Raw genomic sequence first — 55,908 nt, 5'->3', positions numbered from 1 at the left:
CCCGGCCGTGCCGCTGCATAGGCGCCGCGGACATATCGCTCGGCCCCCCAGTTGGTCATCATGGCGCGGCCGACATGCTTGCGGCTGTCGTTGCCGAACAGTTCGCACAGGCGGTCGATGGCGAAGTCGATGCCGGCGGCTTCTCCCGCCGCCGACATCTCCCAGGCAAAGTCGCCGCCGATGAAGCCGACCATCAGGTCGAGATCGAAAGGAAAGCAGAGAAAATAGATGTCATGGCGAGCGGCGCGCTCGACCAGGAGGTCGTCGAAAGGTTTCAGGCCCAGGCGCGTGCCGCGGATCTCGAGCGGCAGCTTGGTCAGCATGCCCATGGGCAGGTCGAAGAACGCCGTCATGTGCGCATCCGGCAATGCCGGCGAGAACGCGATCTCTTCGAAGGCGAGCACGGCCGGGGAGGCCGTGACGATCACCGCGCGGGCCCGCAAGGTGCCGCGATTGGTCTCGCATGCGACGCCTGGGCCGTTCCAGTGGATCCGCCTCACCGGCGTCGACAGTTCCACCGGCACATCCGCGCCGAAACGTGCAACCAGGGCGCCGTAGCCCTCCCTCGTGAAGTAATTCGGGTCGAGATCCGCTGCCGCCTTGAAATCGGCGATGGATATCTCGTCCTCGTCGGAACCAAAGTCCATGGGCCCCGAGAAGGTCGCGGCGGCGCGCGACGAGCGCCCCTTGGCAAGCAGCGCGCCAAGGCGGTCGTCGTCACCGGAGTGGCTTTCCATGAGCGCAGCAATAGCGGCATCAGCGATCTTGACCTGCGCCTCCTCGTCCTCGCTGGCCTTTCGCCCTCGATAGTAGAGATGATCGATGTTCATGTCGTGATGGTGCAGCGTCCAGCCGGCCGCCTGGGCCTCGGGGAAATAGGGATTGCGGTCCGCAGCGTGCAACCAGGCGCAGCCGATATCGAAAGGCACGCCGAAATGCGCGTCGCTGGTCCAGGCGCGACCGCCGATGCGGTCCATGGCCTCCAGCAGCCGGAAGTTGAGGCCGGCCCCACGCAGGACTTTTGCCGCCGAAAGACCGGCGGAACCCGCCCCGATGATCACGACATCGACATCTTCCATCGATTTTCCCCCTCTCGCCACATTCACAGCTTGATCGTATGCGAGTTTTTTGCCACCAGCCATTGCATGCTGGCGGGGACGTGAACGCCTTCTTAACGATGACGAGAGAGCGTTTGGCTGGCAACATCCCTCCCAAGGGTTCACGATTCAGGCATCAGGAGAACGGCATGGCAGTATTTGCCAGAGTGAAGATTTTTGCTGCGGCTTCCGCCATGCTGGCGGCTACCGTAAGCGTCGCGCTTGCTGCCCCTTGCGGCAACGACAAGGGCGGATTCGACGCATGGAAGGCGCAGTTCACGCAGGAGGCGGCGGCCAACGGTATCCAGGGCAACGCGCTCGACGCCCTGTCCCAGACGACCTATGCAACCAAGACGATCTTTGCCGACCGCAACCAGAAGAGCTTCAAGCTCTCGCTCGACCAATTCATGATCAAGCGCGGCGGCAAGGCGATCGCTTCCAAGGGCAAGACCATCAAGAAGCAGAATGCGGCCCTGTTCGAGAGCATCGAGGCCAGCTACGGCGTGCCGGCCGGCCCCTTGATCGCGATCTGGGGCATGGAGACCGGCTTCGGCGGTTTCATGGGCAACCAGCACACGCTGTCGGCCGTAGCCACGCTCGCTTACGACTGCCGCCGCTCGGAGTACTTCACCGACCAGCTCTATGCCGCGCTGAAACTGATCCAGAACGGCAATCTTTCTCCCAGCGCCATAGGCGCTGCGCACGGCGAGATCGGCCAGACCCAGTTCCTGCCGGTCAACGTGCTCAAGTTCGGCGTCGACGGCGACGGCAACGGGCGCATCGACATGATCCGCTCCAAGGCCGACGCGCTCGCCTCGACTGCCAACTTCCTGCGCGGCCACGGCTGGAGCGCCGGCGGCGGATATCAGCCCGGCCAGGCCAATTTCGGGGCGCTGCAGGGCTGGAATGCGGCCAGCGTCTACCAGCAGGCCATCGCCATCATCGGCGCCGAGATCGACGGAAACTGATCTTCCGCACGGTTTCGCAATGTCAGGATGATTTCCTGGCGCGCTGGCGAAAACGGCAAGCTCGACACATGTTTGGAAGCCCGGTGGCGACGCCGGGCTTTTTTCATGCGGCCAATGCGCACCAATCCGGGTGATATGCGGGAGAGGTATGTCAGATGAATTCAGCGAGCGGACAGCCTGCCGATGTCTCGGCGTTCGGCAATATCGAAGGCTATTCCCACCAAGCCAAGACCGTTACGCCGGAGTTGCCCGTCACCGCCGGCGGCGGCCTGCTCAAATGGTACGACATCGCCCACCAGGAAATGCCGGTGTCGCAAGATACGCGTGCCCTGGCGCAGCGCTTCCTCGCCGTCGAAACGGCGACCGGGCGCCTCGACCTCAGCGGCGAGTTGGGTTTCGCTATCCTGCACCGCTGCGGCGCAGACTTCCATTTCCTGCTGGTAAGCTCGTGGCGCAATGCCAACGAGATGTGGGAGACGGTCTACGCCAAGACGGCCGACCAGCCCGACTTTTCGGTGTTTCCGCTGCCGGGGCCGCATCGCGCGACCTTCTGCGTCTGGGAACTGGCCGCGGTCAACCACGAGCGGCAAGCCTTCGGGCGGTATCTGTTTTCGCGGCGCGACGAAGCTGCCAAGCGGATCTATCTGGCAGACTTGTATAGGGGCGGAGCGTAGGTCCATCTAGCCGGGGGAGCGCTGAGCTCTCGTCTACATGCGCACGTGCAGTGCCGGCCACATCCTGAACCAGCCAGGTCCGATGTCGAGCTCGGCCGGACCTACCGCGGGGCCAATCAGCCGCGTTCGAATTTCAGCCGACGGCAGAGGTCGTCCAGCTGCTCGAGCGAACGGTAGGCCACGCGCAGCTCGCCGCCGCCCTTGTCCTTGTGCGCGATCGAAATCTTCATGCCGACCACGTCGCTCAGGAGCTTCTCCAGCGCGACCGTATCGGGATCCTTATCGAGCGGATTTCGTTGCTTCTGCTCGGCGCTTGCGGGTGCCGGCATCTGCGCCAGCGCCTCGGCCTGGCGCACCGACAATCCGTCCTCGACGATGCGCTTGGCGAGGCCCACGGGATCTTCCGCGGTGATCAGCGCGCGCGCATGGCCGGCCGACAGCTCGCCATTGACCAGCATGTCGCGCACCACGTCCGGCAGCTTCAGCAAGCGCAGCGTGTTGGCGACGTGGCTCCGGCTCTTGCCGATCACCTGCCCGAGATCCGCCTGGGTGTAGTTGTGGTCGTCGATGAGCTGCTGATAGCCGAGCGCCTCTTCGATGGCGTTGAGATCGGTGCGCTGGACGTTCTCGATGATGGCGAGTTCGAGCGCGGTGCGATCGTTGACCTCGCGGACGATGACCGGGATCTCGTTGACGCCGGCGCGCTGCGCGGCACGCCACCGGCGCTCGCCGGCGATGATTTCATAGCGCCCGGCCTGCGCAGCAGGGCGTACGACCACCGGCTGGACGAGTCCATGCTCCCGGATGGACTGGGCGAGATCGGCGAGGTCCGCCTCGGCGAAGTGACGACGCGGATTGCGCGGGTTGGGAATGACAAATTCGATCGGCACGCGTCCGTCGGCCAGCGCTGCCGGTTTTTCCGGCGCGACAGGCTTGTCCATCTCGCCGATCAGGGCTGCGAGGCCTCGTCCGAGCCGCTTTCTGGAAAGGTCTTCGCTCATTTTCTTGTTCTTTTCCGGATTGTTTCGTTACCGAATCGGTTTACGCCGCCCGCAGATTGCGCTCGCGCCTGATCACCTCCGACGCCAGCTGAAGGTAAGCCTGGCTGCCGGAACATTTGAGATCGTAGAGGATCGCCGGCTTGCCATATGACGGCGCCTCCGAGATGCGCACATTGCGCGGGATCACCGTCTCGTAGACCTTTTCGCCCATGTGGGCGCGCACATCCTCGACCACCTGGTTGGCCAGATTGTTGCGCCCGTCGAACATGGTCAGGACGATGCCCTGGATCGAAAGATCCGGATTGATGGTCTGTCGGACCTGATCCACCGTCTCAAGCAATTGACTCAAACCCTCGAGCGCAAAGAACTCGCACTGCAGCGGAACCAGCACCGAGTCGGCCGCGGCCATCGAGTTCAGCGTCAACAGGTTGAGCGACGGCGGGCAATCGATCAGCACGTAGCTGTAATTGGCCGAACGCGCGGCGGCGGCGCGCAGCGCGTTACGCAACTTCAGCACGCGATCCGGCTGCGCGGCGATTTCCATCTCGATCCCAAGGAGATCGAGCGTCGAGGGAACCAGGGAGAGACCCGGCACCGCCGTCTCCATGGCAGCCTGCTCGATGTCCAGCTCTCCCGTCAGCACGTCGTAGGACGACACGCTGCGATCGCGACGGTCGATACCGAGGCCGGTGCTGGCGTTGCCCTGCGGGTCAAGGTCGATGATGAGAACACGCTCGCCGATTGCAGCCAGCGCAGTCGCCAAATTGATCGCGGTGGTCGTCTTGCCGACCCCGCCCTTCTGATTGGCAACGGTGATGATTCTTGGTCCGGTCTTCATGGCTCGACTGCTATTTTCCGTCTCGGCGTCGCAGATCAGGCGCGACGCAGGTTCCGAATCTCGAGAATTACTCCCTGCGCGTCGGTCAGGCTGGGATGTTCTACCAGATCGAATCTCCAGCTGGGAGCGCTATCCTGGATTTCCTGCCGGTAATCCCGGCCTTTGTGAAACAGGGCCATCGTTCCGGTCTCCAGCCAGGGCGAAGAAAGCTCGAGCAGCAGCGGCAGAGGCGCCAAGGCACGTGCACTCAGGACTTCCGGAGCGCGAATCACGCCGTGAACATCTTCGATTCGCTTCGCATGCACGCGGGCGGGCAGCGCCAGCTCGCCAACGACCGCCTGGAGGAAGCCGGCCTTCTTGCGGTTACTTTCCACCAGGTCGATCGAGGCGCCAGGGCGACCGGCGATCATCGAGGCGATGATCAGGCCAGGAAAACCGCCACCCGAGCCTATGTCCAGCCACCTCGCTGCGGCACCGCCCAGCCGCACCACCTGCGCGCTGTCCAGGATATGACGCTCCCAAACATCGTCGAGCGTGGACGGCGCGACGAGGTTTATCCGCTGTGCCCACTTGCGGAACACACGCTCGAAGGCCGCAAGCCGATCGAATGTTTCACGTGAAACTGGCCCGGCGACATCCTGCAACCGGGCGTAGGCACTGTCTTTCACGCGGCACCCCTGTTTTCCGCCTCGGCATTGCGGACATGTGCCAGGATGATGGCAAGTGCTGCAGGAGTCATACCGTCGATACGCTGCGCCTCGGCCAGCGACCGGGGTCGACGCAGACGCATTTTCTGCCTCAACTCGTTGGAGAGCCCGGGAACCGACTCGAAATCAAGTGCTTCGGGAATGATCCTCTCTTCTTCCTTGAGGATCAGCGCTGCATCCGCCTTCTGGCGGTCGAGATAGACCGAATATTTCGCCTCCGTTTCAAGCGCTTCGGCCGTCTTGGTGTCGAGCGACTTCAATGCGGGCTCGATCGATGCGAGCCGGGCGATGTCGATATTGGGGTAGGCAAGCAGTTCATACAGCGAGCGCTTGACGCCATCGAGATTAACCTCGATCCCATGCCGCCGAGCTTCGTTTGGAGACAGCGTGCGCGATTTGGCCAGGCTACGGGCCCGGTCGATCCGTGCAACCATCTCGTTGTAGCGCGCGCTTCGCTCGCCAGAAGCAATCCCGAGTTCAATCGCCAGAGGCGTCAGGCGCTCGTCGGCGTTGTCGGCGCGCAGAGACAGACGGAATTCGGCGCGCGAGGTGAACATCCGATACGGCTCGCTGATGCCGCGGCTGGTCAAATCGTCAATCATTACCCCGATATAGGCCTGGGTGCGGCTGAGGATGAGCTGTTCGGCGCCTCCGGCCTTACGCGCGGCATTGAGGCCGGCGACCAGCCCCTGCGCACCTGCCTCCTCATATCCGGTCGTGCCGTTGATCTGGCCCGCCAGGAAGAGCCCGGCGACACGCTTTGTCTCGAGCGTCGGTTCCAGTTCTCGCGGATCGATGTGGTCATATTCGATCGCATAGCCGGGCTGCAGCATCACGGCCGTTTCCAGCCCGGCAATCGACTTGAGGATGTCGAGCTGGACGTCTTCGGGAAGCGAGGTCGAGATGCCATTCGGATAGACCGTGTCGTCGTCCAGCCCCTCCGGCTCCAGGAAAATCTGATGCCCCTCCCGGTCACCAAACTTGACGATCTTGTCCTCGATCGAGGGGCAGTAACGCGGCCCCACGCCTTCGATCGATCCGGAGTACATGGCCGAACGGCCAAGATTTTCACGGATGATGCTGTGCGTGCGATCGGTCGTGCGGGTGATGCCGCATTCGATCTGCGGATTTGCCAGCCGGTCGGTCAGCAGCGAAAAGGGCACCGGATCCTCGTCCGCCGCCTGCTTTTCGAGGGAAGCCCAATCGATCGTCTTGCCGTCGAGGCGCGGCGGGGTCCCAGTCTTCAGTCGTCCAAGCGCGAAACCGGCCCGCTTCAGCGTTTCCGACAGGCCTATCGATGCCTGTTCGTTCATGCGACCGGCGGCGAATTTGCGCTCGCCGATATGGATGAGGCCGCGCAGGAACGTGCCGGTGGTCAGCACGATCGCCCCACAGTCGAGACGACGGCCGTCGGCGAGAACTACCGCCCGGACTCGGGACTGGTCGAGTACGAAATCGAAGACTTCGCCTTCGACGACGTCGAGGTTTGGCTGTTCGGCAATGGCAGCCTGCATGGCCAGGCGATAGAGTTTGCGGTCTGCCTGGGTGCGCGGGCCGCGGACCGCCGGACCCTTGCGTCGGTTGAGAAGGCGAAACTGGATGCCCGCCGCATCGGCCACCCGACCCATGAGGCCGTCCATCGCGTCAATCTCACGCACGAGGTGCCCCTTTCCGAGGCCGCCGATGGCCGGATTGCAGGACATCGTTCCGATCGTGTCGCACCGAAGGGTCACAAGCGCGGTCCTGGCACCGGCGCGCGCCGATGCGGAAGCGGCTTCGCAGCCGGCATGCCCCCCACCGACCACGACGACGTCGTAGCGTTCGCTCATGAATCTCTCCTGAAATGCATGGCAGGACAGATGTCCCTTACGACACTGCCTGTCAAGGGAATCGCACAGGTGGTGGTTTCACGTGAAACAACCCAGCGGGGTGGCCGCCGGGCATTTCTTCAGTGTTTCACGTGAATCACATAGTGTCCGGCCGTTGTTTCACGTGAATCACTTGCCGATGCAAAACTGTGAAAAGATCACGTCGAGCAGATCTTCCACATCCACCGCACCGGAGATGCGACCTATCCGATCGCTCGCGAGACGCAGATTTTCAGCTTTGATCTCCAAGAATTGCGAGTCGGCTGCCAGGGCTTCGCGCAGATAGCCGGTAGCCTCTCTGAGCAGTTCGACATGCCGCAAGCGCGAAGGCAGCACTTCACCTCGCTTGCCCACAGCCTGCCGCGCGTGCTCGCCAACCAAGTCCAGCAACGTATCCAGGCCTTCGCCGGTGCGCGTCGACATAACAACGTCGTAGGAAGCGAGGTTGACCGGGCGTCCTTCGACCTGGTCGAGTTTGCTGCCGACCGTCACGACGGGAGTAGCTCCCTGCGCCTCTGCACTGTGGCGCGGTTCCGTAAGGTCCTCTAGATAGAGGATGAGATCGGCGGACCTGGCCCTTTCCCGTGCCCTGGCAATGCCGATTGCCTCGACTTTGCCAGCCGGTTCGCGCAGTCCGGCCGTATCCGTCACCCTGATCTTCACGCCATCCAGGTCGAGCGCTGCTTCGACGAGATCGCGCGTCGTGCCCGGCTCGTCGGTGACGATCGCCGCCTCACGCTTCAACAAGGCGTTCAGCAGGCTGGATTTGCCTGCATTGGGCGCCCCGAGTATGACCACGTCGAACCCGTCCCTGATCATCTCCGCCTTGCCGTAGCCGGCGACGTGCCGCTCGATTTCTCCAATCAGCATTTCTACGTCGTGCCACACCTTATCGGAGACCGATCCGGGCACGTCTGCCTCGTCGGCGAAGTCCATCTCGGCTTCTATCATGGCGCGCGCATGGATCAGCCGCTGCCGCCAGGATCGGTAGAGCTCGCTCTGGGCGCCGCCCGCGTTGAGGACCGCGAACTGCCGCTGCGCTTCCGTCTCCGAGTTGATCAGGTCTGCCAGCGCCTCTGCGGCGAGCAGGTCCATCTTGCCGTTGAGAAATGCCCGCCGCGTGAACTCGCCGGCCTCGGCATGCCGGAACCCGGGTAGGCTCGTGATTGCCACCAACAATGCGGTAACAACCGCCCTTCCGCCATGGACATGGAATTCACCGCAATCTTCGCCCGTGAAGCTGTCAGGGTCTGGGAAGAACAGCGTGAGACCATGGTCAACAAGCTCCCCGACCTGGTTGCGCAAGGGACCATAGTGCGCTCGCCTCGGGTTTGGGAGCCTGCCGGCGATCGTTTCGAGAGCGAATCGAACATGGGGGCCGGAGATGCGCACGATCGCCACTCCGGACGGGAGATGTCCGCTCGACAAGGCGGCGATCGAATCGGTGAATTGCATTTGCTCGCCCTATGGAAGCGCCCTAGGTTGGAAGTCTCTTAGCATCTGTTTTGGAGCAAGCCGACCATGCTTCCCACAAAGAACCTGCTGAGCGACGAAGGTAGCCCCTATCTGCGCCAGCATGCCGAAAACCCGGTGCACTGGAGGCCCTGGTCAAGGGATGCGCTGGCGGAGGCCGTCCGCCTCGACCGCCCCATCCTGCTCTCGGTCGGATATGCCGCGTGTCACTGGTGCCACGTCATGGCCCATGAGAGCTTCGAGAACGAGCAGGTCGCCGAGGTAATGAACCGGCTGTTCGTCAATATCAAGGTAGACCGCGAGGAGCGCCCCGATATCGACCAGATCTACATGGCCGCACTTGCCAGCATGGGCGAACAAGGCGGCTGGCCGCTCACCATGTTTCTCACCCCCGACGCCAAGCCGTTCTGGGGCGGTACCTATTTTCCACGCGAACCACGTTACGGGCGACCCGGCTTCATCCAGGTGCTGAATGCCGTGGACGCCGCCTGGCGCGGCAAGCGGGCGAACATCCTCCAGAGTGCCCAGGAACTAAGCCATCATGTGGGGCAGAGGCTGGGCGGCAGCGCGGCTCCGGCCGAACTCACCGCTGAGGCGGCCAGGACCTTGGCCTCCGGCATTTCCGGCCTCATCGACAGGGAACTGGGGGGCTTGCGTGGGGCACCGAAATTCCCCAATGCACCGTTCATGCAGACGCTTTGGCTTTCCTGGCTGAAGTCGGGAAACGAGAAGCATCGCGACGACGTACTCGAAAGCCTGGAACACATGCTTCGCGGCGGGATCTACGACCACGTCGGCGGCGGGTTGGCCAGGTACTCCACCGATGCCGAATGGCTGATCCCGCATTTCGAGAAGATGCTCTATGACAACGCCCAGCTCGTCAGGCTGCTCAACTGGGCCTATGCCGCCTCGGCAGACGAACTGTTTCGGATACGAATCGAACAGACGATCAGCTGGATGCTTCGCGAGATGCAACTGCCGGCGGGCACATTCGCGTCGAGCCTCGATGCGGACAGCGAAGGCGAGGAAGGTCGTTTCTACACCTGGACCAGAGCGCAGATCGAAACCTCGCTCGAAAACGATTCTCTTATATTTTTCAAATACTTCTCGCTAGAGAAACCGGCTGCCTGGGAGGGCGATCCCATCATCTGCCAGACGCCGGCACAAGCAGATTTGGCCCTGGCTGACATCGAAACCGTTCGTGCCGTTGCCGAACGGTTGCTGCGGTCGCGCGAACAGCGGGTGCGCCCCGGCCGCGACGACAAGGCGCTGACGGACTGGAACGGCCTGGCGATCGCAGCCCTCGCCGAAGCCGGGCGCTCCCTCGACCGCAAAGAATGGACATCCGCCGCTGCCGGCGCCTTCGAGGCGATCGTGGCGGCGGCCGACCAGGACGGGCGCCTTCCCCACTCCAGCCTCGGAGACAGGCGGCTCTTTCCAGCTCTTTCCAGCGACTATGCGGCCATGATCAACGCAGCGGTTTCGCTCTTCGAGGCGACGCGGGACAGCACCTATATCGATCGCGCCCGCGACTTCCTCGAGCAACTCGACCGCTGGTATCTCGATGCGACAGGCAGCGGCTACTACCTCACCGCCTCGGACAGCGCCGATGTGCCGCTACGCATACGCGGCGATGTCGACGAGGCGATCCCATCCGCCTCGGGCCAGATCATCGAGGCCATGACGCGGCTGGCTTCCGCCACGGGCGACCTTGACTTGGAACGCAGGGCCTGGGACGTCGGCGCCCGTGCCACCGGGCGTATCCAGGGACAGCAATATGGCCAGGCCGGCATCGTCAATGCCTGCGTCCTGCTGCTTGAACCCAAGAAGCTGATAATCGTCGAGGACCCAACCGAACCGAAGCTTGTTCCGGTAGCGAATCGAAGCCCAGATCCGAGGCGCGTTGACATAATTCTCACCCTTGGGGAGCAGTCGGCCCACGCCACGCTGCCGGGAGACGAACTGCCGGACACGAAAAAGGCCGGCGCCTATCTCTGCGCCGGCCTCAGTTGCCTTCCTGTCATCAACGATCCCGAAGCGCTCGAAGCAGCGCTCCGTCGGCGCTGACGGCTCAGGTATTCATCGAATCGAAGAAGTCAGCGTTGGTCTTTGTTTGCTTCAGCTTGTCGATGAGGAATTCGATCGCGTCCGTGGTGCCCATCGGAGCGAGGATGCGGCGCAGGACGAAGATCTTCTGCAGGTCCTGACGCTGCACCAGGAGGTCTTCCTTGCGGGTGCCGGACTTGAGGATGTCCATCGCCGGATAGATGCGCTTATCCGCCACCTTGCGGTCGAGCACGATTTCCGAGTTGCCGGTGCCCTTGAATTCTTCGAAGATGACTTCGTCCATGCGGCTGCCGGTGTCGATCAGCGCGGTGGCGATGATGGTCAGCGAACCACCCTCTTCGATGTTGCGCGCGGCACCGAAGAAGCGCTTCGGACGCTGCAGCGCATTGGCGTCGACACCGCCGGTCAGCACCTTGCCGGATGACGGCACGACCGTGTTGTAGGCGCGGCCGAGGCGGGTGATCGAATCGAGCAGGATGACGACGTCGCGGCCATGTTCGACCAGGCGCTTGGCCTTCTCGATCACCATTTCGGCAACTTGGACGTGGCGAACCGCCGGCTCGTCGAAGGTCGAGGATACCACCTCGCCCTTCACCGAGCGCTGCATGTCGGTCACTTCTTCCGGACGTTCGTCGATCAGAAGCACGATCAGGTAGCATTCGGGGTGATTGGTGGTGATCGAGTGCGCGATGTTCTGCAGCAGCACGGTCTTACCGGTACGCGGCTGTGCCACGATCAGGGCGCGCTGACCCTTGCCGAGCGGCGCCACCAGGTCGATGACGCGGGGCGAGATGTCCTTGGTCGTCGGGTTTTCGACTTCCATCTTCAGACGCGACGTCGGGTACAGCGGCGTCAGGTTGTCGAAGTGGATCTTGTGACGGATCTTCTCGGGATCGTCGAAATTGATGGTGTTGACCTTGAGCAGCGCGAAATAGCGCTCGCCCTCTTTCGGGCTGCGGATCGGGCCTTCCACGGTGTCGCCGGTCTTCAGCGAGAAGCGGCGGATCTGCGAGGGCGAGATGTAGATGTCGTCCGGGCCCGGCAGGTAGTTGGCGTTGGCCGAGCGCAGGAAGCCGAAGCCGTCCTGCAGCACTTCCACCACGCCGTCGCCGATGATCTCGATGTCCTGTGCAGCAAGCTTCTTCAGGATGGCGAACATCAGCTCCTGCTTGCGCATGACGCTGGCGTTCTCGACCTCGAGCGATTCGGCAAACGCGATCAGATCGGTCGGCTTCTTGTTCTTGAAATCCTGGAGTTTCATTTCCTGCATGGACGGACTCTGGGTGAGCGTGGGGAAAATTTTATCGGCTTATCGCGATAAGCGCCGGGCGCGGCCAGAGAGCGGGTGAAGACGGCGCATGGCTGGAAGGAAGAACAGCTTTGTATCCCTCCCCGGCCGAAAGAGCAAGGCGCGGTCCTACAATTTTGGAAGCGATCTAGAACGGCTTGACGACCACCAGGATCACGATCGCGATCATCAGCACCGTGGGGACCTCGTTGACGATGCGCCAGTGCCGCGACGGCTTTTCGTTGCGATCCTCAGCGAAGCGGCGCACCGATGCCGACAGGTAGCCATGCACGCCTGACATCAGGAGAACGGCAGCGATCTTTGCATGCAGCCACCCCCCGGAGAAGCCAAACCCCTTCCAGGCAAGCCACAGGCCGAAAACCCAGGTCACGGTCATTGCTGGGTTGATGATGCCGCGCAGCAGGCGGCGTTCCATCACCTTGAAGGTTTCGGACTGCACCGAGCCCTTTTCGGCCTCCGCGTGATAGACGAAGAGGCGCGGCAGGTAGAGCATCCCGGCCATCCACGAGATCACCGCGATGATGTGGATCGCCTTGGCCCAGAGGTAGAAGCCCTCAGGCGCCGCAAAAAACAGCACCGCGGTCAGCGCGACGAGAACCGCGATGGCGATGACCGCACGCTTGGCAGCAGATCCGCCACTCGATTGTACGTTGATGCTCATCGCCGCACTGCCCTTCTCACCTGCTTGACCATCGCCTCGACATGCGCAACCGGCGTCTCCGGCGTAATGCCGTGGCCGAGATTGAAGATCAGCGGCCCCGAGCCCAGAGCCTTCAGGATCGCGTCCACGCCTTCTTCAAGCGCCCTGCCACCTGCAACCAGCCTCAGCGGGTCGAGATTGCCCTGCACCGCGCCCTCGGCCTGCAGCCGCCGTGCCTGGCTCAGAGGCACCGTCCAGTCGAGGCCAAGGCCATTGATGCCGGTGCGCTGCCTGTAGCTGTCGAGCTGCGCACCGGCACCCTTTGGAAAGCCGATGATCGGCACATGGGGATGCACCGCCCTCACCTTGCGCACGATCTCGGCCACCGGCTTCACGCAGCACATGTCGAAGGTCGCTTCATCGAGCACGCCCGACCAGGAATCGAAGATCTGCACTACATCGGCACCCGCTTCGATCTGGCGGATCAGGTAGGAGGCCGAATGATCCGCAAGGATCGACAGCAGCTTCGCCATCGCCTCCGGCTCGCGATAGGCAAACAGCCGCGCCGGAGCCTGGTCCGGAGTTCCGTGGCCGGCGATCATGTAGGTGGCGACGGTCCAAGGCGCGCCGCAGAAGCCGATCAGCGTGGTCTTGTCGGGCAATTCGCGTCGCAGACGCCGCACCGTCTCGTAGACCGGTTCGAGATTCACGTGAAACTTTTCGCCGTCGAGCGCGGCGACGTCATTCGCCGTGATCGGCGTCATCAACGGTCCTCGCCCCTCTTCGAAGCGGAGGTCGCGACCGAGCGCGTGGGGCACGACGAGGATGTCAGAGAACAGGATCGAGGCGTCGAAATCGAAGCGCCGGATCGGCTGCAGCGTCACCTCGACGGCGAAATCGGGATTGTAGCAGAGGTCGAGGAAGCTTCCAGCCTTCTTCCGCGTCTCCCGGTACTCGGGAAGATAGCGTCCGGCCTGCCGCATCATCCAGAGCGGAGGAACATCAAGGCTCTCGCCTTTGAGTACCTGGAGAAGGGCGCGTTTCACGGGCATTGAGCCTCGCTTTCCTAGAGCCATCTATAAACAAAAATTCTTAGAGAATGAGTCTTCTGATTCTTAGACTCTGTTGGAATCGTGGATTGGCACCTGTCCATAGGCGGCCTCCGTTTTCCACCTGTCATAGTGACGCGCAGGCGTTTTGGCCACTGGGGAAAACTCCGTGACTGCTTTCGATTCAATGATCTGAATCAAAGCCCTAGCGGCTCGGCGAAGGGATCCTGATTCTGTGGGCGGCCAAGGATGAATAAACAATCCCCACAATACTCCCCGCCGCCGCGGCGAAACTGACAGCGGACCGAATTGTGGACAAGTGGGCATCTGATACAGTCGCGCCGACCGCATCGGGCCATGCCGGCCCTTTATCCACATTTGACCACAGACCCGGGCGCCCGCTGTGAACAAACCGCAAAGCTTCTTCCATCTGCACCTGATTTCAGACGCTACCGGCGAAACGCTGCTGGCCGCCGGCCGCGCGGCGTCGGCCCAATACAAGGACGCCCGCGCCATCGAGCACATCTACCCGCTGATCCGGACCGAAAAGCAGCTGATGAAGGTATTCGACGACATAGACGAAGAGCCGGGCATCGTGCTGTATACCGTGGTCGACCAGCATCTGGCCGGCATCATCGACAGCCGTTGTGCGGCAATGGGCCTGCCCTGCGTGTCGGTGCTCGAACCGGTGCTGACCGTGTTCCAGTCCTATCTCGGCGCGCCGGCGGGCCGCCGGGTGGGCGCGCAGCATGTGCTCGACGCCGAATATTTCCGCCGCATCGACGCGCTGAACTTCACCATGGAGCACGACGACGGGCAGCTGCCGGATGACATCGACCAAGCGGATGTCGTGCTGATCGGCATTTCCCGGACGTCGAAGACGCCGACGAGCATCTATCTGGCCAATCGCGGCATCAAGACGGCCAACATCCCCATCGTGCTCGGCGTGCCGGTGCCCGAAAGCCTGGTCACCGCCAAGGTGCCGCTGATCGTCGGGCTGGTAGCGACGGCCGAACGCATCTCGCATGTCCGTCAGAACCGCATCCTCGGCTCGACCATGGCATTCGACGCCCAGGAATATATCGACAGGGCGTCGATCACCGAGGAACTCGCCTATGCGCGGCAGATATGCACCCGGCACAACTGGCCGATGATCGACGTCAGCCGCCGTTCGATCGAGGAGACGGCCGCGGCGATCGTTGCCCTGCGCAACAAGAGCCGCTAGGAGCGAATATCTGGCGGCGCCGATCGCCGCGCCATGAGACAGGCAGGCCCCGTGACCGAAAGACTCATCCTGGCGTCCGGAAGCCCGTTCCGGAAGAAGCTGCTCGAACATGCCGGCATTGGCGTCGAGGCAATCCCCGCGGAACTCGACGAACGCGCGCTGGAAGCCCCTTTGGCCGACAGCGGCGCATCCCCGGAGGACGTGGCGCTCGTGCTGGCCGAAGCCAAGGCGACGGCGGTCAGCGAGGAACACCCGGGCAGGCTGGTGCTCGGCTGCGACCAGACGCTGTCGCTCGGCGACGAGGTGTTCCACAAGCCGGCCGACATGGAAGGCGCCCGCCGCCACCTGCTCAAGCTGTCCGGCAAGACGCACCATCTCAACAGCGCCGCCGTGCTCGTCCGCGACGGCGAGACACTGTGGCGGCATGTCGGCATCGCTTCGCTGACCATGCGCAAGCTCGATCCCGCATTTATCGGCCGCCACCTCGCGCGGGTCGGCGACAAGGCCCTGTCGAGTGTAGGCGCCTATCAGATCGAGGGCGAAGGGATCCAGCTCTTCGATAAGGTCGAAGGCGACTACTTCACCATCGTCGGTCTGCCGCTTTTGCCGGTGCTGGAGAAACTGAGGGAACTGGGCGCAATCGATGGCTGAACTGAAGGCATTCGTCTGCGGTCACCCGATCGCCCATTCGCGCTCGCCGATGATCCATGGCCACTGGCTGAAAAGCCACGGCATCGACGGCTCCTACACGGCGGTGGACGTCGCGCCGGAGGATTTTTCGGCCTTTCTCGAGGGTCTGGCTGCCACCGGGTTCCGTGGCGGCAACGTCACCATCCCGCACAAGGAAGTCGCGTTTGCTGCGGTCCAGCGCTGCGACGAAGCGGCCGAGCAGATCGGTGCAGTGAATACGCTCTGGTTCGATGACGGCATTCTCTGGGGCGGCAATACCGATGCCTACGGCTTTGCCGCCAACCTCGACCAGTTCGCGCCGGGGTGGGCGGCGGGAGGAGTCGCAGTGGTTCTCGGTGCAGGCGGCGCCTCGCGGGCGATCATCCATGCGCTGAAGCAGCGTGGCTTCAGGGACATCCGCATCGTCAACCGTACCGTTGCGCGAGCCGAAGAACTCGCCGACCAGTTCGGACCGGGCGTGACCGCCCACCCGCAGGCCGCGACCGGCGAATTGCTCGGCGACGCCTCGCTCCTGGTCAACACCACCGCGCTCGGCATGCACGGCAACGAGGGCCTGCCGGCCGATCCCGCGGGTTTGCCGGACCATGCGATTGTCACCGACATCGTCTATGTGCCGCTCGAGACGCCGCTGCTCGCCGCAGCCCGGGCGCGGGGTCTGAAGTCGGTGGACGGTCTCGGCATGCTGCTGCACCAGGCGGTGCCGGGTTTCGAGCGCTGGTTCGGGCGCCGGCCGGAGGTTACGTCCGAATTGCGCAACCTGATCGTCGCCGACCTGGACGCCAAGAAATGATCGTTCTGGGGCTCACCGGGTCCATCGGCATGGGCAAGTCGACCACGGCGAAGATGTTCGCCGAGGCGGGTGTGCCGGTGCACGATTCCGACGAGGCGGTGCACCGACTCTATGCCGGAGAGGCGGCCCCCCTGATCGAGGCGGCCTTTCCCGGTACGGTCTTGAACGGCGTCGTCGATCGCGTCGAGCTGTCCCGCCATGTGCTGGGCAATGCCGCGGCGCTGAAAAAGGTCGAGGCCATCGTCCATCCGCTGGTTCGGGCCGACGCCAATGCGTTTCTCGAGCGGAGCCGGACAGCAGGTGCCGCAATCGCCGTGCTCGATATCCCGCTTCTGTTCGAGACAGGCGGCCGCGGTCGCGTCGACAAGGTGGTGGTGGTGACGGCCCCCGCCGAGGTGCAGCGCGAGCGCGTGCTCGCCCGCCCGGGCATGACGGCCGAGAAATTCGAGGCGATCCTGGCCAAGCAGGTTCCCGACGCAGAAAAGCGCAAGCTCGCCGACTACATTGTCGATACAGGCCAGGGCCTTGAGCCGGCACGTGCGGCCGTCCAGGCAATCATCGACGATTTGACGGTGGGAAAGCCCTAGGCCGGCGAACGCCGCACTTGTCCGCCGACCGGGCGGGAGGGCATGCTCGCAGGCAAGGAGAATCACTTGCGCGAGATCATTTTCGATACCGAAACCACCGGCCTCGACAACCGCGAGGATCGCGTCATCGAGATTGGCGGCGTCGAACTAATCAACCGCTTCCCGACCGGGCGGACGTTCCACCAATACATAAATCCGCAAGGCCGCTCGGTGCACCCCGAGGCACAGGAAGTGCACGGCATCAGCAATGCCGATCTCGAGGGCAAGCCGACCTTTCCCGAGATCCTGGACGACTTTCTGGAATTCATCGACGGCGCCAAGCTCGTGGCGCACAACGCGAACTTCGACATGGGATTCATCAATGCCGAGTTCGCGCGGCTCAGCGTTCCCGCCGTCGATCCGGGTCTGGTGATCGATACCCTGGCGCTTGCCCGCCGCAAGCACCCGATGGGGCCGAATTCGCTCGATGCGCTCTGCCGCCGCTACGGCATCGACAACAGCCGCCGCACCAAGCACGGCGCACTGCTCGACTCCGAACTCCTGGCTGAAGTCTACATCGAGCTGATCGGCGGCAAGCAGGCAGCACTTGTGCTCGACAGCGCGGCCGGTACGGCCGCCAACGGGCGCAGTTCCATCGATGTCGAGATCGTCATATCGGCGCGACCCGAGCCGCTACCCCCGCGGCTGAGCGAAGCCGAGATCGCTGCCCATGAAAAGCTGGTCGGCCAGCTCGGCGAAAAGGCGATCTGGAGCAAGCTCACCCAACAAGCGCCGTCCGCGTGACGCGGCCAGCATGAGTGCCGGCTGCCCAGGCACCAAAAGCGTTCCAACAATCCTTGAAACGAAAAAGCCCGGCGCAAGGCCGGGCTCTGAACGAAATGCGACGGGGCGTCGAGGCTCAGCTTGCCTTGACCTTCGAGGCAGCCTTTTCCTCGGCGATCTTCTGCTGGAACATCTGAGCGAAGTCGATCGGGTCGAGCATCAGCGGCGGGAAGCCGCCGTTGCGGGTCGCGTCCGCGATGATCTGGCGGGCGAACGGGAACAGCAGGCGCGGGCACTCGATGAAGAGCAGCGGCAGCATGTGCTCCTGCGGGAAGCCGTCGATGCGGAAGACGCCGCCGTAAACCAGCTCGACGTTGAACAGGACGTCGTTGTCGAAGGCGGCCTTGGCGTTGAGCGTCAGGTTCACGTCGAACTGCTTGTCCGTCATCGGATTGGCGTTGACGTTGACGTTGATGTTGATGCCGGGGGCCTTGTCACGGCCGCGCAGCGAGTTCGGCGCGCCGGGGCTCTCGAAGGAGAAGTCCTTCACATATTGCGCCAGGACGTTGAGCGTCGGCTGCGAGTTCCCGTTGCCGTTGGCGCCTTCAGGCGCATCGTTCGTGGCCATAAGCCTGTTTCCTCTTGGCTTGGCCGCGGCGCGGCCCGTATTGGAATCGCGCGTTGGCTAGCACGCTCGGCATGGCAAGACAAGGTTTTGCCCGCGTCAGTCCCTGTCGCCGCGTTCGTCGCCGATGGAGCGCCAAGGCGAATTGGGGTTCGGCTGGCGGGAGAAATCGCCCTCGTCGAGGTCGATGGTCTTGCCGGACGTCGGGCCGCCGCGGCGAGCGAAACCGCCGAAATCCGTCGCGAAATGCACGCGCTTGCGCAGGAAGCGCCAGGCGAGCTCACGCACTGGCGGCAGAAACAGCAAGATGCCGATGATGTCGGTTATGAATCCGGGAAGCAGGAGCAGGATACCGGCGAGCACGATCATCGCGCCGTTGGCGAGCTCCTTGCTGGGATCTCGGCCGGCATCGAGTTCGTTGCGGATGCGGGTCATGACCCCGAAACCCTGTACGCGCAGCAGTACCGAGCCCACGACGGCGCTGAGCAGCACCAGCCCGATGGTCGGAAGCACGCCGATCTCGCTGCCCACGACCACGAAACCGGCGATCTCAAGCAGCGGCAGGGCGAGGATAAGTAGGGGCAGCATGGATCGGTCCGGTTCGAGTTCAGGTCCCAGCGACATGCGGTCACACGCAAATCGCATACATCTCTAGATAGGACGCTGCGCCTTTGATTTGAATGATCGACGCATGCGTTCTATATGCAAGGGCTAAGGGGTGCTCGCGTGGCACCAGCGAATGGCAGATAGTCCGGCTCAGGCCGCGAACAAGGGACGGATCGGCGGAAGATATGGAATTCTTCGATTTCGGCACGATTTTCTTTCTGATCGCGGCGGTTGTGATCTTTTTCCAGCTCCGCAACGTGCTCGGACGCCGTACCGGCAACGAACGTCCACCATTCGACCCCTATACCGCCGCTCGCAACCGTCCCCAGGACGCCAATGGCAAGTCGGAGAATGTCGTTTCGCTGCCGCGCAAGCGTGCAGCCGGCGAATCTGGCGAAGAGGCCTATGCCGCGATCGACGCCTTCGCCCAGCCGGGTACGGACCTCAACAAGGGCCTGCGCGCGATCAAGGATGCGGATGCCTCCTTCGAACCCAAGGGTTTCGTCGACGGCGCCAAGATGGCCTACGAGATGATCGTCATGGCCTATGCCGATGGCGACCGCAAGACGCTGAAGAACCTGCTGTCGCGCGAAGTCTTCGACGGCTTCGTCGCGGCCATCAGCGACCGCGAGGGCCGTTCGGAGAAGATCCAGTCGTCCTTCGTCGGCATCGACAAGGCCGACATCGTTTCGGCCGAGATGAAGGGCTCGGAGGCCCACGTCACGTTGCGGATCGTCAGCGAACTGATCTCGGCGACGCGCGACAAGGCCGGCACCGTCATCGACGGCGACCCGGAAACCGTGGCCGAGGTCAAGGACGTCTGGACCTTCGCCCGCGACGCCCGTTCGCGCGATCCGAACTGGAAGCTTGTCGCGACCGAGGAAGAAGACTGATCAGGTAGGGCGGACGACGCCTGTGCCGCTCGCCCCCGCATTCCAGCCGATCAGCTTCGCCGACCTGCCCGGCTGGCTCGCCGACGACCAGCTGGGCGCCTTCGAAGCTTTCCGCCGCTCGGCCTTCCATGTCCTGACCAAGCCCTATCGCACCGGCGCGCTCGGCGTGGATTCCGGTGCTTTCGGCGAAGCCTATGCCGAGGCGCGTGAACGCTCTTGTCGTGACGGAGCCGCCGCCCGCACATTCTTCGAAAGGCATTTCCAGCCGGCCTTCGTCGCGCCGGCCGGCCGACCCGCCGGCCTGGTCACCGGTTTCTACGAGCCCGAGGTCGAGGCCTCCCCCATCCGGACCGAACATTTCACAGTACCCTTGCTCGGGCGGCCAGCCGACCTGGTCGACGTCGATGATGCGAACCGGCCGGCCGGCATGGACCCGTACCTCGCCTTTGCCCGGCAGACGCCGGACGGGATGGTCGAGTATTTCGACCGAGCGGCGATTGAACGGGGCGCCTTGTCGGGCAACGGTCTCGAGATCGCCTGGCTGGCAGATCCAGTCGATGCGTTTTTCGTCCATGTCCAGGGCGCGGCGCGGCTGAGGATGCCCGATGGCCGCCTGCGGCGAGTCACCTACGCCGCCAAATCCGGGCAGCGTTTCACCGGACCCGGCGGAATCCTGGCGGAAATCGGTGAAATACCTTTGGCAGAGGTCACGATGCAGTCGATCCGCGCGTGGTTCAAAGCCAATCCGCATCGCATCGACGATATTCTCTGGCGCAATCGCTCCTACATCTTCTTCAGGGATGCGCCCGTCGACGACGCCCTGCTCGGACCGATAGCCGCCGCAAAAGTGCCGCTGACCCCGGGGCGTTCCGTTGCGGTCGACCGCATGCTGCACACATTCGGCACTCCGTTCTTCATCTCCTCGCCGTCGCTGACGGCCTTCGATGGCAAGCCGTTCGGCCGGCTGATGATCGCGCAGGATACCGGTTCGGCCATCACCGGGCCTGCCCGCGGCGACCTGTTCGCGGGCTCGGGCGACGTGGCCGGCGAGGTCGCGGGCGTCGTTCGCAACGACGCCGACTTCTTCGCGCTGTTGCCCAGGCCCCTGCTGGCTGGAGGCTCGTCATGAGCGCTGGGCGCGACCGCAAGCTTACCGACGAGGAGCGGGTGCTGTGGACCGTCGTTGCCAGGACGGCGATGCCGCTCAAGGGCCGGGAAGCAGTCGAAATACCGGAAGCAACGACGCCGGCAGCCGCCACGCCGGACGCAGGGCCGGCTCAGGCCACGCCAAGCATGTCTCCGCACCAGTCCGCCCCGCCGAAGCGCCAGCATATCTCGCACCACCTCGACGAACCGACGCTGGACAAGCTTTCCAAGGGTCGTCTCCGGATCGAAGGCAGGGTCGACCTGCACGGGATGACCCAGGAGGAGGCCTATTCGCTGCTCTACATGTTCCTGTCGCGCGCCCATGCCGGCGGCCTGCGCTACGTGCTGGTCATCACCGGCAAGGGCACGTCCAAGGGCGGCGACGGCGTGCTGAAGCGCATGGTGCCTGCCTGGCTGGCAACCGCACCGTTCCGCCTGCTGGTCGGCAGCCACGACCATGCCGCCCGCCACCACGGCGGCTCGGGGGCGATCTACGTCCGGCTGCGTCGGAGGGCGGGCCTTTGACCCCGCTTGGTCAGCGCATCCGCGAACTCAGGCGCGAACGCGGCGTCAGCCAGAAGGACATGGCCTCTGCCATCGGCGTCAGCGCTGCCTATCTGTCCGCATTGGAGCACGGCCACCGGGGTGTGCCGAGCTGGCCGATGATCCAGAAGATCATCGGCTACTTCAACGTCATCTGGGACGATGCGGAGGAACTCCAGAAGCTCGCGGAGGCGTCGCGGCCGCGCGTCGTGGTCGACACCTCGGGTCTGTCGCCTGCGGCTACCGAACTGGCCAACCTGCTGGCAACGGCGGTCGGCGAACTGAGCGAAGCCGAACTCCTGGCGCTCGGCGACAAGCTTCGCGAAGCCCTGACACGGCGGAAAGGCGGCTAGAACAGCGCCTTGAGTTCGGCGAGCCGGTCGTTGACCAGCCAGCCGTAATAGTTTTCCTCGGGCACCTTTTCCGGCTCGCCGGTGGCGCTGCGGCGCTCGTTCTCGGCCTTGAGGGCATAGGCACGCGCTTCCGGATTGCCGACATTGTAGAGCGTGGCCGTCAGCCCCGGATTGGCTGAGATGTCGAAGCCGGCGATGCGCTTGTAGGCGTCGATCGAGGTTTTCAGCGTTGCCGCCACGTAGGGAAGCGTCAGATCCGGATCCATGATCGTCTTGTAGACGGCATTGGGGTCGCCGACGTCCAGCTTCGGAAGACCTGAGACCTTGTTGACCTCGTCGCTCATCTGCAGCGCGGTCAGCGGATTGAGCTGACCGATGCCGAAGGTCTGGCCGGCATAGAAGGGCTGGAAGAAGGTGGCGCTGAAGCGGTCGTCGGGATAGCTTGTGCCGTCTACCGTCTTGCCGCGGAAGGATTGTTCCCACACCGCCTCGCGACACGACCACAGGTCGTAGCTGCCGGTTTTGGCGGCGCATTCCGAAAATTGCGGCCGCTTGACGAAATCGGCGATGTCCTCGCCTTCGTAGCTGAACTGCAGCTTGCTCGACAAGTACGAGACAGCCTTGACGTAGTAGGTCTGTAGCCGGTCGTAGGCATCGACATTGTAGGTATGCTCGCCGACGATCGCGCCGACGATGTGCATCGGGTCGATGCCGTAGTCGCGAGCCACCGACTTGATCTTGCCGCGCAGTTTGCCGTCGTTCTGGAGCAGCGCATAGACCTTGCGGTATTTGGCCTCGAAGCTCGTGTTCCCCGCCTTGGTGCGCCTTGCCGATGCTCCGGGCACCTGCGGTTGCTCTACATTGACGTTGCCCGAGGCGACCACGGTCGCTGCCGAGGCGGATCCCGCGCTCAGCACCGAAACTGCAATGAATGCCGAAATGTAAGCCTTTTTCATGCGCCGCCGCTTGCCCATGGTCATGCCGGGCAAGGTAGGAAAAGCGCCCCGTCGAGTCGAGAGCGCCACCCACCTCGTCCGACGAAAGGTGGCCGAGTGTTGCATTCGGCCACGTTCCGGTTTGCCGGCCCGCCGCCCGCGAACCTTCGCGCCGGAAACTCCGGCGCGGGCCTGTTAAAGGATGAAACGCGACAAATCTGTGTTCCTGGACAGGTCGCCGACGTGTTTTTCGACATAGGCCGCGTCAATCTTGACGCTAGAGCCGTTGCGGTCGGGTGCGTCGTAGGAGATTTCGTCCAGAACGCGCTCCATGACCGTCTGCAGCCGCCGCGCGCCGATGTTCTCGACGGTGGCGTTGAGATCGACCGCGATGCCTGCGAGCGCATCGATGGCGTCGTCGGTGAACTCGAGGCTGACGCCCTCGGTGTTCATCAGCGCGATGTACTGCTTGATGAGGCTTGCTTCCGTTTCCGTCAGGATGCGGCGGAAGTCGTCCTTGTCCAGCGCCCTGAGTTCGACGCGGATCGGCAGGCGGCCCTGCAATTCGGGCAGGAGATCCGACGGCTTCGAAATGTGGAACGCACCCGAGGCGATGAACAGGATGTGGTCGGTCTTGATCTGCCCGTATTTGGTCGCAACCGTCGTACCTTCGACCAGCGGCAGCAAGTCGCGCTGTACGCCTTCACGCGAGGGTCCCCCCTGAACATCGCCGCGGGCGATCTTGTCGATCTCGTCGAGGAAGACGATGCCGTCGTTCTCCGTCACTTCCAGCGCACGGCGCACCACCTCGTCCTGGTCGAGCAGCTTGTCGGACTCGTCCTGGATCAGCAGTGCGTAGGAATCCTTGACGGTCGTCTTGCGCGTTTTGGTGCGCTGGCCGCCCATCGCCTTCGACAGCATGTCGTTGATGTTGAGCACGCCGACATTGCCGCCCGGCAAGCCGGGAATGTCGAAGCTGGGCATACCGCCGGTGCCGCTGTCGGCCACCTGGACCTCGATCTCCTTGTCGTCGAGTTCGCCGTCGCGCAGCTTCTTGCGGAAGCTGTCGCGGGTGGCGGGGCTGGCGGTCTTGCCGACCAGCGCCTCGAGCACGCGCTCCTCGGCGTTGACGTGGGCGCGGGCCTTGACGTCCTCGCGCATCTTTTCGCGCACCAGGCCGATGGCGACCTCGACCAGGTCGCGCACGATCTGCTCGACGTCGCGGCCGACATAGCCGACCTCGGTGAACTTGGTGGCCTCGACCTTGACGAAGGGCGCACCCGCCAGCTTGGCGAGGCGGCGCGAGATCTCGGTCTTGCCGACGCCCGTCGGCCCGATCATCAGGATGTTCTTGGGCATCACCTCTTCGCGCATCTGGCCTTCGAGCTGCTGCCGGCGCCAGCGGTTGCGCAGCGCGATCGCCACGGCGCGCTTGGCGTCCTTCTGGCCGATGATGAAGCGGTCGAGTTCGGAAACGATCTCGCGGGGGGAGAAATTACTCATGGGTCACACAATTCCTGCTTGCCACTGCCTGATGGATTCGAAGGGATGCAGCAGCATGATGACGTTGAGCGTCAGATTGTCTCGGATGATGTAGCCGACGCCGATTTCGAAGATGAGTGCGAGGGCCACGATGCTCCATATAGGAAGCCGTGCGGCCATCACAAAGCCCAGCACCATGGCAAGCGTGTCGGACACGGAGTTGATGACGCTGTCGCCGTAATAGTCGAGGGAAATGGTTCCCTCGCGGTAGCGGTTGATGATGAAGTCGCTGTTCTCCACCAGCTCCCACGACACTTCGATGCCGACAGCGATCGCCAGCCTCAGTCCGAGCGGGCTGTTGGGCATCAGCCACTTTAGAGCCGCGTAGAACAGGAAGCCGTGGATGATGTGCGAGAAGGTGTACCAGTCGGAGATCTGCTGCGAGTTCTCCGAGCTTTGCACCACCCCGTGCCATAGCTTGACGTATCCGCATTTGCAGATCGCCGGGTGGCCCATCCAGTAGAGCGCCAGCGCCTGGCCCGCGATCATCAGGGCAGCGACGAGCAGCCACCAGCCAAGTCTTGCGCGCTCCGCCCGGACGGCGTCCTCCCCTGCGACCATCCCTAGAACTCCTCCCCATCGGCATCGATCGCCATCATCAGCGCCGGGCCGTAGATCGACGTTCGCGTGTCGAAAGCCACGAAGCCGGCCTTCTCGTATGCACGGATGGCCCGCTTGTTGGCAGGGTCCGGGTCGATGATCACCCTTGGCACGCCTTCCTCGAACAGATCCTCGACGAACTGCCGGATGATGGCGGAACCATGACCCTTGCCGACCAGATCCGGCACGCCGATCGACATGTCGATGCCGAGCGTGCCGAAGGGCTGGTCCTGGTAGGGGTGGTCGTCCTCCATATGCGGATCGTAGCTCTGGAGGTAGCCGATCGGCTTGCCGTCCAGTTCGATGATCAGCGGCTCGACCGAGATGCTGTCGATATGCTCCTCGATCGCGGCGATCTCGTCTTCGGGGTCATCCCACCATTCGGCGACATGCGGCTGGGCCAACCATGCCTTGATCATCGGCAGGTCGGCCTTGGTCACCGGCCGGAAGTCGTAGTGCGCAGCTGCCCTATTCGGCATCAAGCGTTTCGACGACGAAGCTGTGATTGGTATAGACGCAGATGTCGGCCGCGATCTGCATCGCCTTGCGGGCGATCTCCTCGGCGTCCTTGTCGGTGTCCATCAGCGCGCGGGCCGCGGCCAGCGCATAATTGCCGCCGGAACCGATGGCCATGACGCCATGTTCGGGTTCCAGCACGTCGCCGGTGCCGGTTAGCGCCAGCGACACGTTCTTGTCGGCCACCAGCATCATCGCCTCCAGGCGGCGCAGGTAGCGGTCGGTGCGCCAGTCCTTGGCGAGCTCGACGCAGGCGCGCGTCAGCTGGTCGGGATATTGCTCGAGCTTGGCCTCGAGCCTTTCGAGCAGCGTGAATGCATCCGCGGTGGCGCCGGCGAACCCGGCGATCACGTTGCCCTTGCCGAGGCGGCGGACCTTGCGGGCGTTGCCCTTCATGATCGTCTGGCCGAGGCTCACCTGGCCGTCGCCGGCGATCACCACCTTGCCGCCCTTGCGCACGGTCACGATGGTCGTGGCGTGCATGCTCTGTTCGTTGGACATTCGGGTCTCCGATGGCGCGCTGCCCCTTTCAGGCGGCGAGCGCGTTACGAGTGGAAGTTCGACCTTATGTATGCCGCCAGGCAAGGATTGCAAATCGGCCGGAGCGGGGACGAAATGCACTTTCCTGCAATTGGCAACCGGCCGATCATGCTGTTAGAAGGCTCACGTTCCAAGGACAAGGATCAGCCATGGCCCCCCGTTCCGCCGAAGTCAGCCGCAAGACCAAGGAAACCGAGATTTCCGTCTCGGTCCAAGTCGACGGCACCGGCCGCTCGGAAATGGCTACCGGCGTCGGCTTCTTCGACCACATGCTCGATCAGCTGTCGCGGCATTCGCTCATAGACATGAAGGTCTCCGCCAAGGGCGACCTGCACATCGACGATCACCACACCGTCGAGGATTGCGGCATTGCGCTCGGCCAGGCGCTCTCCAAGGCGCTCGGCGACCGTCGCGGCATCATGCGATACGCCTCGATCGACCTCGCCATGGACGAGACGCTGACGCGCGCGGCGATCGACGTCTCGGGCCGACCGTTCCTGGTCTGGAACGTCAACTTCTCGACGCCCAAGATCGGCGCCTTCGACACCGAGCTGGTGCGCGAATTCTTCCAGGCCTTCGCCCAGAACGCCGGCATCACGCTGCACGTCACCAACCATTACGGCGCCAACAACCACCACATCGCCGAAACCTGCTTCAAGGCGGTGGCGCGCGCGCTGCGCATGGCCCTTGAAAGCGATCCGCGCCAGCCTGACGCAGTACCCTCGACCAAGGGCAGCCTGAAGGGATAGCCATGGCCATCCATGTCGTCATGGAGCCGCCTGCCTCGGCAGGAAAGAACGCTTCGGAAAGTGCCGTCTTCGTTCGCGACGGCGTCTATTTCTTCGGCTTCGTCGCGCCGATCCTGTGGATGCTCTGGCACCGGCTGTGGCTCGAGGCGGTGGTGACCTTTGCCGTAGGCCTGGCATTGGCCGCGGCGAGCTCGTGGGCCGGTCTGACCGTCGCAGCGCCGCTGCTGCCGTTGCTGATTTCACTCTATGTCGGGCTCGAGGGTGGCGCGCTGCGGATCGCCGCGCTGCGCCGTGCCGGCTGGAGCCAGTGGGGCGTGCTCGAAGCAGACTCGACCGACGATGCCGAGACGCGCTACCTGTTCGCGGCTGGAGCGATCGAGAACGAACCGGTAGCCGCGACCGTCGCCATCTCCCCTGCCGCGGGGCCGCGCCCGCAGACGTCCGGCGCTGCACTCGGCCTGCTGAACTATCCGGGAAGAAACTGACATGCGCGTCGCCATCATCGACTACGGCTCGGGCAACCTCCGCTCGGCGACCAAGGCTTTCGAGCGCGCCGCCCGCGAGGCCGGCATTTCCGCCGACATCGAGCTCACCGCGGATGCCGGGCGCGTGCGCTCCGCCGACCGCATCGTGCTCCCCGGCGTCGGCGCCTATGCCGACTGCGCTGCCGGCCTGCGCGCGGTGGAAGGCATGTGGGAAGCCGTCGAGGAGGTCGCCATCCGCAAGGCGCATCCCTTCCTCGGCATCTGCGTCGGCATGCAGTTGATGTCGGAACGCGGGCTCGAGAAGACCGTCACCCCAGGCTTCGGCTGGATCGCCGGCGACGTGAAGGAGATCACGCCGTCGGACCCGACGCTCAAGATTCCGCAGATCGGCTGGAACACGATTCACGTGAAACACGCCCATCCGGTGTTCCACGGCATCGAGACGGGACCGCAGGGCCTGCACGCCTATTTCGTGCATTCCTACCATCTGGATGCCACGAACGAGAAGGAAGTGCTGGCTACCGCCGACTATGGTGGCCGCGTCACCGCGGCGGTTGCGCGCGACAATCTCGTCGGCACCCAGTTCCATCCCGAAAAGAGCCAGGCGCTTGGCCTGGCCCTCATCGCCAACTTCCTGAGGTGGAAGCCATGACGACCAAGAAGGGCTACTGGATCGCGATGATCGAGATCACCGACCCCGAGGCCTATCCGGCCTACATCGCCTCCAACGGTGCGGCAATTGCCCCATACGGTGCCAAGCCGATCGTCCGCGGCGGCCGTCACGAGGACCCCGAGGGCCCGACCGGCAACCGCCACGTGGTCGTCGAGTTCGAATCCTACGAGCAGGCCGTCGCCTGCTACCACTCCCCCGAATACCAGGAGGTGGTGAAGCTTCGCCACGCCGCCTCCATCGGCAGGTTCGTCATCGTCGAAGGCGTCTGAGCATGATCCTTTTCCCCGCCATCGACCTCAAGGACGGCCAGTGCGTGCGCCTCAAGCTCGGCGACATGGAGCAGGCGACGGTCTACAACAACGACCCCGGCGCCCAAGCGAAAGCCTTCGAGGACCAGGGCTTCGAATGGCTGCACGTTGTCGACCTCAACGGCGCCTTCGCCGGCGAGAGCGTCAACGGTGCCGCCGTCGAGGCGATCCTCAAGGCGACGAAAAACCCGGTCCAGCTCGGCGGGGGCATCCGCACGCTTGCCCATATCGAGAGCTGGCTGGACAAGGGCCTCGCCCGCGTCATCCTCGGCACGGTCGCCGTGCGCGATCCCGAGCTGGTCAAGGAAGCCTGCAGGAAATTCCCCGGCAAGGTCGCCGTCGGCATCGACGCGAAGGGCGGCAAGGTCGCCGTCGAGGGCTGGGCCGAAGCCTCGAGCCTCGGCGTCGTCGAGCTGGCGAAGAAGTTCGAGGGCGCCGGCGTCGCCGCCATCATCTACACCGACATCGACCGCGACGGCGTGCTGGCCGGCATCAACTGGGATTCGACCATCGACCTCGCCGAAGCCGTCTCGATCCCGGTCATCGCCTCGGGCGGCCTCGCATCCCTGGCCGACATCGTCCGCATGACCATGCCGGATGCAAAGAAGCTCGAAGGCGCCATCTCCGGCCGCGCGCTCTACGACGGCCGCATCGACCCGGCCCAGGCGCTCGCCATCCTTCGTGGCACGCTCAAGCCTGAGCCCGGACTGTTCGAGGAACGCCCATGACCCTCAAGGCCCGTGTCATCCCCTGCCTCGACGTGAAGGACTGCCCGCGTCGCCCGCAGCCGCGAAGCGGCGAGGACGCGCAAACAAAAAAGGAGGCCGTCCTTTGACTCTCAAAGCCCGTGTCATCCCTTGCCTCGACGTCAAGGACGGCCGCGTCGTCAAGGGCGTCAATTTCGTCGATCTCATCGATGCCGGCGATCCGGTCGAGGCCGCCAAGGCCTATGACGCGGCCGGCGCCGACGAACTCTGCTTCCTCGACATCACCGCCTCGTCCGACAACCGCGAGACCATCTTCGACGTCGTCGCCCGCACAGCCGAGCAGTGCTTCATGCCGCTGACCGTCGGCGGCGGCGTGCGCCAGGTTGCCGACATCCGCAAGCTTTTGCTCGCCGGTGCCGACAAGGTGTCGATCAACACCGCGGCGGTGAAGAACCCGTCCTTCGTCGCCGAGGCCGCCGACAAGTTCGGCAACCAGTGCATCGTCGTCGCCATCGACGCCAAGAAGGTGTCGCAGGCAAACGAAGCCGACCGCTGGGAGATATTCACCCATGGCGGCCGCGAGCGCACCGGCATCGACGCCGTCGAGTTCGCCCGCAAGGTCGTCGACCTCGGCGCCGGCGAAATCCTGCTCACCTCGATGGACCGCGACGGCACCAAGATCGGCTACGACATTGCGCTGACCCGCGCCGTGGCCGATGCGGTGCGTGCGCCCGTCATCGCCTCGGGCGGCGTCGGCAATCTCGACCACATGGTCGCAGGCATCCGCGAGGGCCATGCGACGGCCGTCCTTGCCGCCTCGATCTTCCACTTTGGCACCTATTCCATTGCAGAGGCCAAGGCCCACATGGCAAAAGCGGGCTTGCCGATGCGGCTCGATCCGATTGGCTGACCTTTGGGCGAGATTGAAATGACTGGATTTTCCCTTTCCGATCTCGAGAAGATCGTCGCCGAACGCGCCCGCTCGGGCGATGCCAATTCCTGGACCGCCAAGCTCTACCAAAGCGGCATGGAGCGGGCGGCCAAGAAGCTCGGCGAAGAGGCGGTCGAGACGGTGATCGCCGCCGTCAAGGGCGACGACAAGGGCCTCGTTTCGGAAAGCGCCGATCTCCTCTATCATTGGCTCGTCGTGCTGGCCGTCGCCGGCGTCCCGATGTCCGAGGTGATGGCTGAACTCGAACGCCGCACCGCGCAGTCGGGGCTAGCCGAGAAGGCCTCGCGGACGAAGTAGCTTGCCCCGGGCCCAGGCCCCCTGCAGGGAACATGCGATGGATCAACTCGCGCCGACGGAAAAATATTCCCCCTACTGGTTCTTTTCCGCCGAGCATTGGGCGGGTTTCGGTGCCGACACGCCGATGACCCTGACGCGGGACGAGGTCGCGCGGCTGAGCTCCATGTACGAGCCGATCGACCTCGAGGAAGTCCGGCGCATCTACCTGTCCCTGTCGCGGCTGCTGTCCGCCCATGTCGAGACCAGCCAGCAGCTGTTTCGCCAGCGTCAGCGGTTCTTCAATTCCGACAGGAAAGGCACCAAGACCCCCTTCATCATCGGCATGGCCGGGTCGGTCGCAGTCGGCAAGTCGACCACGGCGCGCATCCTGAAGGAGCTGCTCACCCGCTGGCCGTCGAGCCCGAAGGTCGATCTCGTCACCACCGACGGCTTCCTCTATCCCAACGAGGTCCTGCGTCGCGACAATCTGATGGAGCGCAAGGGCTTTCCCGACAGCTACGACGTCGGCGCGCTGCTGCGCTTCCTGTCGGCCATCAAGTCGGGCCAGCCCAATGTGCGTGCGCCTGTCTATTCGCACCTGACCTACGACGTCATCCCCGGCGAATTCGTCACCGTTGACCGGCCGGACATCCTGATATTCGAGGGCATCAACGTGCTGCAGCCGCGCGAATTGCCCAAGGACGGCAAGTTCGTGCCCTTCGTGTCCGATTTCTTCGACTTCTCGATCTACATCGACGCCGAGGAAGGCATCATCCACGAATGGTACATCGAGCGCTTCATGCGCCTGCGCGAGACCGCCTTCCGCAACCCGCAGTCATTCTTCCATCGCTATTCGCAGTTGTCGGAAGATGCCGCCCGTGCCATCGCCGAGGGGCTGTGGGCCAACATCAATCTGAAGAACCTGCGCGAGAACATCCTGCCCACGCGCCCGCGCGCCGACCTGATCCTCAAGAAGGGCGCCGGCCACCTGGTCGAGGAAGTGGCCATCCGCAAGCTCTGACGCTGCGCCCGGCTCCGATCAGGCCGGAACCGGCTTCGTCACGCGTCTCAGCGTCAAATTGATCCGCCCGCCCTGTCTCAAGAGCGCCGAGGTCATCGGATAGATGCGGTCGACGCCGTGGAAGGCGAGGCGCCCCTCCCCGCCCAGCACCACCACGTCGCCGCTCTCCAGCCGGAACGATACCGTTCGGTCGTCGCGACGGTTGCCGCCGACGCGAAACAGGCAGGCGTCGCCCAGCGACACCGAGACGACGGGCGCCTCGAACTCACGTTCGTCGCGGTCCTGGTGCAGGCCCATCTTGGCGCTGTCGGTGTAGAAATTGACCAGGCAGGCCTCGGGCGAATGGGGATAGCCGGAAACCTCGCGCCATAGCGAAAGCAGCGCTTCCGGAATGGGTGGCCAGGGCTCGCCGGTGACCGGATGCTCTGGCTGGTAGCGATAGCCGCGATCCTTGTCTGTGACCCAGCCGAGCGCGCCGCAATTGGTCATGCGCACGCTCATCGGCTTGCCGGTGCGCGGCATTTCGGGCGTGTAGAGCGGCGCTGCCTTCACCACCTCGCGGATGCTCTCGACTAGTCCGTCCTGCACGTCGCGGGACAGGAAGCCGGGCATGTGGCGGACGCCTTTGGGAAGCACGAGCACGTTTCAAGCTGCCTTGTTCGATTGGTCGCCCAGAATGCCAGCTGAAACGTAAAACGGCGACCCGAAAGCCGCCGTTCCGCATTGAATGACGTTTTTGGGATCAGGCCGTTGCTAGGTCGGGGATGCGCAGCACCTGGCCTGGATAAATCTTGTCGGGATGGGTCAGCATCGGCTTGTTGGCCTCGAAGATGACGGTGTATTTCGACGCCTTGCCCTTGCCGTACTGTGCCTCGGCGATCTTCGACAGGTTGTCGCCCTTCTTGACGGTGTAGAACACCGGCGCCTTGGCGGGCGTCGCCGCCTTCACCAGCTCGGTCATGTCGACCTTGCCGTCGAGCTTGAGGCCGGAGTCAGGCGCCACGACCTTCAGTTCGTCGGCCTGCACCTTGGAGACGCCGAGCGTGTTGCCCACGGCGATGACGGCCTTCTCGAAGATCGACTGGTCCTTGACCACGCCGGTCAGCACGGCCGTGTCGCCCTTGACCACGACCTGCACGTTGTCGGTGCCAAGCTTGTGCGAATCGAGCTCCTTCTTCAGCGTCTCTGCTGTCGGCGCCTCGTCTTCGCCGCCGAAACCAAGCTTCTTGCCGACATTCTTGACGAAATCGAACATGCCCATTCGTGGTCTCCCTTGCTGTGGCAGTCGCCGAAACTTGGCATCTGCTAGACCAAATTGGAAGCAACTTCGATCTAGTCGCCGTCGACGCGCCCGCGCAGCTTCTTGACCGTCGAACGTCCGGCCTTGCTTTTCAGCCTCCGCTCGACCGAGCCTTTTGTCGGCTTGGTCTTCTTGCGCGGCGGCGGCGGCGGCTCGGCGGCCTTGGCCACCAGTGCTGCCAGCCGGGCACGCGCGTCGGCGCGGTTCTGCTCCTGCGTCCGGTAGCGGCCAGCCTCGATGACGATGACACCGTCCTTGGTCGCTCTCTGCCCGGCGAGCTTGATGGTGCGCGCCCGCACGCGCTCGGGCAGCCCCGGTGCGTTGGCGGCGTCGAAGCGCAGCTGCACGGCGGTCGCCACCTTGTTGACGTTCTGCCCGCCCGGCCCCGAGGAGCGGATGAAGTTCTCCTCGAGGTCATCGGGATGGATAACCACGTCATTGGCGATGATGATCTTGTCGTCGGCGTTCATGTGCGAAGTCATGCCGCGCCGGAGCGCAAAAGAAAAGGCCCGGCGCTGGGCCGGGCCTTTCGGAAGTTTTTCGGGCGTTGCCGGTCTACTCGGCCGCCTCGCGCACCTGCGGGGCAGCGCCCAGCACGGTCGCATCGACATGGCTTTCGAACTTGCCGAAATTGTCGACGAACATCGACACCAGCTTCTTGGCCTGGCGGTCATAGGCAGCGCCATCGGCCCAGGTCGAGCGCGGGTCGAGGATCTTGGCGTCGACGTCAGGCACCGAGACCGGCACGGCGAAGCCGAAGTTCGGGTCGGTGCGGAACTCGACTGAATTCAGCGAGCCGTCGAGGGCGGCCGACAAAAGCGCGCGCGTCGCCTTGATCGGCATGCGCGAGCCCGTGCCATAGGCGCCGCCGGTCCAGCCGGTGTTGACCAGCCAGCAGTCGACGCCGTGCTCGGCGATCAGCTGGCGCAGCAGGTTGCCGTATTCGCTAGGGTGGCGCGGCATGAACGGTGCGCCGAAGCAGGTCGAGAAGGTCGCTTCCGGCTCGGTCACGCCGCGCTCGGTGCCGGCCACCTTGGCCGTGTAGCCCGACAGGAAGTGGTACATCGCCTGCGCCGGGGTCAGCTTGGCGATGGGCGGCATCACGCCGAAGGCATCGGCCGTCAGCATGATGATGTTCTTCGGGTGGCTGGCGCGGCCGGTTGCGCTGGCGTTCGGGATGAATTCCAGCGGATAGGCGCAGCGGGTGTTCTCGGTGCGCGAGCCGTCGTCGAAGTCGGGCACGCGGTTTTCGTCGAGCACGACGTTCTCGAGCACGGTGCCGAAGCGCTGTGTGGTGGCGAAGATCTCCGGCTCGGCCTCGGCCGACAGGCGGATGGTCTTGGCGTAGCAGCCGCCCTCGAAGTTGAAGATGCCGTCAGGGCCCCAGCCGTGCTCGTCGTCGCCGATCAGCGTGCGCTTGGGGTCGGCCGACAGCGTCGTCTTGCCGGTGCCCGACAGGCCGAAGAACACGGCGGCGTCGCCGTCGGGGCCTTCGTTGGCCGAGCAATGCATCGGCATCACGCCCTTTTCAGGCAGCAGGTAGTTGAGCGCAGTGAACACCGACTTCTTCATCTCGCCGGCATAGGCGGTGCCGCCGATCAGCACGATCATGCGGGTCAGGTCGACGGCGATGACGGTTTCGGTGCGCGTGCCGTGGCGGGCCGGGTCGGCGCGGAACGACGGCAGGTCGATGATCGTCATCTCCGGCACGAAACTCGCAAGCTCGGCTTCTTCCGGACGGATCAGCAGGTTGCGGATGAACATCGAGTGCCAGGCGAATTCGGTGACGACGCGCGTCGGCAGGCAGAGCGAGCGGTCGGCGCCGCCGATCAGGTCTTGCACGTAAAGGTCCTTGTCGGCCGCGTGCGCCAGGAAATCGGCATGCAGCGCGTCGAACTGGGCGCGGCTGATCGGCTTGTTGTTGTCCCACCAGACGTGCGGCTCGGTGTTTTCGTCACGCACGACGAATTTGTCCTTGGGCGAGCGGCCGGTGTGCTGCCCGGTCTCGGCGACGAGTGCGCCATGGGCGGTCAGCTGCGCTTCACCGCGGCGGATGGCCTCTTCGGTGAGAAACGCAGCGCCGAAGTTGTAACGGACCTTTCCCGATGTCTTGAGCCCTGCCGTCTCGATCCCGCAGGCGGGATTGCGCTTACCGGTTTCCGACATGTGGTACAGCCTCGTTTGCTTTGACGCCAATGTCCGGTCGACGGGCCGGACGCCGCTGTCCCGAGGGGACTGGAGGCAGCCAGAAACAGAAAAGCCAAACGATATCAAATCATTAATCGATTTAAAAAATTTGAAAAATATCTAAATCGTTTAAATGATCACGAACTAGGCGGCGACGCACGGGACGTAGGCAGTTTTTTGTTCGAGTTTTGGCGGGGCTGCCCCATATAAGGCGAGCATCGGGCGTGGCGGTTGCGCTCTCCGTCGGCGGGGGCTATGCCACATTTTGTACCTAATTTGTCCTGCAAAAGCCCTGCTTAACGCAGGAAGGGACAGCCATATGAGGGAGCCGCCGGAGATGGCAACGATCGCGCTTGTCGACGACGACCGCAACATTCTGACATCGGTTTCGATTGCGCTCGAGTCCGAAGGATACCGTGTCGAGACCTACACGGATGGCGCCTCGGCGCTGGAAGGCTTGACCGCCCGTCCGCCGAACCTCGCGATCCTCGACATCAAGATGCCGCGCATGGACGGCATGGAACTCCTGCGCCGGCTGCGCCAGAAGACCGATCTTCCGGTGATATTCCTGACCTCCAAGGACGACGAGATCGACGAACTCTTCGGTCTCAAGATGGGCGCCGACGATTTCATCCGCAAACCGTTCTCGCAGCGCCTGCTGGTCGAGCGGGTGCGTGCCGTGCTGCGCCGGGCAAGCGCCCGCGAGGCGGCAGCCAAGGCGCCGACGCAAGCGTCGCGCTCGCTTGAGCGTGGCCAGCTGGTGATGGACCAGGAACGCCACACCTGCACGTGGAAGGGCGAACCCGTCGTGCTGACCGTCACGGAGTTCCTCATCCTGCATTCGCTGGCACAGCGTCCCGGCGTGGTCAAAAGCCGCGACGCCCTGATGGATTCGGCCTATGATGAACAGGTCTATGTCGACGACCGCACCATCGACAGTCACATCAAGCGCCTGCGCAAGAAGTTCAAGGCCGTCGATGACGACTTCGAGATGATCGAGACCCTCTACGGCGTCGGCTACAGATTCCGCGAGGCGTGATTCCGGCGAGGGCTGAGATCACATGGCGATTGAGGCGGAGATCAGGAAGCCGGCGGCCACCGCCAAGCGACCACGCGGGCGCCTGTCGGCCGTGATCGACCGGGCGCGTCTGCGGCTCAGCCGTTTCCTGGGCCATCACTTCTTCTCCAGCCTGACGCGGCGAATCCTCTTTCTCAATCTCGCCGGGCTGGGTGTGCTGGTTGCCGGCATCCTCTACCTCAACACCTTCCGCGACGGGCTCATCGATGCGCGCGTCGAAAGCCTGATGACGCAGGGCGAGATCATCGCCGGCGCCATCGCCGCCTCGGCGACGGTCGAGACCGACTCGATCAGCATCGACCCGGAAAAACTGCTGGAGTTGCAGGCCGGCGAAACGCTGGCGCCCGGGTCCGACCAGCTGGAGAGCCTGGATTTCCCGATCAATCCGGAGCGTGTGGCGCCCGTATTGCGTCGTCTCATTTCGCCGACGCGGACGCGGGCGCGCATCTTCGACCGCGACGCCAACCTGCTGCTCGACTCGCGCCATCTCTATTCGCGCGGCCAGATCCTTCGCTACGACCTGCCGCCGGTCGAGGAGGAGGAGGCGACGTTGCTCGAGCGGGCGCAGAAGTTCGTTTTCGACTTCTTCCGCGACAGCACGCTGCCCGTCTACAAGGAGCAGCCGGGCGGCAACGGCTCCGCTTTCCCGGAAGTGATGCAGGCGCTTACCGGCAGTCCGGCGACGATCGTGCGCGTCAGCGAGAAGGGCGAGCAGATCGTCTCCGTCGCCGTTCCCGTCCAGCGCTTCCGTGCGGTACTCGGCGTCCTGATGCTTTCGACCGAAGGTGGCGACATCGACAAGATCGTCGCGGCCGAGCGCAAGGCGATCCTGCGTGTCTTCGGCGTTGCCGCCCTGGTGACTGCGCTTCTGTCGCTGCTGCTGGCCTCGACGATCGCCAATCCGCTGCGCAGGCTTTCTGCGGCTGCCAATCGCGTGCGCCGCGGCGGCAAGAATCGCGAGGAGATCCCCGACTTCTCCGACCGGCAGGACGAGATCGGCAATCTTTCGGTCGCCGTTCGCGACATGACCAATGCGCTCTATGCCCGCATCGAGGCGATCGAGAGCTTCGCCGCCGACGTCAGCCACGAGCTCAAGAACCCGCTCACCTCGTTGCGTAGCGCGGTCGAGACCTTGCCGCTGGCCAAGAGCGAGAGTTCGCGCGAAAGGCTGATGGAAATCATCCAGCACGACGTCAAGCGCCTGGACCGGTTGATCACCGACATCTCAGATGCATCGCGCCTCGACGCCGAGCTGGCGCGCGAGGATGCGACCAAGGTCGACCTCAAGAAATTCATCGGCGACCTGGTTTCGGTTTCGCGCGAGACCGGTCGCCACAAGAAACCCGTCGAGATCGAGTTCAAGACGGCCAAGCTGCCGGCCAACGTGAAGGGCTACAACGCGGTGGGCCATGATCTGCGCATCGGCCAGGTCATCACCAACCTGATCGAGAACGCCCGTTCCTTCGTGCCCGAGGAGCATGGCCAGATCGACATCAGCCTGGCCCGTGTGGGCAAGTTCAACATCATCACCGTCGAGGACAACGGTCCCGGCATCCGCGCCGAGAACATCGACCGCATCTTCGAGCGTTTCTACACTGATCGGCCGTCCAGCGAGGCCTTCGGCCAGAACTCTGGACTGGGCCTTTCGATCAGCCGACAGATCGTCGAAGCCCATGGCGGCACGCTCAGCGCGGAAAACATCAGCGGCACCAAGCCGGGCGAAATCAGGGGTGCCCGCTTCATCGTAGCGCTTCCGGCCGAAGGCTGATCGTGCCGACGTTCAACATGCATGCGACGGCGGTGGTTCTTGGTGATCGCGGGGTGCTCGTAGCCGGGCCTTCCGGCTCCGGCAAGTCGGCCCTGGCGCTCGCCCTCGTCGATCGGGTTCGTGCCCAGGGCCTTTTTGCGCGCCTAGTTTCCGACGATCAGGTTTTCCTGTCCGGTCATGGCGGACGCCTGCTCTGTCGCGCTCCGGCTGCGATTGCCGGCCTGGCCGAGATCCGCGGGATCGGGCCTGTCGCTTACGACCACGAGCCGGCCACTGTGGCGGATCTGGTCGTCAGGCTCGTGCCGCCCGCCGAGGTGCAGCGGCTTCCCGATGAGACCGAGGAGACCCTTGTTGGTTGCAGCGTGGCGAGACTTGTTCTCGCAGAGCGCGAAATCCTAGTTGCTGTGCCTGCCGTACTGACGCGCATGGGCATCGGGCTCCGCGCGTGACGCTGCCCAAATTTTTTGCTGCATTGCGTCAAAATGGCGTGCTGTGCCGTAAATAGGGGCTTGTAAACGCCTTCGCCGTCGACAAGATAGCGCTCCCGCCATCCGAAGGCGGCGAGCATACTGCGCGGCTGTGAAGGGGCCATGACGGGAGCCAAATCAGAATGATCGGACTCGTGCTAGTGACGCACGGTCAACTGGCCGAGGAGTTCCGCCATGCGGTGGAACACGTCGTCGGACCGCAGGACAATTTCGAGACCGTATCGATCGGTGCCGATGACGACATGGCGCAGCGCCGCAGCGATATCATCACTGCCGTTTCCCGCGCCGATACCGGTACCGGAGTGGTCGTGCTCACCGACATGTTCGGCGGCACGCCGTCGAACCTTGCCATTTCCGTCATGGAAGCCGGCCGGGTTGAGGTCATCGCCGGCATGAACCTGCCGATGCTGATCAAGCTGTCGAGCGTGCGCAAGGCGGATAATATGTCCGCCGCTCTCGACGAGGCACAGGCCGCCGGTCGCAAGTACATCAACGTTGCAAGCCAGGTGCTGAGCGGAAAATGAGCGGCATGCCCTATCCCGCCGAACAGGGTCACGTCGTGCGCGACCTCGCCATCGTGAACCAACGCGGCCTGCACGCCCGGGCTTCCGCCAAGTTCGTCCAGATCGCTGGCGAATACCAGGCCTCGGTGACTGTGGAGAAGGATGGGATTTCGGTCGGCGGCACCTCGATCATGGGCCTGATGATGCTGGCCGCGAGCCCCGGCTGCACGATCCGCGTCAGCGCTAGCGGACCGGAGGCGGCCGAGGCTGTCGAGGCGCTCGCTACCCTCGTCGCTGCACGTTTCGGCGAGGAATGCTGATCGCCGGCATCAGCCAGGCGACATGCACGAATAAAGATTTCTTTATGTCCCATTGTCGGTGGCGGCCTGATCTGATAGTCAGGCGCTTCTTTCCGCGCGCCCACGACTAGGCCTCCCGCGCCGGCGCGCAGTAACAGGAATCGGAGCAAACCATGACGGGTAGCAAGGATTATCTGGTCGCCGACATTTCGCTCGCCGGCTGGGGACGCAAGGAAATCGAGATCGCCGAAACCGAAATGCCGGGCCTGATGGCCTGCCGCGCCGAGTTCGGCGAGGCCAAGCCGCTCAAGGGCGCGCGTATTTCCGGCTCGCTGCACATGACCATCCAGACGGCGGTGCTGATTGAGACGCTGAAGGCGCTCGGCGCCGATGTCCGCTGGGCCTCATGCAACATCTTCTCGACCCAGGATCATGCCGCGGCGGCAATCGCCGATGCCGGCATTCCGGTCTTCGCGGTCAAGGGCGAGACGCTCGAGGAGTACTGGGAATACACCGACAAGATCTTCCAGTGGGCCGACGGCGGCACCTCGAACATGATCCTCGACGACGGTGGCGACGCCACCATGTACATCCTGATCGGCGCCCGCGCCGAGGCAGGCGAGGACGTGCTGTCCAGGCCGGGCAGCGAGGAAGAAGAGATCCTGTTCGCGCAGATCAAGAAGCGCATGGCCGCGACGCCCGGCTTCTTCACCAGGCAGCGCGAGGCGATCCGTGGCGTCACCGAAGAAACGACGACCGGCGTCAACCGCCTCTACCAGTTGCAGAAGAAGGGCCTGCTGCCCTTCCCGGCGATCAACGTCAACGATTCGGTCACCAAGTCGAAGTTCGACAACAAGTACGGCTGCAAGGAATCGCTGGTCGACGGCATCCGTCGTGGCACCGACGTGATGATGGCGGGCAAGGTCGCCGTCGTCTGCGGCTACGGCGACGTCGGCAAGGGCTCGGCCGCCTCGCTCAAGGGCGCCGGCGCCCGCGTCAAGGTCACCGAGGTCGACCCGATCTGCGCGCTGCAGGCGGCGATGGACGGTTTCGAGGTCGTCACGCTCGAGGATGCTGCGCCGACGGCCGACATCGTCATCACCACCACCGGCAACAAGGACGTCGTCACCCTCGACCACATGAGGGCGATGAAGGACATGGTCATCGTCGGCAACATCGGCCACTTCGACAACGAGATCCAGGTGGCGGGCCTGCGCAATCTGAAGTGGACCAACGTCAAGCCGCAGGTCGACATGATCGCCTTCCCGGACGGCAAGCGCATGATCCTGCTGTCGGAGGGCCGACTGCTCAATCTCGGCAACGCCACCGGCCACCCGAGCTTCGTCATGTCGGCGTCCTTCACCAACCAGGTGCTGGCCCAGATCGAACTCTTCGCCAAGGGCGGCCAGTACAAGAACGAAGTCTATGTGCTGCCCAAGCATCTCGACGAGAAGGTCGCGCGGCTGCACCTCGACAAGCTCGGTGCCAAGCTGACCACCCTGTCCGACGAGCAGGCGTCCTATATCGGTGTCACGCCCAAGGGACCGTTCAAGCCGGAACACTATCGCTATTAACCATAGCGCAAATACCTACAAGATGTTGATGCCGGGCGATTGACTTTTCGCCCGGCATTTCTTTTGCCGCGCCGGCTCCTTCACGGCGATTCGCCTAAGCGGTATTGTGACGTGATTCGTCACGCGTCCGGTGCTGGCGGCACAGCCGGGCGCTTCGGGGCGGTCGCGCAAACGGGCGGCACAGAGGATAACAGGACATGCCGGGGGAATACCCGCTTCCAGCGGGAAGGGCCGTCTCCGGCGGCCATGAAGATTCGCAGAAAGCCCTTCGAGGCGGCCAGTGGCAGACCGTGCGTCGGCTGGGGCGTCGCGTGGCTTTCTTCGTGCTCGGCACCACCGCGCTCTGGACCCCGTTCGACGTCGCTCATGCCCAGCAGGCTTCGGTCGCCGGCCTTCCCGTCGGAACCGCCGAGGTCATCCAGCTCGCCATGTTCGTCGGCGTCATGGGCGCCGCGCTCATCACCGCCATTGCGTTGATCCGCGAAAAGGGCCGCCTGTCGTCTCAGAACAGCGAGTTGCGCGGCCGCGTCGCCGACCTCAATGCCTCGCTGCAGCGTTCGGATGCGCTGCTCAACCTGCGCGACCAGCGTATCGTCGTCTGGGCGAGCGAAAACAAGAAGCCTGAACTGATCGGCTCGCTGCCTGTCGAGACTGGTGCGCCTGACGAACGCGCGGCCTTCCTTGCGTTCGGCCGCTGGGTGATGCCTCGCTCGGCTGCGGCACTCGAGAACGCCGTGGCCACGTTGCGCGACAAGGGGACTGCCTTCGAGCTGGTGGTCGAGAGCCATGCGGGTGCGGTGCTCGAGGTGCAGGGCCGCAAGAGCGGCGCCCACGTCATCGTCCGCTTCATATCCATTTCCGAAGCCCAGCGCCTGCAGGCCCGGCTGAAGCTCGAGAACCAGCGCATCGGCGCCGAATACGAAACGCTCGTCGGCCTGATGGACGCTGTCGACATGCCGTTCTGGATGCGCGACGCCGACGGCCGCCTGAAGTGGGTCAACAAGGCCTTCGCCCGGGCAGTCGAGGCGACCGATTCCTCCGCTGTCGTCCGCGACGGCAAGGAGTTCCTGGGAACCCAGTCGCGCGAAGCCATCGTCCAGCAGCAGATTTCGCGGCCCGCCTTCCAGCAAAACCTGTCGACCGTCATCGACGGCGACCGCAGGATGTTCTCCGTCACCGACGTGGTCGGCAGAGGCGGCTCGGCCGGCCTCGCGGTGGATATGAGCGCGGCGGACGCCATCCGCGAGGAATTCACCCAGGTCGTGCGGAGCCATTCCGATACGCTCGACCAGGTGGCGACGGCCGTGGCCACCTTCGACGCGAGCCAGAAGCTGCGCTTCTACAATCAGGCCTTCCAGAAGCTCTGGGATCTCGACGCCGGCTATCTCACCAGCGCGCCCGACAATGCACTGCTGCTCGACCGCCTGCGCAGCGAGCGCAAGCTGCCCGAGCAGCCGGAATGGCGGCGCTGGAAGGAAAACCTGCTCGGCGCCTATCGCGCCGTCGATCCGCAGGAGCATCTCTGGCATCTGCCAGACGGCCGCACCATCCGCGTCGTCGCCAACCCGCAGCCCAAGGGCGGCGTCACCTGGGTGTTCGAGAACCTGACCGAGAAGATCGATCTCGAAAGCCGCTACACCATCGCCGTACGCGTCCAGGGCGAAACCCTCGACAACCTCGCCGAGGGCGTCGTCGTCTTCGGCCCCGACGGCCGCATCCGCCTGTTCAACCCGGCCTTCGGCCAGCTCTGGGGCGTCTCCAACGACATCCTGCGGCCCAGCACGCACATCTCGGCTATCCGCGCTGAATGCGACATGCACGCCGACAACAGCCCGTGGGGCGATTTCGTCGCCGCCGTCACCGGCTTCGACGAGCGCAGCGACAGGCGCGGGCAGACCGAACTGCTCAACGGCACCGTGCTGCAGCACGCCGTCGTGCATCTGCCCAATGGCCAGGTGATGCTGACCTTCGTCGACGTCACCGATAGCGTCAACATGGAGCGCGCCCTCAAGGACAAGAACGAGGCGCTGCAACGCGCCGACCAGATCAAGAACGAATTCGTCCAGCACGTCTCCTATGAGCTGCGCTCGCCGCTGACCAACATCATCGGCTTCACCGAGCTCCTGTCCCTGCCCGGCACCGGCCCGCTGTCGCAGCGCCAGCGCGAATATGTCGAGCACATCGGCTCGTCCTCGGGCGTACTGCTCACCATCGTCAACGACATCCTCGACCTCGCCACCGTCGACGCCGGCATCATGCAGCTCGACATCTCGGAGGTCCGCGTCGACCGTGCCATAGAGGCCGCGGCCGAGCTGGTGGCCGACCGCCTGCAGGAGCATTCGATCCAGCTTTCCGTCGATCTCGCGGCTGCGCCCAAGAGCTTCAGCGGCGACGAGACCCGCGTCCGCCAGATCCTCTATAATTTGCTCAGCAACGCGGTGAACTACGCACCGTCGGCCAGCACCATTTCGCTTGCCTGCCGCCAGCGTCCCGATGGCGTCGAGTTCTCCGTCCATGACGACGGCCCCGGCATGCCGCCGGAGGTGCTCGACACCGTGTTTCAGCGCTTCGAATCCCGCGTCAATGGCGGCCGCCGCCGTGGCGCCGGCCTTGGCCTCTCCATCGTCAAGAGCTTCGTCGAGCTGCATGGCGGCACCGTCCGCATCGACAGCGGCACCGACCGCGGCACGACCGTGGTCTGCCTCTTCCCCGACACGCCGGCAGGCGTCCGGGTGGCGGCGGAGTAGCCCCTTGGCGGCCAGATCGCTGGAGCGCTTCCTGCCCGATGAGGCCGCGACGACGCAGCTGGGCGAGGACCTCGCCATGGCCGTCCGGCCGGGCGACGTGTTCCTGCTCGACGGCGATCTCGGCGCCGGCAAGTCGACGCTGGCGCGCGGCCTGATCCGTGCGCTGGCAGGCGATCCCTCGCATGAAGTGCCGAGCCCGACCTTCACGCTGGTCCAGAGCTACGACACGCCGGTCCCGGTCCACCATTTCGATCTCTACCGCCTGTCGTCTTCGGAGGAGCTGGAAGAACTTGGCTTCGACGAGGCGGCAGCATCCGGTGTCGCACTGGTCGAATGGCCGGAGCGCGCCGCTGACGCCATGCCCTCCACCAGCCTCCGGGTCGCCATCGAGCACGAGGGTGACGGTCGCCGTGTCACGATCTCGGGCGATGGTGCGGCCTTCGACCGTGTCGCCCGCTCGCTCGCCATGCGCGATTTCCTGGTCGCCTCCGGTTGGGGCGAGGCACATCGCGCCCGCTTCGTCGGCGATGCTTCCGCCCGCGCGTACGAGACGGTGACGCGCGACGGCCATGCGCCGCTGGTGCTGATGAATTCGCCGCGGCTCGTGCTCGGCCCGCCCGTCCGCGACGGTAAGCCCTATGCCGAGATCGCCCACACGGCGCAGACCGTCACCGCCTTCGCGGCCATCGACCGCGCGCTTGCCGCGGGCGGCGTCACCGTGCCCGGCATCGTCGCCCGGGATCTCGAGCAGGGTTTCCTGTTGCTCGAACATCTCGGTTCCGGCGCCTTCCTCGATCCCGAAGGCAAGCCGATCGCCGAGCGCTACGCCGCCGCCGTCGAACTTCTCGCGATGATTCACGGGAAACATTGGGACGACCGACTCGAGGCCGCGCCCGGCGTCACCCATCAGGTCCCGCCCTTCGACCGCGACGCGCTGATGATCGAGGTCGACCTGCTGGTCGACTGGTACGTGCCCGCCGTCACGGGCGCACCCGCCTCCGATGCGCTGCGCGACGGCTACCGCGCCGCCTGGAACGCCGTCTTCGATCGCCTCGCCGACAAGCAATACGGCCTGGTGCTGCGCGATTATCATTCGCCCAACATCATCTGGCGCGGCGACAGGACCGGCTTCGACAGGCTCGGCATCGTCGACTTCCAGGACGCGCTGATCGGCCCCGTTGCTTATGACGTCGCCTCGCTCGCCATGGACGCGCGGGTGACGGTCTCGCCCGAGATCGAGCACGGCACAGTCGACGCCTATGTCGCAGCCCGCCATGCCGCCGGCAGCTTCGACGAGGCCGCCTTCCGCGAGGCCTACGCCATCATGGCGGCGCAGCGGAACTCCAAGATCCTCGGCATCTTCGTCCGTCTCGACCGTCGCGACGGCAAGCCGCAATATCTCAGGCACCTGCCGCGCATCCGCGACTATCTTCATCGCGCGCTGGCGCACCCCGCCCTGGCTGACCTGCGCGACTTCTACCGCGACAACCGCCTGCTCGAGGAGTTCTGACGTGAGTGGGCTTTTGAGGAACCCGTCGGTCGCCATGGTGCTTGCGGCCGGCCTCGGCAAGCGCATGCGGCCGATCACCGACACGATCCCCAAGCCGCTGGTGCGCATTTCCGGCAAGACCCTGCTCGACTGGGGGCTCGACAGCCTGGCCGAAGCTGGCGTCGCAAAGGCCGTGGTCAACGTCCACTATCTGCCCGACCAGATCGTCGAGCATGTCGCCTCGCGCACGGCGCCGCGCATCGTCATTTCCGACGAGCGCGATGGCCTACTCGATTCCGCCGGCGGCATCGCCAAGGCGCTGCCCGAGCTCGGCACTGACCCGTTCTACATCGTCAACGCCGACACTTTCTGGATCGATGCAGGCGAACCCAATCTTACCCGCCTCGCCCTTGCCTGGGACGACGCGCGCATGGATATTCTGATCATGCTCGCGGCACTCGACCAGGCGACCGGCCATTCCGGCGGCACCGATTTCCTTCTCGCTCCGGACGGCCGGCTGAGCCGCGCCAGGGGCGCGCCGGAGGGCCTGATCTACGCCGGCGCCGCCATCATCCATCCCCGCATCTTCGTGGGTGCCGCCACCGAGCCGGCCTCGCTCAACCGCTATTTCGACGAGGCGATCGCGGCGGGCCGCCTGCATGGCCTGCAGATGCAGGGCAGCTGGATCACCGTCGGCACCCCCGACGCCATCGCGCCGGCCGAGGCTGCGGTGAAAAGAGCCCTGGCAGGGGCGCAATGAGCGGCCGTGCGTCGCCACGAGTCTTCTCCATCCCGCCCGGCGCTCCCTTCCTGCCGACGCTGGCGGCATCTCTGCTCGACGGCCGCCTGATCGCCGATTTCCACTTCGACGGCAATCCGCTGGCCTTGGCCGACGTCACCATCTACGTGCCGACGCGCCGCGCCGCGCGCGCCTTGCGCGGCGTCTTCGTCGATGCCGCCGGCGGCCGTTCGGCGATCCTGCCGGTCATCAAGCCGCTCGGCGAATTCGACGAGGACGAGGCTGTCTTCGAGAGCGAAGGCGCGGGCGCCCTCGACCTCGCGCCGCCGATCTCGTCCACCGACCGCCTGCTGATGCTGGCGCCCCTGGTGCGGGCCTGGAAGCGCCGCTTGCCGGCTCACGTCGCCGCCTTGTTCGAGGAAGAAGTCGTCGTCCCGGCCTCCGCCGCCGACGCCCTTTGGCTGGCGCGCGACCTCGCCGGGTTGATGGACGAGATCGAGACCGAGGGCTCCGACTGGGCCAAGCTCGGCGGCCTCGTTTCGGGTGAGCTGTCGAGCTGGTGGCAGGTCACGCTCGACTTCCTGTCCATCGTCACCTCCGTCTGGCCCGACCTGCTGGCCGAGCGCGACCAGTCCAACCCGGCAGCGCACCGCAGCGCCCTGATCCGGCTCGAGGCCGAGCGCCTCAGGCGCAGTCCTCCTTCGGGCCCGGTCATCGCCGCCGGCTCCACCGGCTCCATTCCGGCCACCGCCGAGCTGCTCGCGGCCATCGCCCGCCTGCCGCGCGGCGCCGTCGTCTTGCCCGGACTCAACGCCACGCTCGACGAAGCCGCCTTCGAAGCCATCACCGCACCCGACCTGCGCGCCTCGGTCCTCGGCCATCCGCAATACGGCCTCGCCAAGCTGGTCGGCAAGATCGGTATCCTGCGCGGCGACGTCGAGGAATTGGGCACGGCGTCGCCGGCATTGGTGCGCCGCGGAGCCATTGTCGGCGAGGCGCTGCGCCCGGCCGAAACCACCGACGCCTGGGCCGAAAAGCGCGGAAGCGTCAGTGACGCCGAAATCGCCGAGGCGCTGGCCGGTGTGACGTTGCTCGAAGCCGCCCATGAGCGCGACGAGGCGGCGGCCATTGCGATCGCGCTGCGTGAGGCGGTCGCCCAGGATGGCCATCGCGCCGCCCTCGTCACCTCCGATCGCAACCTCGCCCGCCGCGTTGCCTCCGAGTTGCGCCGCTTCGGCATCCAGGCGGACGATTCCGGCGGCGTGCCGCTGGCCAACACGCCGCCCGCCGCCCTGCTGCGCACTATGGTCGAGGCGGCGATCCGCCCGGGCGATCCCGTCGCGGTGCTGTCGCTGCTCAAGCATCCGCTGCTGCGCCTCGGGCTGGAGCGCCCTGTCGTCAGGCGTGCCGCCGAGACCATCGAGCTTGTCGTGCTGCGCGGTGGCGTCGGCCGTCCCGACGTCGCCAGGCTCGCCGAGGATTTCGACACCCGCCTCACCGGCCTCGGCGACGCCACGCGAAAACCGTTCTGGTTCGACCGCGTCACGGTCCGCCGCATCGACGAGGCGCGCAACGTGGTGGCTCGGCTGGTCACAGCGGTAGCACCGCTCACCGCCTTCCGTGGCGACGAGGAGGTCGACCTCGCGGCAATCGTCCGCGCCACCGTCGAGGCGCTCGAAAACCTCGGGCGGGACGAACTCGGCGGGCTGGCTGCGCTCTATGACGGCGATGCCGGCGCCAAGCTGGCCGAGTCGCTGCGCGGGCTGGTCTCGGCCCAGGCGACGTTCGGTTTCGCTGCTGCCGAATGGCCCGACGTGCTCGACGCGCTGGTCGCCCCCGAGGCGGTGAAGCCGTCGCAGGGTGCGGACCGTGCCATCTCCATCTGGGGCGCGCTCGAAGCGCGTCTGCTGACCGTCGACACGCTGGTCATCGGCGCGCTCAACGAAGGCAGTTGGCCGCGCAAGGCCGAGGCCGACCGCTTCATGTCGCGTGTCATGAAATCGGGCATCGACCTCGAACCGCCGGAGCGCCGCATCGGCCTCGCCGCCCACGATTTCCAGATGGCGATGGGTGCCAGAAACGTGGTGCTGTCGCGCTCGGCCCGTTCCGGCGACGCGCCCGCCGTGCCGTCGCGCTGGCTGCAGCGCCTGCTCACCTATGTCGGCCCCGACCACGCCGCCGTGCTGCGCAGGCGCGGCCACAGGCTGGTCGGCTGGGCCCGCCAGCTCGACGCCGGCACCAAGACCGACTTTGCCGGGCGGCCGGAACCCAAGCCGCCTGTCGAAGTGCGTCCGCGCCGCTTCTCGGTTACCGAGATCGAGACGCTGCGCCGCGACCCCTACGCCGTCTACGCCCGCCGCATTCTCGGGCTGATGCCGGTCGACCCGCTGGTGCGCGATCCGGGTGCCGCCGAACGCGGCACCCTGTTCCACGACATCCTGCACCTATTCTCGGCAACCGTCGGCGATCCGCGAACGCCGCAGGCGCATGACGTGCTCATCGCCGCCGGCAGGCATTGCTTCGCCGAGGCCGCCCTGCCCGCCGATGTCGAAGCCGTCTGGTGGCCGCGCTTCGAGCGCATGGCCGACGGCATCCTCGAATGGGAGCGCAGTCGCGCCGCAGCCGTCGCCAGCCGCCATGCCGAGGAAAGTGCTGCCGCCACCGAGGTCGGCCGCACCGGCATCACGCTGTCGGGCCGCGCCGACCGCATCGACCTGCTCGCTGGCGGCATGGCCGACATCATCGACTACAAGACGGGCTCGTCGCCTTCCAAGGCGCAGGCCCATACGCTGATCGCGCCGCAGCTGGCGCTCGAAGGTGCGCTGCTCCGGCGCGGCGCTTTCCGCGAACTCGGCCAGCGCGAGCCGTCGCAGCTCGCCTTCGTCCGCCTCAAGCCCAATGGCGAGGTGTTCGAGGAATCGATCCTCGAGCACAACCGCAAGCCCAAGTCGGCGGCGGAGCTTTCGGAAGAAGCCTGGACGCGGCTGGAGCAGTTGCTCGTCCACTACGACGACCCGGCCACAGGCTACCTGTCTCGCGCGCTGCCGTTCCGCGAGGGCGAGACCGACGGCGATTACGACCATCTCGCCCGCGTGCTCGAATGGTCGGCCGGCGGCGATGGCGGTTCGGAGGGCGAGGAATGAAGAAGAAGTTCTTCGTCCCCCAGGAAACCGCCGACCGCCAGGCGCGCGCTTCCGATCCCGGCAATTCCGTCTGGGTGTCGGCCAATGCCGGCTCGGGCAAGACCCACGTGCTGTCGCAGCGCGTGATGCGGCTTCTTCTGCGCGGCACCGACCCGTCGAAAATCCTCTGCCTCACCTACACCCGCGCCGCTGCCGCCAACATGTCGAACCGCGTGTTCGCCAACCTGTCGGAATGGACCATGCTGCCCGACGCGGAGCTGGCCAAGCGCATCGCCGCGCTCGACGGCGGGCAACCCGACCGGCCGATGCTGCGCCGTGCCCGCCGTCTCTTCGCCGAGGCGCTGGAAACGCCGGGCGGGCTCAAGATCCAGACCATCCACGCCTTCTGCGAGTCGGTGCTGCACCAGTTCCCGCTCGAGGCCAACATCGCCGCCCATTTCGAGATGCTCGACCCGCAGATGGAGGCGACGCTGTTCGCCACGGCGCGGCGCGAGATGGTGACCGGGGGTGCCGCCAATCCGGAACTGGCCGAAGCCTTCGCCATGGTGCTGGAGCGTGGCGGCGAGGCCGGCCTCGACGCCCTGCTCGCCGAGATCGTCGCCAAGCGCGATGGCCTGCGCGCCTTCATCGGCCAGATCATGGACTTTACTTGGCCGTTCGGCGCCCTCTACGAGGAATTCGGCTTTTCTCAAGGTGACAGCGCCGAAGCCATCGCCGGCTCCATCTGGCCGCTGCCGGGCTTCGAGCCCGATTTCTTCGACGCCTTTGCCGCGGCGGCCGACGCCACCGATGCACGCAGCGTGCTCAACAACATCCTGCCCTTTGCCAGGCTTGCCTATGCCGAGGCAGACACCATCCGGCGTCTGGCGCTTCTGGCCGACGCCTTCCTCAAGGCTGACGGCGATCCCTACACGCCGAGCACCTTCAAGAAGGCGCTGCTCGACCGCCTGCCCGACCTGCCAGAGCGCTACCAGTCGACCGCCGAGGCGATCATCCGCGCCTCCGATCGCCTCGCCCATTTCCGCATGCTGGAAGCGACGCGCGCAGCCCTCACCATCGCCGACTGGCTGATCGCCCGCTACGAGCGGCTGAAGACCGGCCGCGGTTTCCTCGACTTCAACGACCTGATCACCCGCACGGTCAATCTGCTCGCCCGCCCCGATGCCGGGCCGTGGGTGCAGTACAAGCTTGACAAGGGCATCGACCATATCCTGCTCGACGAGGCGCAGGACACCAGTCCCGACCAGTGGGAAGTGGTGAAGCGGCTGGCGGAAGAGTTCTTCTCCGGCGCCGGTGCGCGCGACCATGTCCACCGCACCGTCTTCGCCGTCGGCGACGAAAAGCAGTCGATCTACTCGTTCCAGGGTGCTGCGCCCGAATCCTTCGACGACAGCAAGCACGAATTCGCCGCCCGCATCCGCGCCGCGGAAAACCGTTTCGAGGACGTCACGCTGACCTGGTCGTTCCGCTCGACCGACGACGTGCTGTCGGCCGTCGACCGCGTGTTCGAGGACCCGACGGTGCGCCGTGGCGTCACCCGCGCGCCCGAGCCGCCGAGCCACAAGGCCATCCGCGCCGGCGCGCCGGGTTATGTCGAGGTCTGGCCGTCGGTCGGTGCCGACGTCGTCGACGAGCCCGACGACTGGCGCAAACCCATCGATCATGCCCATGCTCCCGCCGTCGTCGTGGCCGAGCAGGTGGCAGCGACGATCCGCAGATGGCTCGACGACGGCGAGATCATCGAAGGCACGGGCAAGCGACTGCGCGCCGGCGACGTCATGGTGCTGGTGCGCAAGCGCGACCGCTTCGTCCATGCGCTGTCCCGCGCCCTCAAGCGTCGCGACATCCCGGTCGCCGGCGCCGACAGGCTGAGCCTGCCCGGTCACATCGCCGTCAAGGACCTGATCGCGCTCGGACGTTTCCTCATCCAGCCCGAGGACGACCTGTCGCTTGCCGCCGTCCTGCGCAGCCCGGTCTTCGGCTTCTCCGAGGAGGCGCTGTTTGCGCTCGCTTCTGGCCGTTCGCGCAGCCGCTCGCTTATCGCCTCGCTGCGTGAGGCCGCCGAGGCGAACGCAGCCCTGAAAGTCGTCGCCGAACAGCTCGACGCCTGGGCCACCGAGGCCGCCTTCCGGCCGGTCTTCGAATTCTACTCGGGCGTCCTCTCCGGTGATCGCGGCCGCGATGGCGTGCGCAGGAAGATGATCTCCCGGCTGGGCCAGGAAGCCGGCGATATTCTCGACGAGTTCCTGAATTTCTGCCTGGCGGAGGAACGCACCGGCCTGCCCGGCCTCGAAGCCTTCCTGTCGACGCTGGAAAACGCGGGTCCCGAGATCAAGCGCGAGATGGACCAGACGCGCGACGAGGTCCGCATCATGACCGCGCACGCTGCCAAAGGTCTCGAGGCAACCGTCGTGTTCCTGGTCGACAGCGGCTCGGCGCCGTTCAGCGACCAGCATCTGCCCCGGCTGATGCCTTTCATGCCGCGTGGAAAACATTGGCACGGCAAGGGTTATCTTTGGCGCGCCGGTGCCGATGTCGCCAACGCCTTCTCCAGGAGGGCGGCCCTCACCGCCCGCGAACTGGCCGACGACGAATACCGGCGGCTGCTCTATGTCGGCATGACCCGCGCCGAGGACCGCCTCATCGTCTGCGGCTACCATGGCAAGCGCGCGCCCGGCGGCAACACCTGGCATTCGATCGTCACGCGCGCGCTGTCGTCGGCGCCCGAGAGCGAATTGCGCGCCCATCCCGTGGTCGCCGACCTCGGCGTGCACCGCTTCCGCGTCACGCCCCTGTCGGGCGCAGCCGAGGTCGCACCCGAGCCTGAGGCCGCGGAAATTGCAGCGCCCGCCCCGCTGCCCGAGACGCTGTTCGACTGCCCCCCGCCCTTCGAGGACCTGCCGCGCCCGCTGTCGCCGTCAGGCGCCTCGGCCCTGATCGACGAGACGCAGGAGGCCGTCATCTCCGGCCGCTCGCCGGTTCTCGACGCGGAAGTCGAGCCGGCCTTCGCCATCGCCCGCGGTTCGGCGCTGCATCGCCTGCTGCAGATGCTGCCGCGCCTCGATCCCGACCAGCGCCGTGCGGCTGCCGAGCGCTATCTCGCCCGCGTCGGCCGGCATTGGGACTACGCTCAGCGCGCCTCGGCCCTCGCCTCTGTGCTGTCGGTCCTCGACGACGAGCGTTTCGTTCCCCTGTTCTCGCCCTCCTCCCGCGCCGAGGTTTCGGTCATGGGTAGCCTCGATGTGCGTGGCAAGCCGCGTTCGGTTTCCGGCAAGATCGACCGGCTGGCGATCACGGATAACGAGGTTTTGATCGTCGACTACAAGACCAACAACGTGCCGCCGGCGTCGATCGACCAGGTGCCCGAGGCCTATGTCGTGCAGCTTGCGCTCTATCGGGCGCTGCTCCAGCCGCTCTATCCCGGCAGGGCCGTTTCGGCCGCCCTGCTCTTCACCGAGGCGCCGCGCCTGATCGCCTTGCCCCCTGCTGCAATGGACGCCGCCCTTGCTCGACTCACCCAAGCGTGACACAAGAACTGCTTGAACGTCGGGCCTCCTACCACCATATCTGGCGCGACAGCTAACACTAGAGGATCGCATCATGGCCACCGTCAAGATCGACAACAGCAACTTCAAGTCCGGCGTGCTCGAAGCCAAGGAGCCCGTCGTTGTCGATTTCTGGGCGGAATGGTGCGGCCCCTGCAAGATGATCGGCCCGTCGCTCGAGGAGATTTCCGATGAGCTGGCCGGCAAGGTCAAGATCACCAAGGTCAACATCGACGAGAACCCCGAGATCGCCGCCCAGTTCGGCGTGCGCTCGATCCCGACGCTGATGATCTTCAAGGGCGGCGAAGTCGCCGACATCAAGGTTGGTGCTGCCCCCAAGACCGCCTTGTCGCACTGGATCGCCGGCAACGTCTGAGCCAACCGCTCCCGAATACGAAAAAGCCCGGCATTGCCGGGCTTTTTTTGTTGGGCCTTGAAGTGGGTCAGGTCGGCGGCGTGCCGTTCTCGGCCAGCACCTCGCCCACCAGGTAGAGCGAGCCGCCGATCAGGATGCGCGGGGCCGGCTCGTTCTCGTCCCATGTGTCGCGCAACAGCATCAGCGCATTGGCGACCGAGCTCACCGGTTCGGCCGAAAGCCCGGCCTCGGTGGCGCGCACGGCGAGTTCCTCATTGGGCACGCCGCTTTCGCTCATCCGCACCGGCACGGTGTAGACGTGCCGCGCCATGCCGTGGAACGGCTTGAAATAGCCGGTCTGGTCCTTGGTATTGATCATGCCGGAGATCAGGAACAGCGGCCGCTGCACCTTCTCCTCCTGTTCGGTCAGCGCCTCGGCGATCACGGTACCGGCGCCCGGATTGTGCCCGCCGTCGATCCACACCTCCGCGCCCTTCGGCACGAGATCGGTCAGCGCGCCCTGCGGCAGGCGCTGCATGCGGCCGGGCCAGGTGACGGAGGCCATCGCCTTGTCGGCGATGCGCTCATCCACGGGGAAGCCGGCGGACTTTACCGCGGCGATCGCCGCAGCCGCATTGGCGTACTGGTGGCGGCCCGGCAGGCGCGGCGGGGTGAGGTCCATGAGCCCGGTCTGGTCCTGGTAGACCATGCGGCCGTTTTCCTCGAAGGCAACGAAATCCTGGCCATAGACTTCGAGCGGGCAATTCAGCCGTTCGGCCGTGTCGATCAGCACCTGCTGCGCCGCCTCGGTTTCCTGGGCGCCGATGACTACCGGGCAGCCGCGCTTGACGATGCCGGCCTTCTCGGCGGCGATCAGTTCGACCTTGTCGCCGAGATAGGCCTCGTGGTCCATCGACACCGGCATGATCACGGAGCAGGCCGGTTTCCTGATCACGTTGGTGGCGTCGAAGCGGCCGCCGAGCCCGACCTCGATGATGCAGGCGTCGGCCGGGTGCTCGGAGAACAGCACGAAGGTGACTGCGGTCAGGATCTCGAAGACTGTGATCTTTTCGCCGCGATTGGCCTCGCCGACGCGGCGCACCGCATCCGCCAGCACGTCGTCGGCCACCAGCCTGCCGCCGCCGGGTGCGGCCAGGCGGTAGCGCTCATGCCAATTCACCAGATGCGGCGAGGTGTGGACGTGAACAAGCCGGCCCTGCGCCTCGAGCAGCGCGCGCGAGAACGCAGCGCAAGAGCCCTTGCCGTTGGTGCCGGCGATGTGGATCACCGGCGGGATGTGGTCCTGCGGGTTGCCGAGCCTGTCGAGCAGCCGCGTGATGCGGTCGAGCGAAAGGTCGAAGCCTTTCGGGTGCAGCGCCAGAAGGCGCTCGATTTCGACGTCGGCTTCGAGCGTGGTCATGGCATTCCCTCGGCACTACGCTGCTGTGGTCGGATCAGGCCTGCGGGCGGCGCTCCGGCATCGGTGCGATGGGCGGCAGAATCTCGGCCTCGGCCGGCTTGGCTTCCGCCGGCGCCTTGACCAGGATCTTGAGCAGGTTGGCGATGGTCGACTTCATCTCCAGCCGCGACACCACCATGTCGACCATGCCGTGCTCCATCAGGTATTCGGAGCGCTGGAAGCCGTCGGGCAGCTTCTCGCGGATGGTCTGCTCGATGACGCGCGGGCCGGCAAAGCCGATCAGCGCGCCGGGCTCGGCGATGTGCACGTCGCCCAGCATCGCATAGGAGGCGGTGACGCCGCCGGTTGTCGGGTTGGTCAGCACCACGATATAGGGCAGGCCGGCTTCCTTGAGCCGGTCGAGCGCTACCGTCGTGCGCGGCAGCTGCATCAAGGACAAGATGCCCTCCTGCATGCGTGCGCCGCCAGAGGCGGCAAACAGGATCAGCGGCCGCTTCTTCTCCAGCGCGACCTCGAAGGCGCGGATGATGGCATCGCCAGCCGCCATGCCGAGCGAGCCGCCCATGAAGGCGAAATCCTGCACGGTGACGACGACCGGCAGGCCCTCGATCTTGCCGGTGGCCGACAGGATCGCATCCTCCAGGCCGGTCTTGGCCTTGGCGTCCTTCAGGCGGTCGACATAACGCTTCTCGTCGCGGAACTTCAGCGGGTCGACCATGACCTTCGGGTTGTCGATGACCTCATAGCGGCCCTCGTCGAAGAAGAAGCGCAGCCGCTCCTTCGCCGAGATCTTCATGTGGTGGCCCGACGAGGGGATGACGTACTGGTTTTCCTCGAGGTCCTTGTGGAACACCATCTCGCCGCTCTCGGGATCCTTGATCCAGAGGTTTTCCGGCATCTCGCGACGGCCGAGCATCGAGTTGATCTTCGGACGAACGAAGTTCGTGATCCAGTTCATGGTTTTGGTCCTCTTCGAACCCAGGACATGGGATATTTATTGGGCGGCAGCAAGGCGTGCGGCGCGAATGCCTTGGGACAAGCCGTTGACCAGCGTCGCCACCGCCTCGGCCGGGTCGGCGGTCTTCTCGCCCTTCGGTCCGATGACATTGGCCACCGCATTGACGATCGCCGTGCCAACGACCACGCCGTCGGCCGAGGCGCCGATGACCTTGGCCTGCTCGGCCGTCTTGACGCCGAAGCCGACGCAGACGGGCAGGTCGGTATGCGCCTTGATGCGCTTCACCGCCTCGGCCACCTTGGCCGTGTCGGCCAGCGCCGAGCCGGTGATGCCGGTCATCGACACGTAGTAGACGAAGCCCGACGTGTTCTGCAGCACCTTGGGCAGGCGCTTGTCGTCGGTCGTCGGCGTCGCCAGGCGGATGAAGTTGATGCCGGCCTTGAGAGCCGGGATGCACAGCTCGGCATCCATCTCCGGCGGCAGGTCGACGACGATCAGCCCGTCGATGCCCGAAGCGACAGCGTCTTCGAGGAAGCGGTCGACACCGTAGATGTAGATGGGGTTGTAGTAGCCCATCATCACGATCGGCGTGTCGTTGTCGTCCTTGCGGAATTCGCGTGCCATCTGCAGCGTCTTGGCAAGCGTCTGGCCGGCCCTCAGCGCGCGCAGGCCGGCGGCCTGGATCGCCGGGCCGTCGGCCATCGGGTCGGAGAAGGGCATGCCGAGCTCGATGATGTCGCTGCCGGCCTTGGGCAGCGCCTTCATGATCGACAGCGAGGTTTCGTAGTCGGGGTCGCCGCCCATGAAATAGGTCACGAGCGCCGGGCGCCCCTCGGCCTTCAGCTTCGCCATGCGGCGGTCGATGCGGGTGGTCGTCATGTTCAGATCTCCATGCCCAGCATCTTGGCAACCGTATGCACGTCCTTGTCGCCGCGGCCCGACAGGTTGACGATCATCACCTTGTCCTTGCCCATCGTCGGCGCGGTCTTCACCGCATAGGCGATCGCGTGCGCGGATTCGAGCGCCGGGATGATGCCTTCCACCTTGGTCGTCAGCTGGAACGCCTCCAGCGCCTCGTCGTCGAGGATCGGCTGGTAGTC

The 55,908-nt window shown here is 65.0% G+C and carries 56 protein-coding genes (2 of these 56 running past the window's edge); 32 read left to right on the top strand and 24 right to left on the bottom strand.

Translation table 11 applies throughout. The features are described from left to right. On the bottom strand, window positions 1-1,079 hold the 5' portion of the coding sequence (locus tag AmiPiv_RS16545; RefSeq protein WP_340038578.1) for a flavin monoamine oxidase family protein. It extends 157 nt beyond the left edge of the window; 1,079 of the gene's 1,236 nt are visible here — the first part of the coding sequence; its start codon is at window positions 1,077-1,079; its stop codon lies beyond the left edge, outside the window. Window positions 1,080-1,246: 167 nt separating this feature from the next. Here AmiPiv_RS16545 and AmiPiv_RS16540 point away from each other — a divergent pair, with 167 nt between their 5' ends. Continuing rightward, window positions 1,247-2,065 carry a lytic murein transglycosylase gene (locus AmiPiv_RS16540; RefSeq protein ID WP_340038577.1) on the top strand — a complete coding sequence of 273 codons (819 nt, stop codon included), beginning with the start codon at window positions 1,247-1,249 and terminating at the stop codon, window positions 2,063-2,065. 155 nt (window positions 2,066-2,220) lie between these two features. After that, window positions 2,221-2,739, top strand: coding sequence for a hypothetical protein (locus tag AmiPiv_RS16535; protein WP_340038576.1), 519 nt, complete (start codon window positions 2,221-2,223; stop codon window positions 2,737-2,739). Between the two features lie 116 nt (window positions 2,740-2,855). On the opposite strand, the gene AmiPiv_RS16530 is transcribed toward AmiPiv_RS16535, so the two are convergent. The 5 genes from AmiPiv_RS16530 to mnmE all read right to left on the bottom strand — a co-directional run bounded on the left by AmiPiv_RS16530 (window position 2,856) and on the right by mnmE (window position 8,608). Further along, window positions 2,856-3,740 (bottom strand): ParB/RepB/Spo0J family partition protein, encoded by an 885-nt coding sequence (locus AmiPiv_RS16530; RefSeq protein ID WP_340038575.1) that lies wholly within the window; start codon window positions 3,738-3,740, stop codon window positions 2,856-2,858. A gap of 40 nt (window positions 3,741-3,780) precedes the next feature. Beyond that, window positions 3,781-4,578 carry a ParA family protein gene (locus AmiPiv_RS16525; RefSeq protein ID WP_340038574.1) on the bottom strand — a complete coding sequence of 266 codons (798 nt, stop codon included), beginning with the start codon at window positions 4,576-4,578 and terminating at the stop codon, window positions 3,781-3,783. A gap of 35 nt (window positions 4,579-4,613) precedes the next feature. Further along, window positions 4,614-5,246, bottom strand: coding sequence for a 16S rRNA (guanine(527)-N(7))-methyltransferase RsmG (gene rsmG / locus AmiPiv_RS16520; RefSeq protein ID WP_340038573.1), 633 nt, complete (start codon window positions 5,244-5,246; stop codon window positions 4,614-4,616). Further along, on the bottom strand, window positions 5,243-7,114 hold the full coding sequence (gene mnmG, locus AmiPiv_RS16515; RefSeq protein ID WP_340038572.1) for a tRNA uridine-5-carboxymethylaminomethyl(34) synthesis enzyme MnmG: 1,872 nt from the start codon (window positions 7,112-7,114) through the stop codon (window positions 5,243-5,245). The genes rsmG and mnmG overlap by 4 nt, the downstream gene beginning before the upstream one ends. Before the next feature lie 168 nt (window positions 7,115-7,282). After that, the gene (mnmE, locus tag AmiPiv_RS16510; protein WP_340038571.1) at window positions 7,283-8,608 is read right to left on the bottom strand and encodes a tRNA uridine-5-carboxymethylaminomethyl(34) synthesis GTPase MnmE; all 1,326 of its coding nucleotides are present in this window, start codon (window positions 8,606-8,608) and stop codon (window positions 7,283-7,285) included. A gap of 66 nt (window positions 8,609-8,674) precedes the next feature. Here mnmE and AmiPiv_RS16505 point away from each other — a divergent pair, with 66 nt between their 5' ends. Next, on the top strand, window positions 8,675-10,693 hold the full coding sequence (locus tag AmiPiv_RS16505) for a thioredoxin domain-containing protein (protein WP_340038570.1): 2,019 nt from the start codon (window positions 8,675-8,677) through the stop codon (window positions 10,691-10,693). 4 nt (window positions 10,694-10,697) lie between these two features. Here AmiPiv_RS16505 and rho read toward each other — a convergent pair whose 3' ends face one another. From rho to hemE, 3 genes are all read right to left on the bottom strand, one after another. After that, the gene (gene rho, locus AmiPiv_RS16500; RefSeq protein ID WP_018430513.1) at window positions 10,698-11,963 is read right to left on the bottom strand and encodes a transcription termination factor Rho; all 1,266 of its coding nucleotides are present in this window, start codon (window positions 11,961-11,963) and stop codon (window positions 10,698-10,700) included. A 166-nt stretch (window positions 11,964-12,129) separates the two neighbouring features. Then, a complete protein-coding gene (hemJ, locus tag AmiPiv_RS16495; protein ID WP_340038569.1) occupies window positions 12,130-12,663 on the bottom strand; it encodes a protoporphyrinogen oxidase HemJ in 534 nt (177 codons plus the stop codon). Next, a complete protein-coding gene (gene hemE / locus AmiPiv_RS16490) occupies window positions 12,660-13,694 on the bottom strand; it encodes a uroporphyrinogen decarboxylase (RefSeq protein WP_340038568.1) in 1,035 nt (344 codons plus the stop codon). The genes hemJ and hemE overlap by 4 nt, the downstream gene beginning before the upstream one ends. A 400-nt stretch (window positions 13,695-14,094) precedes the next feature. Here hemE and AmiPiv_RS16485 point away from each other — a divergent pair, with 400 nt between their 5' ends. The 5 genes from AmiPiv_RS16485 (at window position 14,095) to dnaQ (ending at window position 17,766) form a co-directional block, all read left to right on the top strand. Then, window positions 14,095-14,916 (top strand): pyruvate, water dikinase regulatory protein, encoded by an 822-nt coding sequence (locus AmiPiv_RS16485; RefSeq protein ID WP_340038567.1) that lies wholly within the window; start codon window positions 14,095-14,097, stop codon window positions 14,914-14,916. A gap of 51 nt (window positions 14,917-14,967) precedes the next feature. After that, on the top strand, window positions 14,968-15,567 hold the full coding sequence (locus AmiPiv_RS16480; RefSeq protein ID WP_340038566.1) for a Maf-like protein: 600 nt from the start codon (window positions 14,968-14,970) through the stop codon (window positions 15,565-15,567). Beyond that, the gene (locus AmiPiv_RS16475) at window positions 15,560-16,396 is read left to right on the top strand and encodes a shikimate dehydrogenase (protein WP_340038565.1); all 837 of its coding nucleotides are present in this window, start codon (window positions 15,560-15,562) and stop codon (window positions 16,394-16,396) included. Before AmiPiv_RS16480 ends, AmiPiv_RS16475 begins: the two co-directional genes overlap by 8 nt. Beyond that, the gene (coaE, locus tag AmiPiv_RS16470) at window positions 16,393-16,983 is read left to right on the top strand and encodes a dephospho-CoA kinase (protein WP_340038564.1); all 591 of its coding nucleotides are present in this window, start codon (window positions 16,393-16,395) and stop codon (window positions 16,981-16,983) included. The genes AmiPiv_RS16475 and coaE overlap by 4 nt, the downstream gene beginning before the upstream one ends. Before the next feature lie 66 nt (window positions 16,984-17,049). Then, a complete protein-coding gene (gene dnaQ, locus AmiPiv_RS16465) occupies window positions 17,050-17,766 on the top strand; it encodes a DNA polymerase III subunit epsilon (protein WP_340038563.1) in 717 nt (238 codons plus the stop codon). 115 nt (window positions 17,767-17,881) lie between these two features. On the opposite strand, the gene secB is transcribed toward dnaQ, so the two are convergent. Continuing rightward, window positions 17,882-18,373 (bottom strand): protein-export chaperone SecB, encoded by a 492-nt coding sequence (gene secB / locus AmiPiv_RS16460; protein ID WP_340038562.1) that lies wholly within the window; start codon window positions 18,371-18,373, stop codon window positions 17,882-17,884. Between the two features lie 96 nt (window positions 18,374-18,469). Then, window positions 18,470-18,958: an FxsA family protein gene (locus AmiPiv_RS16455; RefSeq protein ID WP_340038561.1), complete on the bottom strand. Its 489-nt coding sequence runs from the start codon at window positions 18,956-18,958 to the stop codon at window positions 18,470-18,472. Between the two features lie 203 nt (window positions 18,959-19,161). Between AmiPiv_RS16455 and AmiPiv_RS16450 the strand changes: the two genes are divergently transcribed. Genes AmiPiv_RS16450 through AmiPiv_RS16435 form a run of 4 tightly spaced genes read left to right on the top strand, consistent with a single transcriptional unit; the run spans window position 19,162 to window position 21,911 of the window. Further along, a complete protein-coding gene (locus AmiPiv_RS16450; RefSeq protein WP_340038560.1) occupies window positions 19,162-19,869 on the top strand; it encodes a Tim44/TimA family putative adaptor protein in 708 nt (235 codons plus the stop codon). Between the two features lie 22 nt (window positions 19,870-19,891). Next, window positions 19,892-20,998 carry a murein transglycosylase A gene (gene mltA, locus AmiPiv_RS16445; RefSeq protein ID WP_340038559.1) on the top strand — a complete coding sequence of 369 codons (1,107 nt, stop codon included), beginning with the start codon at window positions 19,892-19,894 and terminating at the stop codon, window positions 20,996-20,998. Then, complete coding sequence (locus AmiPiv_RS16440; protein WP_340038558.1) at window positions 20,995-21,540, top strand: Smr/MutS family protein; 546 nt, start codon at window positions 20,995-20,997, stop codon at window positions 21,538-21,540. Before mltA ends, AmiPiv_RS16440 begins: the two co-directional genes overlap by 4 nt. Next, window positions 21,537-21,911, top strand: coding sequence for a helix-turn-helix domain-containing protein (locus tag AmiPiv_RS16435; RefSeq protein WP_340038557.1), 375 nt, complete (start codon window positions 21,537-21,539; stop codon window positions 21,909-21,911). The genes AmiPiv_RS16440 and AmiPiv_RS16435 overlap by 4 nt, the downstream gene beginning before the upstream one ends. On the opposite strand, the gene AmiPiv_RS16430 is transcribed toward AmiPiv_RS16435, so the two are convergent. The 5 genes from AmiPiv_RS16430 to hslV all read right to left on the bottom strand — a co-directional run bounded on the left by AmiPiv_RS16430 (window position 21,908) and on the right by hslV (window position 26,005). Continuing rightward, window positions 21,908-22,867 carry a DUF1402 family protein gene (locus AmiPiv_RS16430; protein ID WP_340038556.1) on the bottom strand — a complete coding sequence of 320 codons (960 nt, stop codon included), beginning with the start codon at window positions 22,865-22,867 and terminating at the stop codon, window positions 21,908-21,910. The two genes, AmiPiv_RS16435 and AmiPiv_RS16430, sit on opposite strands and share 4 nt — an antisense overlap. A gap of 174 nt (window positions 22,868-23,041) precedes the next feature. Next, complete coding sequence (hslU, locus tag AmiPiv_RS16425) at window positions 23,042-24,349, bottom strand: ATP-dependent protease ATPase subunit HslU (RefSeq protein WP_340038555.1); 1,308 nt, start codon at window positions 24,347-24,349, stop codon at window positions 23,042-23,044. Window positions 24,350-24,352: 3 nt separating this feature from the next. Beyond that, entirely contained in the window at window positions 24,353-24,949 is a 597-nt protein-coding gene (locus AmiPiv_RS16420; protein ID WP_340038554.1) for a DUF2585 domain-containing protein, read from the bottom strand. Window positions 24,950-24,951: 2 nt separating this feature from the next. Beyond that, window positions 24,952-25,467 carry a GNAT family N-acetyltransferase gene (locus tag AmiPiv_RS16415; protein ID WP_340038553.1) on the bottom strand — a complete coding sequence of 172 codons (516 nt, stop codon included), beginning with the start codon at window positions 25,465-25,467 and terminating at the stop codon, window positions 24,952-24,954. Continuing rightward, window positions 25,457-26,005: an ATP-dependent protease subunit HslV gene (gene hslV, locus AmiPiv_RS16410; RefSeq protein ID WP_340038552.1), complete on the bottom strand. Its 549-nt coding sequence runs from the start codon at window positions 26,003-26,005 to the stop codon at window positions 25,457-25,459. Before hslV ends, AmiPiv_RS16415 begins: the two co-directional genes overlap by 11 nt. A 188-nt stretch (window positions 26,006-26,193) precedes the next feature. Between hslV and hisB the strand changes: the two genes are divergently transcribed. The 8 genes from hisB (at window position 26,194) to coaA (ending at window position 31,215) form a co-directional block, all read left to right on the top strand. After that, entirely contained in the window at window positions 26,194-26,793 is a 600-nt protein-coding gene (hisB, locus tag AmiPiv_RS16405; RefSeq protein WP_340038551.1) for an imidazoleglycerol-phosphate dehydratase HisB, read from the top strand. A gap of 2 nt (window positions 26,794-26,795) precedes the next feature. Continuing rightward, entirely contained in the window at window positions 26,796-27,278 is a 483-nt protein-coding gene (locus AmiPiv_RS16400) for a DUF2628 domain-containing protein (RefSeq protein WP_340038550.1), read from the top strand. A gap of 1 nt (window position 27,279) precedes the next feature. After that, complete coding sequence (gene hisH, locus AmiPiv_RS16395) at window positions 27,280-27,930, top strand: imidazole glycerol phosphate synthase subunit HisH (RefSeq protein ID WP_340038549.1); 651 nt, start codon at window positions 27,280-27,282, stop codon at window positions 27,928-27,930. Continuing rightward, the gene (locus tag AmiPiv_RS16390) at window positions 27,927-28,220 is read left to right on the top strand and encodes a DUF1330 domain-containing protein (protein ID WP_340038548.1); all 294 of its coding nucleotides are present in this window, start codon (window positions 27,927-27,929) and stop codon (window positions 28,218-28,220) included. Before hisH ends, AmiPiv_RS16390 begins: the two co-directional genes overlap by 4 nt. 2 nt (window positions 28,221-28,222) lie before the next feature. Beyond that, entirely contained in the window at window positions 28,223-28,987 is a 765-nt protein-coding gene (gene hisA, locus AmiPiv_RS16385) for a 1-(5-phosphoribosyl)-5-[(5-phosphoribosylamino)methylideneamino]imidazole-4-carboxamide isomerase (protein ID WP_340038547.1), read from the top strand. Window positions 28,988-29,090: 103 nt separating this feature from the next. After that, a complete protein-coding gene (hisF, locus tag AmiPiv_RS16380; RefSeq protein ID WP_340038546.1) occupies window positions 29,091-29,876 on the top strand; it encodes an imidazole glycerol phosphate synthase subunit HisF in 786 nt (261 codons plus the stop codon). Between the two features lie 18 nt (window positions 29,877-29,894). Next, complete coding sequence (locus AmiPiv_RS16375; protein WP_340038545.1) at window positions 29,895-30,215, top strand: phosphoribosyl-ATP diphosphatase; 321 nt, start codon at window positions 29,895-29,897, stop codon at window positions 30,213-30,215. Window positions 30,216-30,252: 37 nt separating this feature from the next. Then, entirely contained in the window at window positions 30,253-31,215 is a 963-nt protein-coding gene (gene coaA / locus AmiPiv_RS16370) for a type I pantothenate kinase (protein WP_340038544.1), read from the top strand. 18 nt (window positions 31,216-31,233) lie between these two features. Here the strand turns inward: coaA and AmiPiv_RS16365 are convergent, their stop codons facing one another. The 4 genes from AmiPiv_RS16365 to AmiPiv_RS16350 form a co-directional block, all read right to left on the bottom strand. Continuing rightward, window positions 31,234-31,857: an alpha-ketoglutarate-dependent dioxygenase AlkB family protein gene (locus AmiPiv_RS16365; protein ID WP_340038543.1), complete on the bottom strand. Its 624-nt coding sequence runs from the start codon at window positions 31,855-31,857 to the stop codon at window positions 31,234-31,236. 100 nt (window positions 31,858-31,957) lie between these two features. After that, entirely contained in the window at window positions 31,958-32,476 is a 519-nt protein-coding gene (gene lysM / locus AmiPiv_RS16360) for a peptidoglycan-binding protein LysM (protein WP_340038542.1), read from the bottom strand. 71 nt (window positions 32,477-32,547) lie between these two features. After that, on the bottom strand, window positions 32,548-32,985 hold the full coding sequence (arfB, locus tag AmiPiv_RS16355) for an alternative ribosome rescue aminoacyl-tRNA hydrolase ArfB (protein WP_340038541.1): 438 nt from the start codon (window positions 32,983-32,985) through the stop codon (window positions 32,548-32,550). An 85-nt stretch (window positions 32,986-33,070) separates the two neighbouring features. Beyond that, window positions 33,071-34,681, bottom strand: coding sequence for a phosphoenolpyruvate carboxykinase (locus AmiPiv_RS16350; protein WP_340038540.1), 1,611 nt, complete (start codon window positions 34,679-34,681; stop codon window positions 33,071-33,073). Between the two features lie 358 nt (window positions 34,682-35,039). Here AmiPiv_RS16350 and AmiPiv_RS16345 point away from each other — a divergent pair, with 358 nt between their 5' ends. The 12 genes from AmiPiv_RS16345 (at window position 35,040) to trxA (ending at window position 52,451) form a co-directional block, all read left to right on the top strand. Then, on the top strand, window positions 35,040-35,741 hold the full coding sequence (locus tag AmiPiv_RS16345) for a response regulator transcription factor (protein ID WP_340038539.1): 702 nt from the start codon (window positions 35,040-35,042) through the stop codon (window positions 35,739-35,741). A gap of 22 nt (window positions 35,742-35,763) precedes the next feature. Continuing rightward, window positions 35,764-37,548, top strand: a complete 1,785-nt coding sequence (locus AmiPiv_RS16340) for a sensor histidine kinase (RefSeq protein ID WP_340038538.1) — start codon at window positions 35,764-35,766, stop codon at window positions 37,546-37,548. A gap of 2 nt (window positions 37,549-37,550) precedes the next feature. After that, window positions 37,551-37,997 carry an HPr kinase/phosphorylase gene (locus AmiPiv_RS16335; protein WP_340038537.1) on the top strand — a complete coding sequence of 149 codons (447 nt, stop codon included), beginning with the start codon at window positions 37,551-37,553 and terminating at the stop codon, window positions 37,995-37,997. 161 nt (window positions 37,998-38,158) lie between these two features. Beyond that, window positions 38,159-38,560: a PTS sugar transporter subunit IIA gene (locus tag AmiPiv_RS16330; RefSeq protein WP_340038536.1), complete on the top strand. Its 402-nt coding sequence runs from the start codon at window positions 38,159-38,161 to the stop codon at window positions 38,558-38,560. After that, window positions 38,557-38,859, top strand: coding sequence for an HPr family phosphocarrier protein (locus AmiPiv_RS16325; protein WP_340038535.1), 303 nt, complete (start codon window positions 38,557-38,559; stop codon window positions 38,857-38,859). The genes AmiPiv_RS16330 and AmiPiv_RS16325 overlap by 4 nt, the downstream gene beginning before the upstream one ends. Window positions 38,860-39,011: 152 nt before the next feature. After that, entirely contained in the window at window positions 39,012-40,412 is a 1,401-nt protein-coding gene (gene ahcY, locus AmiPiv_RS16320; protein ID WP_340038534.1) for an adenosylhomocysteinase, read from the top strand. Window positions 40,413-40,609: 197 nt separating this feature from the next. Beyond that, the gene (locus AmiPiv_RS16315) at window positions 40,610-43,159 is read left to right on the top strand and encodes a PAS domain-containing sensor histidine kinase (protein ID WP_340038533.1); all 2,550 of its coding nucleotides are present in this window, start codon (window positions 40,610-40,612) and stop codon (window positions 43,157-43,159) included. Between the two features lie 4 nt (window positions 43,160-43,163). Then, the gene (gene tsaE, locus AmiPiv_RS16310) at window positions 43,164-44,669 is read left to right on the top strand and encodes a tRNA (adenosine(37)-N6)-threonylcarbamoyltransferase complex ATPase subunit type 1 TsaE (RefSeq protein WP_340038532.1); all 1,506 of its coding nucleotides are present in this window, start codon (window positions 43,164-43,166) and stop codon (window positions 44,667-44,669) included. Between the two features lie 34 nt (window positions 44,670-44,703). Then, a complete protein-coding gene (locus tag AmiPiv_RS16305; RefSeq protein WP_340038645.1) occupies window positions 44,704-45,408 on the top strand; it encodes a nucleotidyltransferase family protein in 705 nt (234 codons plus the stop codon). Next, window positions 45,405-48,530, top strand: coding sequence for a double-strand break repair protein AddB (addB, locus tag AmiPiv_RS16300; RefSeq protein WP_340038531.1), 3,126 nt, complete (start codon window positions 45,405-45,407; stop codon window positions 48,528-48,530). The genes AmiPiv_RS16305 and addB overlap by 4 nt, the downstream gene beginning before the upstream one ends. Further along, a complete protein-coding gene (gene addA, locus AmiPiv_RS16295; protein WP_340038530.1) occupies window positions 48,527-52,057 on the top strand; it encodes a double-strand break repair helicase AddA in 3,531 nt (1,176 codons plus the stop codon). The genes addB and addA overlap by 4 nt, the downstream gene beginning before the upstream one ends. Before the next feature lie 73 nt (window positions 52,058-52,130). Then, window positions 52,131-52,451: a thioredoxin gene (trxA, locus tag AmiPiv_RS16290; protein ID WP_340038529.1), complete on the top strand. Its 321-nt coding sequence runs from the start codon at window positions 52,131-52,133 to the stop codon at window positions 52,449-52,451. Between the two features lie 67 nt (window positions 52,452-52,518). Here trxA and AmiPiv_RS16285 read toward each other — a convergent pair whose 3' ends face one another. The 4 genes in view from AmiPiv_RS16285 to trpB are tightly spaced (at most 36 nt apart) and all read right to left on the bottom strand, a layout consistent with a single transcriptional unit that may run on beyond the window. Next, window positions 52,519-53,850 (bottom strand): bifunctional folylpolyglutamate synthase/dihydrofolate synthase, encoded by a 1,332-nt coding sequence (locus AmiPiv_RS16285; protein ID WP_340038528.1) that lies wholly within the window; start codon window positions 53,848-53,850, stop codon window positions 52,519-52,521. A 34-nt stretch (window positions 53,851-53,884) separates the two neighbouring features. Then, a complete protein-coding gene (accD, locus tag AmiPiv_RS16280; protein ID WP_340038527.1) occupies window positions 53,885-54,808 on the bottom strand; it encodes an acetyl-CoA carboxylase, carboxyltransferase subunit beta in 924 nt (307 codons plus the stop codon). A gap of 36 nt (window positions 54,809-54,844) precedes the next feature. Next, window positions 54,845-55,687 carry a tryptophan synthase subunit alpha gene (trpA, locus tag AmiPiv_RS16275; protein WP_340038526.1) on the bottom strand — a complete coding sequence of 281 codons (843 nt, stop codon included), beginning with the start codon at window positions 55,685-55,687 and terminating at the stop codon, window positions 54,845-54,847. Between the two features lie 2 nt (window positions 55,688-55,689). After that, window positions 55,690-55,908 carry the end of a tryptophan synthase subunit beta gene (trpB, locus tag AmiPiv_RS16270; RefSeq protein ID WP_340038525.1) on the bottom strand. It continues 1,002 nt past the right edge of the window, so 219 of the gene's 1,221 nt are visible here — the last part of the coding sequence; the start codon falls outside the window, past its right edge — the gene reads right to left on this strand; it ends in the stop codon at window positions 55,690-55,692.

This window comes from Aminobacter sp. Piv2-1 (assembly GCF_037625995.1).
In the GTDB taxonomy this organism is placed as follows: domain Bacteria; phylum Pseudomonadota; class Alphaproteobacteria; order Rhizobiales; family Rhizobiaceae; genus Aminobacter.
This window is presented reverse-complemented; position numbering and strand designations above follow the sequence as displayed.

Bases quoted from the DNA above. Each gene is read 5' to 3' on its own strand.
- AmiPiv_RS16540 (WP_340038577.1), top strand. From the start codon at position 1,247: ATGGCAGTATTTGCCAGAGTGAAGATTTTTGCTGCGGCTTCCGCCATG.
- AmiPiv_RS16535 (WP_340038576.1), top strand. From the start codon at position 2,221: ATGAATTCAGCGAGCGGACAGCCTGCCGATGTCTCGGCGTTCGGCAAT.
- AmiPiv_RS16530 (WP_340038575.1), bottom strand. From the start codon at position 3,740: ATGAGCGAAGACCTTTCCAGAAAGCGGCTCGGACGAGGCCTCGCAGCC.
- AmiPiv_RS16525 (WP_340038574.1), bottom strand. From the start codon at position 4,578: ATGAAGACCGGACCAAGAATCATCACCGTTGCCAATCAGAAGGGCGGG.
- mnmG (WP_340038572.1), bottom strand. From the start codon at position 7,114: ATGAGCGAACGCTACGACGTCGTCGTGGTCGGTGGGGGGCATGCCGGC.
- mnmE (WP_340038571.1), bottom strand. From the start codon at position 8,608: ATGCAATTCACCGATTCGATCGCCGCCTTGTCGAGCGGACATCTCCCG.
- AmiPiv_RS16505 (WP_340038570.1), top strand. From the start codon at position 8,675: ATGCTTCCCACAAAGAACCTGCTGAGCGACGAAGGTAGCCCCTATCTG.
- rho (WP_018430513.1), bottom strand. From the start codon at position 11,963: ATGCAGGAAATGAAACTCCAGGATTTCAAGAACAAGAAGCCGACCGAT.
- hemJ (WP_340038569.1), bottom strand. From the start codon at position 12,663: ATGAGCATCAACGTACAATCGAGTGGCGGATCTGCTGCCAAGCGTGCG.
- hemE (WP_340038568.1), bottom strand. From the start codon at position 13,694: ATGCCCGTGAAACGCGCCCTTCTCCAGGTACTCAAAGGCGAGAGCCTT.
- AmiPiv_RS16475 (WP_340038565.1), top strand. From the start codon at position 15,560: ATGGCTGAACTGAAGGCATTCGTCTGCGGTCACCCGATCGCCCATTCG.
- coaE (WP_340038564.1), top strand. From the start codon at position 16,393: ATGATCGTTCTGGGGCTCACCGGGTCCATCGGCATGGGCAAGTCGACC.
- secB (WP_340038562.1), bottom strand. From the start codon at position 18,373: ATGGCCACGAACGATGCGCCTGAAGGCGCCAACGGCAACGGGAACTCG.
- AmiPiv_RS16455 (WP_340038561.1), bottom strand. From the start codon at position 18,958: ATGCTGCCCCTACTTATCCTCGCCCTGCCGCTGCTTGAGATCGCCGGT.
- AmiPiv_RS16450 (WP_340038560.1), top strand. From the start codon at position 19,162: ATGGAATTCTTCGATTTCGGCACGATTTTCTTTCTGATCGCGGCGGTT.
- AmiPiv_RS16440 (WP_340038558.1), top strand. From the start codon at position 20,995: ATGAGCGCTGGGCGCGACCGCAAGCTTACCGACGAGGAGCGGGTGCTG.
- AmiPiv_RS16430 (WP_340038556.1), bottom strand. From the start codon at position 22,867: ATGAAAAAGGCTTACATTTCGGCATTCATTGCAGTTTCGGTGCTGAGC.
- hslU (WP_340038555.1), bottom strand. From the start codon at position 24,349: ATGAGTAATTTCTCCCCCCGCGAGATCGTTTCCGAACTCGACCGCTTC.
- AmiPiv_RS16420 (WP_340038554.1), bottom strand. From the start codon at position 24,949: ATGGTCGCAGGGGAGGACGCCGTCCGGGCGGAGCGCGCAAGACTTGGC.
- AmiPiv_RS16415 (WP_340038553.1), bottom strand. From the start codon at position 25,467: ATGCCGAATAGGGCAGCTGCGCACTACGACTTCCGGCCGGTGACCAAG.
- hslV (WP_340038552.1), bottom strand. From the start codon at position 26,005: ATGTCCAACGAACAGAGCATGCACGCCACGACCATCGTGACCGTGCGC.
- hisB (WP_340038551.1), top strand. From the start codon at position 26,194: ATGGCCCCCCGTTCCGCCGAAGTCAGCCGCAAGACCAAGGAAACCGAG.
- AmiPiv_RS16400 (WP_340038550.1), top strand. From the start codon at position 26,796: ATGGCCATCCATGTCGTCATGGAGCCGCCTGCCTCGGCAGGAAAGAAC.
- hisH (WP_340038549.1), top strand. From the start codon at position 27,280: ATGCGCGTCGCCATCATCGACTACGGCTCGGGCAACCTCCGCTCGGCG.
- AmiPiv_RS16390 (WP_340038548.1), top strand. From the start codon at position 27,927: ATGACGACCAAGAAGGGCTACTGGATCGCGATGATCGAGATCACCGAC.
- hisA (WP_340038547.1), top strand. From the start codon at position 28,223: ATGATCCTTTTCCCCGCCATCGACCTCAAGGACGGCCAGTGCGTGCGC.
- AmiPiv_RS16375 (WP_340038545.1), top strand. From the start codon at position 29,895: ATGACTGGATTTTCCCTTTCCGATCTCGAGAAGATCGTCGCCGAACGC.
- coaA (WP_340038544.1), top strand. From the start codon at position 30,253: ATGGATCAACTCGCGCCGACGGAAAAATATTCCCCCTACTGGTTCTTT.
- lysM (WP_340038542.1), bottom strand. From the start codon at position 32,476: ATGGGCATGTTCGATTTCGTCAAGAATGTCGGCAAGAAGCTTGGTTTC.
- arfB (WP_340038541.1), bottom strand. From the start codon at position 32,985: ATGAACGCCGACGACAAGATCATCATCGCCAATGACGTGGTTATCCAT.
- AmiPiv_RS16350 (WP_340038540.1), bottom strand. From the start codon at position 34,681: ATGTCGGAAACCGGTAAGCGCAATCCCGCCTGCGGGATCGAGACGGCA.
- AmiPiv_RS16345 (WP_340038539.1), top strand. From the start codon at position 35,040: ATGGCAACGATCGCGCTTGTCGACGACGACCGCAACATTCTGACATCG.
- AmiPiv_RS16340 (WP_340038538.1), top strand. From the start codon at position 35,764: ATGGCGATTGAGGCGGAGATCAGGAAGCCGGCGGCCACCGCCAAGCGA.
- AmiPiv_RS16330 (WP_340038536.1), top strand. From the start codon at position 38,159: ATGATCGGACTCGTGCTAGTGACGCACGGTCAACTGGCCGAGGAGTTC.
- AmiPiv_RS16325 (WP_340038535.1), top strand. From the start codon at position 38,557: ATGAGCGGCATGCCCTATCCCGCCGAACAGGGTCACGTCGTGCGCGAC.
- ahcY (WP_340038534.1), top strand. From the start codon at position 39,012: ATGACGGGTAGCAAGGATTATCTGGTCGCCGACATTTCGCTCGCCGGC.
- AmiPiv_RS16315 (WP_340038533.1), top strand. From the start codon at position 40,610: ATGCCGGGGGAATACCCGCTTCCAGCGGGAAGGGCCGTCTCCGGCGGC.
- AmiPiv_RS16305 (WP_340038645.1), top strand. From the start codon at position 44,704: ATGGTGCTTGCGGCCGGCCTCGGCAAGCGCATGCGGCCGATCACCGAC.
- addB (WP_340038531.1), top strand. From the start codon at position 45,405: ATGAGCGGCCGTGCGTCGCCACGAGTCTTCTCCATCCCGCCCGGCGCT.
- addA (WP_340038530.1), top strand. From the start codon at position 48,527: ATGAAGAAGAAGTTCTTCGTCCCCCAGGAAACCGCCGACCGCCAGGCG.
- trxA (WP_340038529.1), top strand. From the start codon at position 52,131: ATGGCCACCGTCAAGATCGACAACAGCAACTTCAAGTCCGGCGTGCTC.
- AmiPiv_RS16285 (WP_340038528.1), bottom strand. From the start codon at position 53,850: ATGACCACGCTCGAAGCCGACGTCGAAATCGAGCGCCTTCTGGCGCTG.
- accD (WP_340038527.1), bottom strand. From the start codon at position 54,808: ATGAACTGGATCACGAACTTCGTTCGTCCGAAGATCAACTCGATGCTC.
- trpA (WP_340038526.1), bottom strand. From the start codon at position 55,687: ATGACGACCACCCGCATCGACCGCCGCATGGCGAAGCTGAAGGCCGAG.